Raw genomic sequence first — 46,705 nt, 5'->3', positions numbered from 1 at the left:
GCAGCTGATCCTCCATCCGCAGCAGCTTGTCCCGCGCCCCTTCCAGCAGCCGCTGGACCGGGATCCCGGTCCAGCGCGCCAAGACGTCTGCGATCTCCACGTCGGTGACCCGGTTGCGCAGCAGACTGGTCTCCTGCATCTCCGCCTGGGTGGCGAGATCCAGCTGTTTCTCCAGCTCAGGAATGCGGCCGTACTGCAGCTCGGACATGCGAGCCAAGTCCCCTGCCCGGCGCGCCACCTCGAGATCCTGACGGGCCTGCTCCAGCGCCGCCTTGATGTGCTGGGTACCGGCAAGGGCGGCCTTCTCGGCCTTCCACACCTCTTCCAGCTCGTTGTATTCCCGCTCTTTTTCGGAGAGTTCCTGGTTCAGCAGATCCAGACGCTTGCGACTGGCGTCGTCGTCTTCCTTCATCAACGCCTGCTGCTCCAGTTTCAACTGGATGATGCGCCGCTCGAGCCGATCCAGGGACTCCGGTTTGGAGTCTATCTGCAGCCGGATGCTGGCAGCCGCCTCGTCGATGAGGTCGATGGCCTTGTCCGGCAGCTGGCGATCCGCGATGTAGCGGTGGGACAGCTGGGCCGCCGCGACTATGGCCGGGTCCGTGATCTGCACGTGGTGGTGCAGCTCGTAGCGTTCTTTAAGGCCGCGCAGGATGGCGATGGTGTCCTCCACCGAGGGCTCCTCCACCAACACCTTCTGGAAGCGGCGCTCCAGGGCGGCATCCTTCTCCACGTACTGTCTGTACTCATCGAGGGTGGTGGCGCCGACGCAGTGCAGCTCACCGCGCGCCAGGGCGGGTTTGAGCATGTTGCCCGCGTCCATGGCCCCCTCGCCCTTGCCGGCGCCGACCATAGTATGCAGCTCGTCCACGAACAGGATGACGCTGCCCTCCTCCTTGGCGAGATCGTTCAGGACCGCCTTGAGGCGCTCCTCGAACTCGCCGCGATACTTGGCACCGGCCACCAGGGCCCCCATGTCCAGGGAGAGCACCCGCTTGTTCTTGAGCCCCTCCGGCACCTCACCGTTGATGATGCGCTGAGCCAGCCCCTCGACGATGGCGGTCTTGCCCACACCGGGGGCACCGATCAGCACAGGGTTGTTTTTGGTACGGCGCTGCAGCACCTGGATGGTGCGGCGGATCTCGTCATCCCGCCCGATGACGGGGTCGAGCTTGCCGAGCTCGGCCCGCTCGGTGAGATCGATTGTGTATTTCTCCAGCGCCTGGCGATTCTCCTCGGCGTTGGCGTCATCCACCTTCTTGCCACCACGCACCTTGTCGATGGCGGCTTCGAGTTTCTCCTTGGTCAGCCCCTGGGCGCGCAGCAGCTCGCCAAGGGTGCCCTTCTCGTCGAGGGCAGCCAGCACGAACAGTTCGGATGAGATGAACTGGTCCTTGCGCTGCTGGGCCAGCTTGTCACAGACGTTGAGCAGGCGGCCGAGGCCATTGGAGAGCTGAACGTCCCCCTCGACACCGCTGACGCGGGGCAGACGGTCTAGCTCTTCACCCAGGCGCGAGCGCAGGGCATTGATGTCGAGCCCGGTCAGGGTCAGCAGCGGGCGAATGGAGCCACCATCCTGGTTGACCAATGCGGTCATCAGGTGGACGGGTTCGATGAATTGATGATCACGACCCAGTGCCAATGACTGGGCGTCGGAAATAGCGACTTGGAATTTGCTGGTCAGGCGATCGAGGCGCATTGCACTCCCCCTCTTCAGACAGACGCCGCCGAGGCGGCAAACAACATAACTTTCTGACAAGGAAGATGAGGTCTTGGAATGGGATTTCAAGGGGTGGCTGTTTATTTTTCCCTCAATAGCGGTGCCAAAAGAGCGCCGCCCCGTATCACAGGGCGGCGCCGGGGAAGGCTCTCATGGGTGTCGGCGAGCGCTTCTCGGTTTATTCCGCCAACCAGATGATGGAGGCCATGCGGCCGGTCTGGCCGTCACGGCGATAGGAGTAGAAACGCTCGGGATCGCTATAGGTGCAGAGCTCACCGCCATAGAGGGCGGTCACGCCGGCGCGGGCCAGTCGCAACCTGGCCAGCTGGTAGATATCCGCCAGCCACTTGCCCTCGTTGCTAGAAGGAGTAAAAGCGGCTGCGGCCTCAATCTGCTCGGCCATAAAGGCATCGCGCACCTCGCCCCCCACCTCAAACGCGGTGGGGCCTATGGCCGGGCCGAGCCAGGCGAGAATATCGTTTGGCGCACAGCCCATGGCCGCTATGCTCTCCTCCAGCACGCCGGCATGGAGGCTGCGCCAGCCGGCGTGGGCGGCGGCCACCCGGGTGCCAGCCCTGTCACAGAACAGCACGGGCAGGCAGTCGGCTGTCATGACGATGCAGGCCAGCCCGGCTTGCAGGGCGCAGGCTGCATCCGCATCCGGCGCCACGCCGTACTCATGGCCGACGGGATGGACGGCGACGCCGTGCACCTGATTGAGCCAGTTGAGCCGACCCGGGATCCCGGCGGCCTGTTGCAGCAGGACCCGATTCGCCTCGACCCTAGCAGGCTCGTCACCCACATGGGCACCCAGGTTCAGACCCTGAAAGACGCCCTCGCTGATGCCACCATCCCGGGTGGTCGACAGCGCCCGCACACGGGCTGGCGCCGGCCAGTCCGGTTCGATCCAGTTCATCTGCGACTCCTTCATTGATTCACCTCATATGAAAGCGGGGCTCCTCATCGGCCGAGAGGGAGCCCCGCTTGGGATCTTATGTGGGCCCGGTTACGGCAAAAACCGACGCAGGCCTGCTGTTATCAGTTCCAGACCAGATCGTCCGGGTTGGCCAGGGTATCTGCCCGCAGCACTTCCATCAGATCCAGCATGTCCTGCGGGGTGGAGGAGTGCCACTCCATGACTTCGCCCGTGATGGGGTGAGCCAGCTTCAGCATGGTGGCGTGCAGGGCCTGACGGTTGAAGTTGCGCAGGGCCAGGGTCAGCTCGGGGGTCGCATTGCGCAGCAGGCGCAGACGGCCACCGTAGGCGGGATCCCCCACCAGCGGGTGCTTGATGTGAGCCATGTGCACACGGATCTGGTGGGTACGACCGGTCTCGAGACGCAGCCGCAGGCGGGTGTGGCCGCGGAACTTCTCGTGCACCCGGAAGTGGGTTACGGACGGACGGCCATTGGGCACCACAGCCATGTGGGTACGCTGGGTCGGGTGACGGCCGATGGGGGCGTCGACGGTGCCACCTGCGGTCATGTGGCCGATGGCGATGGCCTCGTACTCACGGGTGATCTGGCGCGCCTGCAGGGCCTCCACCAGATGGGTCTGGGCCGGTACCGTCTTGGCCACCACCATCAAGCCTGTGGTGTCCTTGTCCAGACGGTGCACTATGCCGGCACGGGGCACCTCGGCGATGCCGGGGTAGCGGTGAAGCAGGGCGTTGAGAATGGTGCCATCCGGCGTGCCGGCGCCCGGATGGACCACCAGGCCGGCGGGCTTGTCGATCACCAGGATGTGTTCGTCTTCATAGACGATGTTGAGCTCGATGTTCTGGGCGTCCCAGCGGGTATCCGCCTCCAACTCGACATTTACATGTACCTGTTGCCCGGCCAGCACTTTCTCGCGCGGGGTATTGGCAACCTGACCGTCCAGGGTCACTCTGTCCTGTAAAATCCACTCCTTGATACGGGTTCTGGAGTAGTCGGGAAACAATTCGGCCAGGGCCTGGTCGAGCCGTTGCCCGAATTGGTGATCCTGAAATTCGCCTGTCAGTTCAATATGCTGGCTCATGTATGGTCTCTTGAGCGGGGGTATCAATTCGAAATAATCCGGGTATTCTAGCTTTTCTTTTAGCCAAGCATAACGGATACTTTGCCAATTTCGTGGAAATGGACCGGATGTTGTTGATGGGAAAGAAGTCTCACCTGCTGATGTCACTCGCCTTGATCGCTACCCTGATCACTGGTTGTTCCAGCACCAAACCCAAGGTTCCCGACGAACCGCCGGAAGTTCTGTACCAGCAGGCCCGTCTCAAACTGGACACAGGTAACTACCTGAACGCCATTGAATTGCTGGAAGCCCTCGACTCTCGCTACCCGTTCGGCGCCTACTCAAACCAGGTCCAGCTCGATCTCATCTACGCCTACTACAAGCAGGACGATACTGCTCAGGCCATCGCCAATATCGACCGCTTCATCCGCCTGAACCCGGCCCACAAGAACATAGATTACGTGTTCTACATGCGCGGCCTGACCAACATGGCGGCGGATTATAACTTCTTCCAGGACTTCCTCGGCATCAATCGGGATGACAAGGATCCGGCCTACGCCCGCCAGGCCTTCCAGGACTTCAAGACACTGCTGCAGAACTACCCGAACAGCCAGTACGCCGCCGATGCCCGTGCCCGCATGGTCGGTCTGAAGACCCGTCTCGCCCGCTACGACCTGAGCGTGGCCGAGTATTACGTCAAGCGTGACGCCCTGATCGCCGCCGCCAACCGCGCCAAGATGATCGTCGAGACCTACCCCGATACCGTCGAGACCGAGAAGGCGCTGGAGATCATGGTGAACTCCTACGAGACCCTGAAGATGCCGACCCTGGCTCGCCACGCCCGCGAAGTGCTGGCCAAGAACTACCCGGACAATCGTCTCGGCCGCGGCTGAGAGCGCACCTTCTGCAATGAAAACCGGAGCCTCAGGCTCCGGTTTTTTTATGGGTGGCTGCCGGCGATCCGCACCCAATCTCCCCCCGGCGAAGAGGAGTACAGGCGCCTCCCCATATAAAGAAGAGAGCATATTGCACACCCTTTTGAGCCCATCGCCGGTGCGGTAAGAATGGAGCGGCACGTCCATGCGCCGCCTCGCGCCTTACCTGGCGACGTTGCCCGCCACGTTGAGTACATCCCAGGTGCGGGAGAAGGGAGGGGCATAGGCGAAGTCCAGCATGCCGAGCTGCTCTGTGGTGACCCCCATGGTGATGGCGACCGCCAGGGCATCGATGCGGTGCACCGCCCCCTTGCGACCCAGGATCTGGCCGCCCAGCAGTCGCTTGCTGCCTGCCTCATACACCAGCTTGACATGGATGTCGGACTGGCCCGGGCAGTAGTTGGTGTGACACTTGTCCTTAATGACCACGGTGTGATAGTCGATGCCCATTTGCTGGGCCTCTTTCTCGGAGAGCCCGGTACGGCCCGCCTCCAGCCCCAGCACCTTGAGGGCCGCCGAGCCTAGGGTGCCCGGGAATGCCTGCTCGGCCCCCGCCAGGTTCTCCCCCACCATGCGCCCCAGCTTGTTGGCTATGGTGGCCAGCGGCACATAGACCTGCCGTTCCTTGACGCTGTGCCAGACGCTGGCGCAATCCCCCGCCGACCAGACGTTCGGCAGCGAGCTGCGGCCCTGACGGTCCACCTCGATGGCGCCGTTGGCCAGCCGCACTATGCCGGTCTCCGCCAGGAACTCGGTGTTGGGTCTGACCCCGGTGCAGACCACGACGATATCGGCCTCGTATTCGCCCCGATCGGTGCGCACGCCGGTCACCCATCCCTCCCCCAGCAGGGCCTCGACCCGCTCGCCGAGATGCAGGCTGACCCCCTGCTCCTTCAGCTCGGTCTCGATATGCTGGGTGATCTCGCCATCGAACGCATCCGGGATGACCCGCTCTGCCAGCTCGATGAGGCGCACCTCCTTGCCCTGATGGACCAGGGCCTCCACCACCTCCAGCCCGATGAAGCCGGAGCCGATCACTACGGCCTTGCGCTTGCCCGCATCCTGCACCGCCGCCTTGAGCGCCAGACCGTCGGCCATGCGGCGAAGGCCAAATACACCCTCCTGCTGCAGGCCGGGGATGGGGGGCATCACCTCACGGGCGCCGGTGGCGATCATCAGTCGATCGTAGCGATCGCTGAAGGTGTCGCCATTGTGCTCGACGACCAGGGTCTGGGCGGCCGCGTCCAGGCTCAGCACCCTGTGGCCGATCTTTACCTCTATCCCCTTGGCGGAGAACTGCTCGACGCTGAGCTCGGCCATGAAGCCGGGCTCCTGGAAGTCGTCACCGACGAAGTAGGGCAGGCCGCAGGCCCCGAAGGAGATCACCTCGGACGCCTCATAGACCACTATCTCGGCGTCCCTGGCCAGACGACGGGCCTTGGCGGCCGCACTCATGCCGGCGGCTTCGCCGCCAATGATCACAATACGCATTGCTTGACTCCTGTAACGACGGGGGAGGCCTCGCCTCCCCCTCACATAGTTCATTGATCCGCTGCCGGGAACCCGGGGATCAGACCCTGGACTCTTCCCCATCCAGGCTTACCTCGGCGTCGCTGTTGAACACCGTCATGTCGGTCTGTCCCATCAAGCGGCTGGTGACGGTACCGGCCGTGATGGAGCCGGAGACGTTGAGGGCGGTGCGCCCCATGTCGATAAGGGGCTCGATGGAGATGAGCAGGCCCGCCAGGGCCACCGGGAAGTCCAGGGCGGAGAGCACGATCAGCGCCGCGAAGGTGGCGCCGCCCCCCACACCGGCCACCCCGAAGGAGCTGACGGTGATGATGGCGATGAGTGTCATGATGAAGCCGGGATCCATGGGATTGACCCCCACGGTCGGGGCTATCATCACCGCCAGCATGGCCGGATAGATGCCGGCACAGCCGTTCTGGCCTATGGTGGCGCCGAAGGAGGCGGCGAAGTTCGCGATGCCTTCCGGCACGCCGAGGGCCCTGGTCTGGGTCTGCACGTTCATCGGGATGGAGCCCGCGCTGGTGCGGGAGGTGAAGGCGAAGGCCAGCACCGGCATGATCTTCTTCAGGAAGCGGGCCGGGTTGATCCCCACCAGGCTCACCAGCAGCAGGTGCACGGCGAACATGATGGCGATGGCGCCGTAGGAGGCCAGCACGAAGTTCAGCAGGTTCAGTATGTCCGCATAGTTGGAGCCGGACACCACCTTGGCCATCAGCGCCAGCACGCCATAGGGGGTGAGGCGCAGCACCAGGGTCACCATCCGCATGACGATGACGTGGGCGACCTGCATGAAGCGCTCGAAGCTCGCGAAGATCTCGGGCTGCTTGCGGGCGATGCCGGTGGCCGACAGGCCGATGAAGATGGAGAAGATCACCACGGCTATGGTCGAGGTCTTGCGGGCCCCCGTCATGTCGAGGAAGGGGTTGGCGGGGATGAACTCCAGCACCATCTTGGCGAAGGACATGCTCTCGACGCTGCCGAGGCTGGTCTGCAGGGCCGCACCACGGGCGGTCTCGGCGGCGCCGGCGGTGAGCCCCTCGGCGGTCAGGCCGAACAGGTTAGACATCAGGATGCCCGCCCCGGCGGCGATCATGGTGGTGAAGATCAGCACCCCTATGGTCAGGCCGCTGATCTTGCCGAGGGCGCTGCCGCCGGAGAGCTTCAGGATGGCGCCTATGATGGAGACCATGATGAGGGGGATGATGATCATCTGCAGCAGTTTCACATAGCCGCTGCCAACGATGTCCAGGTAGTCGCTGGTCTTCACCAGGACGTCGGAGCCGACCCCGTACAACAGCTGCAGGGCGCCGCCGAACAGTATGCCGAGGCCGAGACCGGCGAAGACCCGGCGGGTGAAGCTGACGTGGGTTTGCTGCAGGCGATAGAGAAACAGCAGCAACATGACCAGGATGGCCAGATTACCGATAACGCTAAGTGTCATGATATTCCCCAAAATGACGGGCGGGGCCCGAGGTGAAAGGACGAGCACCTCATGTGCATCCGCCCTGAAACTGGCCGCATCGTGGCGGCACGCCCCCCGGTATGGCCGGGGTGGCGTCAGTCAAAAACAGAGGGTGGCCTGTGCCACCCTCCTCATCAGCTCGCCTTGCCTTGCTGCTTGGCCCGCATGATGTTGATGATCTCGATGTCGGTATCCAGCATCCCCTGCTTGGAGAGGCGGCCCAGGTTGGCGATGGTCTGATCCACGTCGTCGGAGACTATGCCCTCGCTCTGGGGCACCCTCAGGTTGTTGATGGCCATCAGAGAGGACTTGACCGCCGCCGAGGTGGAGGTGGAGACCTTCATGGAGCAGGCGCTGCCCGCCCCGTCACAGATAATACCGGAAACGTCGCCAATCATGTTGTTGATGCAGTGGCTGATCTGCTCGAACTGGCCCCCGAGCAGCCAGGTGATGGCGGCCCCCGAGCCCATGGCGGCTGTGCTGGCGGCGCACAGGGCCGACAGCTTGTTCTGATAGGCCTTGATGTAGATGGCCACCAGGTGGCTCATCACCAGGGCCCGTGCCAGCTGCTCGTCGCTCGCCTTGAGGAAGCGGGCGGCGGCGACCACCGGCATGGTGGCGGCTATGCCCTGGTTGCCGGAGCCCGAGTTGGACATGGCGGGCAGCATGGCGCCGTCCATGCGCGCGTCCGATGCGGCCGAGGAGAGGCGCATGGCCAGCGTCATCAGATCGTCCGACAGCAGCTTGCGCTCCACCTGTTCGGTCAGGATCTTGCCGATGCGCAGGCCATAGCCCTGCAGCCCTTCATCTGCCAGCGCCTGGTTCATGCTGGCCGCCTCGCGGATAAAGTCGATGTCGGCGATGGGGGCCAGCAGCGCGAAGTCGACTATCTCCTTCAGGGTCATGGTGGGCTTGTCGGACTTGGCGGGTTGGATCTGCACCCCGGGAGCGCTGGCCTGCTCCATCAGCACCTCGCCATCCTTCTCCATCAGCACGATGCGGGTGTGATCGGTACAGATCACCACCCGGGCGCTGTGGCCCTCGGCCTCCACCAGCACCTCGGCGTAGAGCACGTCCGGCACGTCCTTCACATCCACCTGGATGATGGGCAGCAGCCCCTTGGCGGCTTCCACCTGGGCCGGGGTCAGGGTCTTCAACACCTCGAGGCCGGCGTCCGGGTTGCCTCCCGTGATGCCGACGGCGGCGGCCACCGGCAGGCCTATCATGCCGGTGCCGGGCACCCCGACCCCCATGCCGTTCTTGAACAGGTTGCCGCTGACCCAGACGCTGATGCGGGCCGGATCCCGCCCCAGCAGCCTGCGGCAGTTGGCCGCCGCCAGGGCGACCGACATGGGTTCGGTGCAGCCAAGGGCCGGCACCACTTCACGCTTGAGCAAGGTTATGAAATCGGTCCATTGTGCTTTCATCTGTGGTTCTCGTATTCACTGTGCCGCGTGACATTGCTGGCCCGGCCGGATGGATCTGGTGGGAGGGTGGCCAGCCGCTGGCCTGCCCCCTCCTGTAACTTTATTTGATTTTAATGACGTCAGAATCAAATAAAATTGAACCCGTTCGCCTTTTGTCGCCATTATGCCTTCCAGCAGCAGGAACGTCACCGGATTGCGAACTGGATCACGATTGAGGCTCCAAACAAGCCCACCCATTGCCCGCCGGCGAACGACAACTTCCCCACCGAACCCCAGGTCAACTAGCCCGGGGCTCAAGCCAGCCGCCGGATCCCGGGCAATAAAAAAGGAGGCCTGAGCCTCCTTTTTACATTCCTTGCAACGCTTACAGCGCCTTGAGGATCGCCTCGACGCTGGCCTTGGCATCGCCAAACAGCATCTGGGTATTTTCCTTGAAGAACAGCGGGTTCTGGACACCAGCGTAGCCGGTATTCATGGAGCGCTTGAAGCCGATGACGTTCTGCGCCTTCCACACTTCCAGCACCGGCATGCCGGCGATGGGGCTGCCCGGATCTTCCATGGCGGCGGGGTTGACGGTGTCGTTCGCACCGATCACCAGCACCACGTCGGTATCGCCGAAGTCCTCGTTGATCTCGTCCATTTCCAGAACGATGTCGTAGGGGACCTTGGCCTCCGCCAGCAGCACGTTCATGTGGCCCGGCAGACGACCGGCAACCGGGTGGATACCGAAGCGCACCTTGACGCCGCGATCACGCAGCTTCTGGGTGATCTCGGCCACCGGATACTGAGCCTGTGCCACCGCCATGCCGTAGCCCGGGGTGATGATGACGGAGCTGGCGCTTTTCAGCATGTCGGCCACGTCTTCGGCGTTGGTCTCGCGGTACTCGCCCAGTTCCTGGTCGGCCGTGGAGGCCACGCCGTCGGAGCCGAAGCCACCGGCGATCACCGAGATGAAGGAGCGGTTCATCGCCTTGCACATGATGTAAGACAGGATGGCACCGGAGGAACCCACCAGGGCACCGGTCACGATCAGCAGGTCATTGGAGAGCATGAAGCCCGCCGCCGCCGCCGCCCAACCGGAGTAGGAGTTCAGCATGGAGACCACCACCGGCATATCCGCGCCGCCGATGGAGGCGACCAGGTGCCAGCCGAACGCGAAGGCGATCAGGGTCATCAGCAGCAGGGCGAAGGTGGAGCCACCGGCGTTGACGAAGTGGATCATCAGCGCCAGGGAGACCACCACGGCCAGCAGATTCAGCTTGTGGCGATGGGGCAGTTGCAGCGGCTTGGAGGAGATCAGGCCACGCAGCTTGCCGAACGCGACTATGGAGCCGGTGAAGGTCACGGCACCGATAAAGACGCCTAAAAATACCTCGACCAAGTGGATGTTCAGCATGGCGCCGGACAGGTGCTCGACCTGGGCGATGCTGGCCGCCTGCTCGAACGCCGCCCTGGCAGCCGCCAGAGTCGCATCCAGGTTGGAACCGACGGAGACCACCACCTCGGCGGGTGCAGACGGGTGCAGATCGATGAAGCTGTTGAAGCCCACCAGCACCGCCGCCATGCCCACGAAACTGTGCAGCACGGCCACCAGCTCGGGCATCTCTGTCATCTCGACCTTGAGCGCCAGACGCACGCCGATGGCGCCGCCGATGACCATGGCCAGGATGATCCAGTGCACGCCACTGGTTTCCGGGTTGAACACGGTGGCGAGCAGGGCGATGGCCATACCCGCGATACCGAACAGGTTGCCATGCTTGGCCGTCTCTTGCTTCGACAGTCCCGCGAGACTGAGGATGAAGAGCACGGCGGCAACGATATAGGATGCTGTTACCAGTCCTTGAGACACGTTAAACCCCCTTAATCCTTACGGAACATCTTCAGCATGCGCTGAGTAACGGTGAAGCCACCGAAGATGTTGATACTGGCAATCAGCACGGCGATAAAGGCCAACACGGTGACCAGGGTCGACCCTTGCCCTATCTGCAGCAGGGCACCGACCACGATAATGCCGGAGATGGCATTGGTGACCGACATCAGCGGCGTGTGCAGGGAGTGGGAGACGTTCCACACCACGTAGTAACCGACCACGCAGGCCAGGATGAAGACGGTGAAGTGGGAGAGGAAGGCGGCAGGGGCCACCGCAGCCACCCAACCGAAGGCCGCGATGCCGAGGGCACCCCAGACGAACTTCTTGTTGGAGGGTTTCTTCTCTTCAGCCTTCTTCGGCGCGGCCTTGGCGGCCGGCTTCTGGGGGGCGGCGGAGACGGAAATCGCGGGGGGCGGGAAGGTCACTTCACCGGCCTGGATCACCGTCATGTTGCGCTGGACCACGTCCTCGAAGTCGATGGCGACCTGGCCGTCCTTCTCCTTGCACATCAGCTTCATCAGGTTGACCAGGTTGGTACCGTAGAGCTGGGAGGATTGGGCGGGCAGACGACCCGGCAGATCGGTGTAGCCGATCACCTTGACGCCATTCGGGGTGACGAACAGCTCGGTCGGCACAGTGTATTCGCAGTTGCCGCCGGTGGCAGCCGCCAGATCCACGATCACCGAACCCGGCTTCATGCTGTCCACCATCTCTTTGGTGATGAGCTTGGGAGCGGGGCGGCCCGGGATCAGGGCGGTGGTGATGATGATGTCCACTTCCTTGGCCTGCTGGGCGAACAGCTCCATCTCGGCCTTGATGAATTCGTCGGACATGACCTTGGCGTAGCCGTCGCTGGAGGCGCCATCTTCGCCGCCGAAGTCCAGCTTGAGGAACTCACCCCCCATGGACTCGATCTGCTCGGCCACTTCCAGACGGGTGTCGAAGGCACGCACGATAGCGCCGAGGGAACCGGCGGTCCCGATGGCGGCCAGGCCAGCAACGCCGGCACCGATCACCAATACCTTGGCAGGGGGAACCTTGCCGGCGGCGGTGATCTGACCGGTGAAGAAGCGACCGAACTGGTGGGCGGCTTCGACCACGGCGCGATAGCCACCGATGTTGGCCATGGAGGAGAGGGCATCCAGGGACTGGGCACGGGAGATCCGCGGCACCATGTCCATCGCCATCACATTGATGTTGCGCGCGGACAGCTTCTCGACCAGCTCGGGGTTCTGTGCGGGCCAGATGAAGCTCACCAGGGTGGCACCATCCTTAATTTGTGCGATCTCGGCGTCGGTCGGCGCATTGACCTTGAAGATGAGGTCGGCTTGCCAGACGCTCGGCACCACGCTGGCACCGGCAGCCTCGAAGGCGGCATCATCGAAGCTGGCCAGCTGGCCGGCACCGGCCTCGACAGCAACCTCGAAGCCGAGCTTTTTCAGCTGCTCGACGGTGGCCGGGGTCGCTGCGACCCGGGTCTCACCGGCGAGACTCTCTCTCGGTATTCCAATCTGCATGACTATTCCCTGATGGTTAATAAACAATCATTGCCCAGTCTCTCATGTCTGAGCCGACAAGGCATGACCAAAGTGCAGGTCACGGGCCCTTTGTTATGAAAATCAGCAGGCTTTACCTCAACCTCCTGTCATGGTCAGGCCCCCGCTTTTCAGGCGCGAAGGTGATTAGTATCAAATTTTGGAGTTTTATTACAACCGCAGCCCGGACGGCGCCGGTACAGATTTCAGCCCACCGAGGGCCATGATTAAAAAAAACAAACTAAATTAGCAACTTATACCAGCAAAAAGCACCAAAAAAAGTGATCCAACCAGTCAAAAAAAATGTTTAACCGGCCCTCTATCTTAGCGTTTTTTGTTCTTACGAAATCTGCCGTTGGCGCATGGGATGAGACGAAGCGGAAAAAAGTAACCGTTTTGTAACGTTAAGGGGCCGCTTCCCCGCCCGCAGGCAGAGGAAGGGCCCCGCTATTCATCTGTGGCCGGCGCCATCGGTGGGCATGTGCCCCTTACCAGGCCGCCTCATAAATATGCTTGCTCTGGGCGAGATCGATGTCGCCGTGCTCCCCGAGGGCGGTCATGCCGTGCTCTTCCAGCTTGGCCAGCAGGGTGTCGATCTGGGCGTCGGCCATGCCGTAGTCCCGCAGCCGGGTCTTGATCCCCATGCGCTCGAAGAAGTCGCGGGTGGCGGCGATGGCGCCGTCGATGCGCTCCTCCTCGCTGCCGCTGCGCAGATCCCAGACCCGCTCGGCGTATTGCAGCAGCTTGGCGCGTTTCTGCTCACGCTTGGCATCGAGCAGGGCCGGCAGTACCACGGCCAGGGTCTGGGCGTGGTCGAGGCCGTGCAGGGCGGTGATCTCGTGGCCCAGCATGTGGGTCGCCCAGTCCTGCGGCACGCCGGCACCGATCAGGCCGTTCAGGGCCAGGGTGGCGCTCCACATGATGTTGGCGCGCACATCGTAGTTTTCCGGCTCCACCAGCGCCTTGGGGCCCTCCTCGGCCAGGGTCAGCAGCAGGCCTTCGGAGAAGCGATCCTGCACCTTGGCGTCGACCGGGTAGGTGAGGTACTGCTCCAGGGTGTGGACGAAGGCATCCACCACGCCATTGGCGACCTGACGGGCCGGCAGGGTGTAGGTGAGCACGGGATCCAGCACGGCGAAGCGCGGCATCACGAAGGGGGAGAAGAAGTGCTGCTTGTCGCCACTGCTCTTGCGGGTGATGACGGCCCCCATGTTCATCTCGGAGCCGGTGGCCGGCAGGGTCAGCACGGCGCCGAGGGGAATGGCGGAGGCCACGTCACCGCCGACTGTCTCTAGGATGTGCCAGGGATCCTTGGCCAGATCGTAGTGGGCGGCGGCGGCGATGAACTTGGTGCCGTCCAGCACGGAACCACCACCGACCGCCAAGAGGAAGTCCACCTTCTCGGCGCGGGCCAGTTCGACGGCGCCCATCAGGGTCTCGTAGGTGGGGTTCGGCTCGATGCCGCCGAATTCGAACAGGGTCATGCCCGTCAGATCCTGTTTGATCTGGGCCAGCAGGCCGCTGCGCACCACGCTGCCACCGCCGTAGGTGATCAGGATGCGAGCGTCGTTAGGGAGCTGCTCGCGCAGATGGGCGACCTGGCCCTTGCCGAACAGGACCTTGGTCGGGGTGTGCAGAGTGAAGTTGTGCATGGGGATTACCTCGGGATGACTGCGCGGCCTGGCCGCAAAATGATGGTTGCATTTTTCTACAGCACCCCCTTACCATCAAGGCAACATTCTGCACATTGCTTGCCTATTTCTACAAAGATTGAAAATCACTGGAGTCACCATGTCTGACCGCTACGCCGAACTCGCCGCCAGGCTGACCCGCCACGTGGCGGCCCCCGGCATCACCCCCTCCCCGGTGGCCCAGGTCAATCTCATCTATACCACCGAGCCCCACGGCCGCCTGCCGGTGCTCTATCAGCCGCGGATGATAGTGATCCTGCAGGGGCACAAGGTGGGCTATCTGGCGGATCAGGTGTTTCGCTACGATCCCAACCACTACCTGCTGATGACCCTGCCCCTGCCGTGCGAGTGCGAGTGCTTCGCCTCCCCCGAGCAGCCCCTCATCGGCTTCTCCCTGGAGATCAATGTCGCCACCCTGCAGGAGCTGCTGCTGGAGCTGGGGGACGGCCTGCCTCCCCCGCCGCCCCAGAAGAGCGGTGTGCTGGCGGTGCCCCTCTCGGAGCAGATGTTCTGCGCCGCCGAGCGGCTCATCGACCTGATGGACAAGCCCCAGCACGCCCGGGTGCTGGGGCCCCAGACGGTGCGCGAGATGCTGTTCTACGCCCTGCACGAGGGGGGCGGCCCGGCGTTGCAGGCGCTCGCCAACCGCCACAACCACATGGGGCAGATTGCCCGGGTACTGCGTCTCATCGAGCAGCGCTACGCCGATACCCTGACCATGGAGGAGCTGGCCCGGGAGGTGAACATGAGCGTGTCGGCCTTCCATCACCACTTCAAGGCAGTCACCGCCACCTCGCCCCTGCAGTACATCAAGTCGTTCCGGTTGCACAAGGCGCGGCTCATGATGCTGCACGACGGCATCAAGGCCGGGGCGGCGGCGGCCCGGGTCGGCTACGAGAGCAACTCCCAGTTCAGCCGGGAGTACAAACGCTACTTCGGCAGCACCCCCACGGATCAGGCCTCCCGCTTCCGGGACGGTCAGCTGCGCATCATGGAAGGATGAGAGCCTGACCTGCAGGGCTGCGAACGCCCTGCGTCAGTTTCTGCAACCCGGTCGACGATGAATTGACCTGCCGCAAGCAAGGGGGAGAGAGGGTCACGGTCCCCTCGCCAACGCGCCCGGGAGCCCTTACCCTCTCCCAGGCCCGCGCATAGTCAGAGCGACGAGCCGCTCTCCCTTCCCTGCACCATCCCACAAGGAGCCGCCTGTGAACATCCTCCAAGCCAGAATCGACGACATCCCTCGCGTCGCCCCCCTGTTCGTGCAGTACCGCGAGTTCTACCGGGTACCCGCCGAGCCCGCCGCGGCCGAAGCTTTCCTGCAGGCGCGCTGCGCCCGCCAGGAGTCGGTGTTGTTCCTCGCCGAGCACGAGGACGGCGAGGTGCTGGGCTTCGCCCATCTCTACCCCCTGTTCTGCTCCCTCGAGCTCAAGCCCATCTGGCTGTTGTACGGCCTGTTCGTGGCACCGAGTGCCCGCAAGCAGGGGGTCGCCCAGGCCCTGCTCGACCGGGCGGACGAACACGGTCACGCCACCGGCGCCGCCTTCCTGATGCTGAGCACGGCCACCGACAACCTGGGGGCCCAGTCCCTCTACGAGGGCCACGGCTATCACAGGGATCTCGAGTTCTCCAGCTACATCAAGCCGCTCTGAGGCCCCCTCTCGACCGGGCCGGATGACGGCTCATCATTCATTCGGTGCATGGGCTTTGTATGTCCATGCTCACCATGAATAAAGGCGGCCCGAGCCGCCTTTATTCATCGTCATGGTACCGCCATCAGAGCCTGAAGCGGCCGATCTCCTGCTCCAGTCGCTCAGTCAGGGCCTTGAGGGCCGCCGCCTGCCTGGCCTCCTCCCGCGCCTGCTCCGCCAGATCCTGGGAGACGTGGCGAATGTTCTCGGTGTTGCGGCTGATCTCGCCGGTGACCGAGGTCTGCTCCTCCGCCGCCGCCGCTATCTGGGTCGCCATGTCGCTGATGGCGCCGATGGCCTCGTTGATCTGGCCTAGGCTGAGGTTCGCTGCTTCGGCGTCCTCCACGCTGGTGCCCGCCAGCTGACGGCTGCTCTCCATGCCGCTGACGGCACGGCGGGTGGTCTGTTGCAGCGCCTCTATCATCTGCTGGATCTCGGCGGTGGAGTCGTGAGTGCGACGCGACAGCACCCGCACCTCGTCCGCCACCACGGCGAAGCCACGCCCCTGCTCCCCGGCCCGTGCCGCCTCGATGGCGGCATTCAGGGCCAGCAGATTGGTCTGCTCGGCGATGCCGCTGATGGTGGCCAGGATGCCGCTGATCTTCTGGGCATGGGTATCCAGCTCGTGGATGGTCTGGCTGGCATCGGCCACCTCATCGGCAAGCCCCGTGATGCTGCGCTGGCTCTGGCCGACCTGGGACTGGCCCGCGACCGCGAGACGCACCGCATCCCCCGAGGTGGTGGCGGCAAACTCGGCGTTGCCGGCGATCTCCTGGGTCGCAGAGGCCATCTCGGTCACCGCGGTCGCCACCATGACGATCTCGTCCTGCTGCTGGCGCACCCGCTCGCTGCGGGACTCGGCGCCCTGGGCCTGGGCCCTGGATTGAGCCGCCAGTTCAGTGGTCACATCCCGCAACCGGCTGACGATGCCGTGCAGCCTGGCCACGAACTGGTTGAAGCTCTGGGCCAGCTGGCCCACCTCGTCCTGGCTGCGGGTGGCGATCTGCACCGTCAGATCCCCCTCCCCGTGGGCGATGTTGGCCAGCGCCTTGGACACCCGGCCGAGATCCGCGAACAGGTAGTTGAAGGTGGCGATGAGCAGGGCGCTGAACAGCAGCAGGAGCACCAGGGTCAACCCCACCAGCTGCCACAGAAGGGTGGCGAAGGGAGCCTCCAGCACATCCTTGTACATCACCATGGCCAGCAGCCAGTCGGTGCCGGGTACCCCCTGCACCGACAGCAGCACGGCGCGGCCGTCTATGGTGGCAGGGTGCAGCTCGCCGCTCTGGCTCCAGCCATCCAGGATGGTTCCCGAGAGATCCGGCGACAGCTCGGCCACCTGCTTGAGGGCCAGCTCCTTCTGGGGGTGGCCGACGATGAGGCCGGAGCGGTCCAGCAGCATGGCATAGCCCTCCCCCTGCACCTTCATGGCCAGCACCTCGTCGATCAACTTGTCGAGCGCCAGATTGGCCCCCACAGCCCCCACCAGCTCGCCCTGATGGCTCACCGGTTCCGAGAGGGTCACCACCAGCTTCTGCATGGTCACACTCACATAGGGAGCGGTGACGATCAGCTGGCCCGCTTTCACCGCATCCTGATACCAGGGGCGTTCGCGCGGGTCATAGTTGCCGGTGTTGAGGGCGGGGTCCTGCCGGGTCATCACTCCCTGGGTGGAACCAAAGTAGGTGAGACCGAAGCCGCCCGAGGTGTAGGCCTGCTTCAGGTGTGGTACCAGCTCGGCCTGCGGGTTTTCGGCGATCAGGTTCACCAGGGCGTGTACCGCGTTCTTGCGATCCGCCATCCAGTCGCCGATGGCCACCCCGTGGGCATGACCGTAGTTGACGGCCTCGCTCTGGATGGCCGCCTGAGAGCGGGACTTGAGGGTATGGAAGGCGACCACGCCGAGCAGCGCCGCCATCAACAGCACTACCCCCAGGCTGGTCGCGAGCAGCTTGCCGCGTAACGAGAGTGTCATGACTACAGATCCTTGTGGTGACTGGAGGCCAACAGAGTCCCCATATTCTTCAAGGCTATCGGCGCTCCGACACCGGGACTTTAGTGGCTCCGTTCAGTTTGTGCCTTTTAAGCCGCAGGACGTGCTGCGGATCACGGAAACGGCGACATCCTTGGCTACCGGCCTCCGCGTCGGTGAGCAGGGTACCAAGGGTCGTCGAGTCGATGGGAACACGGCGGCATCAGAGCCGGGGCTCACCTCCCAGCTCGACCAACAGCAGCTCCAGCAGCGCGGGCGGGCGCTCCCCGTGCCAGGCCAGCGCCGTGGTCACCACCTGCACTTCCCCCGCCAGGGGGCGGATCACCACGTTAGACGGGGCGCTCTTGTGCAGGGTCTCGGGTACCAGGGCCACCCCCTGGCCGCAGCCGACGAAAGCCACCTGGGACGCCACGGTGCGCGCCTCGTGCAGCACCCGGGGGGCGAAGCCCGCCTCGTGGCAGCAGGCCATCAGGGTATCGAAGTAGGCCGGGTTGAGGGCGCGGGGGAAGAGCACGAAGGGATCCTCCGCCAGGGCCGCCAGGGGCACGGACGCCTCCCCCGCAAGGGGATGGGCCAGGGGCAGGGCCACCGCCAGCCTGTCCTGCTTCAGGGGGTGCACTCGTATGCTGCCTTCATCCCGCCCGGCCAGCCGTACCAGGGCCAGATCCAGCTCGCCGCTCTCCAGCGCGGGTATGGCGTCGGCGCTGTCTATCTCCCGCACCGAGACGGTGACGCCGGGGTGACTCAACTTGAGTCGCTCTATCACCCCGGGCAGCTCGTCCAGCATGGCTGAGGTGATGGCCCCTATGGTCAGCAGCCCCACCTGACCGGAGGCCGCCTCCCGCACCGCCAGCTCCAGGTGTTCGAGCTGATCCGCCAGCCGCCGCACCGCGGGCAGGATCGCCTGCCCCGCCGGGGTGAGCTGCACCCCCTTTGGAGTGCGATCGAACAGCTTCACCCGCAGGGCGTGTTCCAGCACCTTGATCTGCTCGGTCAGGGGGGGTTGGGTCATGCCGAGGCGACGGGCGGCGCGGCCGAAGTGGCGCTCCTCGGCCACAGCCAGAAACAGCCAGAGATGGCGAACGAGTCGGAAATTGATCATGTCGATAGCCTGTTCGAATCGGGTCGTTACTTTCTTTGGATTTTACGTATAGGCATAGGCTCACAACAATGGCGCCGACCCTCTCAACGGCATAGGACGCGACGTGCAAGCCTACCTGATGTTTATCGCCATGGCGGGGCTCACCATACTGAGCCCCGGCCCCAGCACCCTCAAGTCCCTCACCAATGCCCTCAACCACGGGCTGGGACCGGCCCTCGTCGGCATGGCCGGCCTCACCTGCGGGGTGCTGGGGGTGGCCACCCTCTCCGCCACCAGCCTGGGGGTGCTCCTTGCCACCTCCCCCACCGCCTTCGAGTGGGTGCGCTACGGCGGCGTGCTCTACCTGGCCTGGCTCGGGGTGAAGCTGTGGCGCAGCCCCCCTCCCAGGATGAGTGAGAACCCGCCATCGGCCCGCCACCGGCTGTTCTGGGAGGGCGTCATGCTGCAATTCACGAATCCCAATGCGCTGATCTTCTTTCTCTCCATACTGCCCCAGTTTATCGACCATCGGCGCGCCTATTTGCCGCAGTTCCTGCTGCTGGTTTCCAGCTTCTGCCTGCTGATGGTACTGGTGCACGGCGGCTACATCCTCTCGGCCCGCAAGGCGCGGCGCTGGCTGCAAGGGGGTGGCGGGCGCTGGATCAACCGCCTCGGCGCCCTCGCCTTCGGGTTGCTCGCCATGGTGCTGCTGCGGGGCTAGAAAGTCCCCGTACTCTCGATGCCCGCCAGGGGCGCGCATCACCCGGCGGCCATGTAGCGCTCGCTCTCCTCGAAGAACTCGGCCAGCGCCCACCACATCAGCACAGGGTTCGAATACATGGGGAAGTGGCCGCAGCGGGGGATCTCGGTCAGCCTTACCCCGGCCTGAGACAGCGCCCCCAGATAGGAGAGGTGGGCGTTCTGCTCCCCGTACAGGAAGTGCCGGGGGCACGGCAGGGCGAGGAACTTGCCGAGCAGGTCCCCCTCATCCGAATGGGCCACCATGGAGCGGAAGATGGGGCGCACCGCCTCGGTGCGTACCTTGTGACGCAGGCTGGCGGCATAGAGGGCGCTCGCCATGTCCCGGCCGTGGCGGGTGCGTTCGATGAAGGCGGCGAAGAAGGCCTCGTCACTCTCGGCCGGATGGGCCTGCACCTGACGACTCAGGAAGCAATCCTCCGGCGCCAGATTGCCCTCCATGCTGGTGAAGCTGAGCACCCGCTCGGGATGACGATATGCCAGCAGCAGGGCGGTCAGCCCGCCCATGGAGTGGCCCACCAGATGGAAGCGCTCGAACCCCTTGCTCTCGATCATCTGGAGTGCCGTCAGCACCAGTAGCTCCAGATCGATGCGATCCGGCCTGTCCAGGGTGGTTGCCCCGCAGCCGGGGGCATCCCAGGCGAGGAAGGGGCGATCGTCGAAGTCGGGGTGGTGGACGAGGTCGGCGTAATCCTCCTTGGTGGAACCGAAGCCGTGCAGGAAGACGACGGGGGCACGCGTACCCGGGCGGCCGATGGCGGCGATGTCGAGCCGCACCTCCCCCAGTTGCAGGGCTTGGGTCCATTCGGTGAAACGGGGGGACATGGGATCTCCTTGGTATGGGTGGGCCAACGATGGCGGCCCCGATTATGGCCAGCCCCGGCGAGCCGGTGAATTTTGATCAGCGTATCGACATCATTCGCTTAGGCTATGACGATGACGCAGTCCATTCGATTGACCAGCCCCTCGCACCAATGAAAAAGGCCGCCAGATGGCGGCCTTTTGAGGCAACATTATCCCTATTTCACCCTGGCGATGGCGGTGTTGAGCCTCATGTTGGTGGCATCCAGGCTCGGGGTCTGGCCATAGAAGTCGAACGCCAGCTCCACCCCCTTGCGAAACACCAGGCAGTGAGTCGAGCCGCCGAAGTGGAACATGCCGAGCTGATCCCCCTTCTTCACCCTGTCCCCCGCCTTCACCGTGATGTCGCAGCTCGACACCTCGGCCATGCCCACCGGCACCACGCACATCAGGCCGATCTTGGGGTTGTCCGCCTCGATGAAGATCAGCGCCCGGGTCGCCACCGAGGTGAGGAAGGGCTGGGAGTTGTTGGGGGCGCTGGGATCCGCCCCATCGGCATCGAGGAAGCCCTCGTACTGGTTCTCCAGATAGTAGGTGCCGTTGACGACGCGCACCTTGCGGATGGTGCCACTCACCGGACTGTGCCAGCGGTGGTAGCTCAAGGCGCTGAGGAAGGCCTGGTAGACGGTGCCGCCGTCGAACAGGGGCGCCGTGTCGTCGAAGTCCAGCATGTTGTCCAGGGAATAGGGCTGGCCCTTGAGCCAGAAGCGATCGCTGCGGCTCACCCCCGTCTTCACCTGCAGGGGCGCCGACTCGCAGGCATTGACGATGACGCTGTCATCCTCCGGGGAGGAGACCGGCCGCACGCCGGGGCGGAAGGTGCGGGTGAAGAAGTCATCCCAGCATCCGAAGCCATGGTAGTCCGCCGCCGGATCGCACTGGAAGATGGCATCGAAACGGGTCGGGGTCGGATTGCTGCCCGCCCCCAGGGCAGAGCCGGCGACCTTCACCATCTCGGCCTGAGCCACCTCGCCGAGCCAGGGGACGATCAGGGTCTCCCTGTCCAGCCGGCTGACCGGCTCGGTCAGCACGTAGCGGGAGGCCTGGCTTTGCAGAAACTGCGACCAGTAGCCGAGGATCTTCTTGAACTGCTGGTTGACCAGGGCGTTGGCGAAGAACAGGTAACCGGATCGGGTCGCCATGGGCCAGTCCAGCAGGGCGTTGATGGGGAAGCCGATGAGGCCGGAGGGCTCGTGGGTCGGGATATCCTGATAGGCTTCCGGGGCTGTGGTCATGATGCCGTTGAGCAGGACCAGGAACTCGTCGAAATTCTTCAACGCTATCTGCCCGATAGGCGTCAGGTGCTCGTGGCGCCAGGCCTCCTTGAACATGGCGTCGGCCTGGGCGTGCAACAGGGGATCGGACTTCACCAGATCCTGCAGCTGGGCGATGGGCGCCACCAGCGGCCTCGGCTGCTGCGCCACATAACGCTGCAACCGCTTGACCCAACGATCGATGTGGGCCTGATCCTGCGGTACCCAGCCACCGGGGCGGGACTTGTTCAATCGGGTTTCAACGGCCTTGTTCATCACTCATCTCCTCGCTCTCGCTTCGCGCTCCCCGTTGTCGGTCGGAACGCCCGGTTGCTTGTGCGCCCGCGTGAGGCGCAGCCCATGTGGTGTAGCACAGGGCGCAAGAACGTACGATTGCCAGAAACGACAGGGCAGAAAGCGACAAGAGCGGCTAGCGAAGAAGGACTGGGCCAAGCCGTTGAGGCTCAAGGGATAAGACGGGAAGGCAGATCCGCGAGAACGGTCGGCGGCGGCAGCCGGGCTGAGGAAGGCAGGAAAATGCGGATAACAGAAATGCGAAAGGCCAGCTCGATGAGCTGGCCTCTCTGAAAAATGGCAGGGGCGGCAGGACTCGAACCCGCAACCATCGGTTTTGGAGACCGCTGTTCTACCAATTGGAACTACGCCCCTGCAACAAACGAGGCGAATTATACAAAGCCGGGATCAAAGGTAAAGGCTTTTTTCGCACTTTCGATGCGATTGCGCAAATCACGAGCAGATGCCGCCGATTTTAGCAGCCTCAGGGGGTAACTCGCTGTATTTACAGCCTTGTCAGGGTAGGAAAGCCACCGAAATGGGGGTAGGGTGGGATCGGGAGCGAGGCAAGAGGAGGATGCTCATGCTCAATTACCGCTTACTTCAACAACTTGCACCACTCAACTTCAGGGATGAGAGCAAAACCGAGGCCCTGCCCGACTACCTGGCACGGGTCGGTCCCCAGGTCCCCTTCATTCCTTCCAACGTGCTGACCCAGTGGATTTATCGCCATTGGCGCGGTTTCGAGTCCAACTGGAGCTTTATCGATCTCGCCAGCCACAGCTTCGAGTGCGAACACTGGCCCACAGAGCGCGTGCTGACCGACATCGACTCCCGTCACATGGAGGTGATCGATCGCTGGGGAGAGCTGCTGCGCCACAATCGCTACGTGCGCCGCTCCTGGCTCGGGGAGAAGATGCTGGCCCTGGGCACCTGGTCCGAGCCCATCATAGTGCTGGAACCCGAGCCCGATGCCTGCTACCCCGACGGCCAGCCCCTGCCCCGCCCTTATTGCCTGTTGGAGGGACACCACAGGCTCGGCTACCTGCGCAGCATGGCGCAGGATGGCCTGCCCCTGGAGTCGCACCACCAGCTCTGGGTTTGTCGACCCGTTCGCGCCAGTTAAACGTTTTTTTGACGAAAAAGTGCCCATAAAATAAATTTTTGACAATTCAAAAACCGACTCTATAATCGTTGCGGTTTTGAAAAAGGTCGGGACAGGACGATGCCGTTTTTGATGAAAAAAGCAGCCTTGCAGACGGGGGGAGCGCACCAGAGCGGCCCCGTTGTTTCCGGTTCCCGACCCACAGATCCCCAATTGTTTTTAAAAAGAGCCCCTGTTTCAGGGGCTTTTTTTTGTGCCCGAAAAACCCTCATCAACGCCAAAGGGAATGCAGACGATGACCAATCCTCTCTATAAAAAACACGTCATCTCCATCTCGGATCTGACCCGCTCCGACATGGAACTGGTGGTCGCCACCGCACAGCGGTTGAAGGCCGAACCCGACACCCGCCTGCTGAAAGACAAGCTGGTCGCCAGCTGCTTCTTCGAGGCCTCCACCCGCACCCGCCTGTCGTTCGAGACCGCGGTGCAGCGCCTTGGCGGCAACATCATCGGCTTCGCCGACGGCGGCAACACCAGCGCCAAGAAAGGGGAGACCCTGGCGGACTCCATCAAGATCATCGGCTCCTACAGCGATGCGGTGGTGATGCGCCACCCGAAGGAGGGGGCCGCCCGCCTCGCCTCCGAGTTCTCCCGGGTGCCTGTCATCAACGGCGGTGACGGCTCCAACCAGCATCCGACCCAGACCCTGCTCGACCTCTTCTCCATCCACGAGACCCAGGGCAAGCTGGATGGCCTCAACGTCGCCTTCGTCGGCGACCTGAAATACGGCCGTACCGTCCACTCCCTGGCCCAGGCCCTGAGCCTGTTCAACTGCCGCTTCTTCTTCATCTCCCCCGAGGCGCTGGCGATGCCGGACTACTTGTGCGAGGAGCTGGAGGAGAAGGGCATCCAGTTCAGCGTGCACGAGACCATGGAAGAGGTGATGCCTGAGCTAGACATCCTCTACATGACCCGAGTCCAGAAGGAGCGCTTCGACGAGACCGAGTACAAGCACATGGCCGCCAAGTTCGTGCTGGAAGTGGCCACTCTGGAAGGGGCCAAGCCGACCATGAAGATCCTGCATCCCCTGCCCCGGGTCGACGAGATCGAGGTCGCCGTCGACCAGACCCCCCACGCCTACTACTTCCAGCAGGCGGAGAACGGGGTCTATGCGCGCCAGGCACTGCTGGCACTTGTACTGAACGAAACCGTCTAAGGGAAAGGGGAACATCATGTCCGAGAAGAACCAACTGCAAGTCGAAGCCATCCGTCAGGGCTCCGTCATCGACCACATCCCCGCCGGCCAGGGCATCAAGATCCTCAAGCTGTTCCAGCTGATCGAGACCCAGGAGCGGATCACCGTCGGTTTCAACCTGAAATCCGGCGCCCTCGGCAAGAAGGATCTCATCAAGATCGAGCACACCCGGTTGACCGAACAGCAGGCGAACCAGCTGGCCCTGTTTGCCCCCAAGGCGACCGTCAACATCATCGAAGACTTCGTGGTGGTGAAGAAGCACCAGCTGGCACTGCCCGAGTTCATCACCGGGGTGTTCCACTGCCCGAACTCCAACTGCATCTCCCACAACGAGCCGGTGGACAGCTACTTCCGGGTGCGCGAGGTGAAGGGGGCGGTGCGCATGAAGTGCAAATACTGCGAGAAGTCCTTCACCCAGGACATCGTCAGCGAACGTTACTAATAGCCAGCTGGGCCCCACGGGGCCCATTTTTGACCCCTGTCACATCACTTATTCCCCCTTTGGTTATAATTTGCCATCCCATAACGGCTAAACCCCGCTCATTCGCTGCCTGATTCTTTTTCAACAGCATCTTTTGCTAATAAACAGATGAATGGCAGATGTGGCGCATAGCCTCCGGCCATCATCAAAGGACATTCCCGTGGTCAAGATCCTCAGCCGTCCCGCCGAAACCGAGTCCGACCAGGCCCAGCTGGATGCCTGTCGCCAGATCATCGGTCAGCACTGTTACAGCACCCAGGAAGAGATCCGCCGCGAGCTGGCAGAACGGGGCTTCGCCGACATCAGCCAGTCCACCATCTCCCGCCTGCTGCGCCGCCTCGGGGTGGCCAAGGCCCAGAATGCCAACGGCAAGAAGGTCTACACCCTGGTGGACGAGCAGCTGGAGCCCGCCGGCAGCACCCGCTCCATCCACGACATGGTACGCGGCGTGGTCCACAACCAGCAGATGGTGCTGGTGCACACCACCCCGGGAGCCGCCACAGTGGTGGCCCGCCTGCTGGATCGCAACGCCGACCCGGAGATCCTGGGAGCCGTGGCCGGCAACGATGTGGTGCTGGTCGCCCCCCGTCATATCAGCCGCACCCGCCAGGCCCATGCCGCCGTGGTGCGCACCCTGGCCCAGGCACGCTGAGCCTTTCCCCCAGAATACGAATGAAAAAGGCGACCCGGGGTCGCCTTTTTCACGCTTGTGCCTTTATCTACTTCCGCCAGCCCTTCCTGCCACCGAACCAGCCCGCACAACCATCCGGGCCCTGCACACCCACTGCCATAACCACAAGGGCCGCTCTCCTGACTCAATAAAAAACGGGAGCCAGCGGCTCCCGTTTCATTGCAGTACTTGTTTATCAGGCCAGCAGAGCCCCCAGGCTCAGGCAGATCACGATCAGCACGGTCAGGATGCCAAGCAGCGGGGCCACCCACTTCAGCCAGCGCACATAGGGCACCTTGGCGATGGCCAGGCCACCCATGACCACGGCGGAGGTCGGGGTCACCAGGTTCACCAGGCCGGAGGCAGACTGGTAGGCGGTGACCACCAGCTCGCGACCCACGTTGGCGAAGTCGGCGAGGGGTGCCATGATCGGCATGGTCAGCACCGCCAGACCGGAGGAGGACGGCACCAGGAAGGAGAGCACCACTTCCAGCACGAACATCACGTTGATGAACACCACTGTGGAGAGGCCGGTCACTATGCCTTCCGCACTGTGCAAGATGGTGTGGGTGATCATGCCGTTGTCCATCACCACCACGATACCGCGGGCGATACCTATGATGAGGGCCACGCCGAGCAGGTCACGGGCACCGTCGATGAAGTTGGAGGTCAGCTCCTCCTCGCTCATGCGGGAGATGACGCCCACTATGATGGCGGCGGCCAGGAAGACACCGGAGATCTGTGCCATCCACCAGCCGAGCACGGCCACCCCGTAGATCATCACGGCGAAGGCGGCGACGAAGATACCCAGCACGATTTTGCGGGTCAGGGTGAACTCCAGCATCTCGTCACTCTTGTTGCCGAGGAAGTGGGCACGGTTCTCATCCCACTTGTCGGCCACCAGGGACTTGCTGGGATCGTTGCGCACCATCTTGGCGTAACGCATCACATAGGCCACGCACAGCAGCCAGCCGGCCACCAGCATGGCGACCCGCAGCCAGATCCCGTCGGTGAAGGAGATGCCGGCAGCGTTGGCGGCGATCACGGTCGCAAACGGGTTGATGGTGGAGCCCAGGGTACCGATACCGGCACCGAGCAGCACGGTGGCAGCCGCCACGACCGGGTCGAAGCGGGCGGCCATCATCACGGGCACCAGCAGGGTGTAGAACGGCAGGGACTCTTCCGCCATGCCGTAGATGGTGCCCCCTGCGGCGAACAGCGCCATCAGGATGGGGATCATCCACTCCTCGCGGCCACGCAGACGATCGGTGACGCGCTCGATACCGGCATCGATGGCCCCTGTCTTGGTCACTATGCCGAGGAAGCCGCCGATGATCAGGATGAAGAGGGAGACGTCGATGGCGCCCGCCTCATAGGTGTCGTGGTTGTAGAGGCCGTCGATGGGTGCCAGCAGCACGTCGACTATCCCCTGAGGATTGGCATCCACCAGCTTGTAGGTACCGGCTACCGGTACTTCCTTGCCGAGGGACTCGTTCATGGTCATGTCATATTTGCCCGCCGGCACTATCCAGCTCAGGGCGGCCACCAGGGCGATCAGCACAAACAGTATCGTGTAGGCTGACGGGAACTTGAATTTGGTCATGGTCCAGCTTCCTTCTGTGGGTGTGGTATCCATGTATCTGCGGGTTGTAGGGTTAGAGGTATTATGCCGCTGTCACATGGTCGAAAAGCCGGGGGTCACCCCCCGGCACCACTACTGCGACCTTAGTCGCCCAGCGTAGCAACCATCACTGCCTTGATGGTGTGCATCCGGTTTTCGGCCTCGTCGAATACGATGCTGTGCTCGGATTCGAACACGTCCTCTGTCACTTCCAGACCCTTCATGCCGTACTTGTCGGCCACTTCCTTGCCCATGGTGGTCTCATCGTTGTGGAACGCCGGCAGGCAGTGCATGAATTTCACATCCGGGTTCTTGGTGGCGTTGATGACGTCCATGTTGACCTGATAGGGGGTCATCAGCTTGACGCGTTGATCCCAGGCTTCTTTCGCTTCACCCATGGAGACCCAGACGTCGGTGTAGAGGAAGTCGGCACCCAGCACACCCTCTTTCACGTCTTCGGTCAGGTGGATGCGAGCGCCTGTCTCTTCGGCGATCTGGCGGCACTGGGCGACCAGCTCTTCTTCCGGCCAGAAGGCCTTGGGCGCAACCAGACGGATGTCCATGCCCATCTTGGCGGCACCGACCATCAGGGAGTTACCCATGTTGTTGCGGGCGTCACCCAGGTAGGCGAACTTGATCTGATCCAGGCGCTTGCCCTTGCCGTGTTCCAGCATGGTCATGAAGTCGGCCAGGATCTGGGTCGGGTGGAATTCGTTGGTCAGGCCGTTCCAGACCGGGACACCGGCGTAGGCACCCAGCTCTTCGACGATTTCCTGGCCGTAGCCACGGTATTCGATGCCGTCATACATGCGGCCGAGGACGCGAGCGGTGTCCTTCATGGACTCCTTGTGACCGATCTGGGAACCGCTTGGGCCGAGGTAGGAGACCTGGGCGCCCTGGTCGAAGGCCGCCACTTCGAACGCACAGCGGGTGCGGGTGGAGGTCTTCTCGAAGATCAGGGCGATGTTCTTGCCGGTCAGGTGCTTGCGCTCATAGCCACCGTATTTGGCCTTCTTCAGGTCGATGGCCAGATCGATCATGTATTGGATTTCGCGCGGGGTGAAGTCCAGCAGTTTCAGGAAGTTACGGTTACGCAGATTAAAAGCCATGATGAGTTCTCTCTATATTTGTTCAGACCAATTTGGGCAGTGTTGTTAACTACGCAGTGATTCAACGACTCAGGCATTCACGGTATTGGTAGCAACGATATTGGTGCCGGCTTCGCCTCTGAGGATGGCCAGACCATCTTCCAGGGAGCCGATGCCGACCATGCCGCCGGTCGCCTTGACGAATTCACAGGACGCTTCGACCTTGGGCCCCATGGAGCCTGCATCGAACTTGACCCCTGCCAGCTCGTCCGGGCTGGTGACCCGCAGCGGACGCTGGGTCGGCTTGCCCCAATCCAGGTAGACGGCATCGGCGTCGGTCAGGATCAGCAGGGCGTCGGCCTTGATCTGCTTGGCCAGGTAGGCGGCAGACATGTCCTTGTCGATGACGGCTTCGATACCGGTCAAGCACTGGCCATCCCAAGTCACCGGAATGCCACCACCACCGGTACAGATGATGAGGTGACCCTGGGCGATCAGGGTTTCGATGGCGTCGCCTTCGACGATGCGCTGGGGCAGCGGGGACGGAACCACGCGGCGGAAGAACTTGCCGTCGGCCTTGACGCTCCACTGCTTCTCGGCAGCCAGGGCGCGGGCTTCAGCTTCTTCATAAACCGGGCCGATAAACTTGGTCGGGTTGGCGAAGGCAGGATCCTTGGGATCGACCTGGACCTGGGTCAGCAACGCGGTGACGTTGCGGCTCGGCATCAGGTTCTTCAGTTCCTGGATCAGCATGTAGCCGATCATGCCCTGGGACTCGGCGCCCAGCACATCCAGCGGATAGGGTGCGACCTTGGTGTAGGCGCTGTTTTGCAGGGCCAGCAGGCCGACTTGTGGGCCGTTGCCATGCACCAGTACCACGTTGTAATCCTCGGCGATGCGGGCGATGGTCTTGGCGGCGGTGGCGATGTTCTTGCGCTGGATGTCAGCTTCAAGCGGCTCGCCGCGACGGAGCAGGGCATTGCCCCCCAGGGCGACGACGACAGTTGGTTTTTTCATAGCATTGATCTCGAGTGTGAGTCTGTGTGGCGCCAGCCTCCGCCGGCGCCACGCCGTCTTGTTAGATGCCGTCACGTTCCATCGGGCAGCTCATGCAGCGGGCGCCGCCGCGACCACGTCCCAGCTCTTCACCCGGGATGGGCAGCACTGTGATGCCGGCCTTGTCGTATTTCTCGTTGGTGTAGGTGTTGCGCTCGTAGCCTACGACGACCCCTGGACGCACGGTCAGCACGTTGTTGGCGTCGTTCCACTGCTCGCGCTCAGCCTCGAAGGTGTCGCCGCCGGTGGTGATGAGCTTCAGCTGATCCACACCCAGCGCCTTCTCGATGGCGGTCACGAAGTAGCCTTCTTCCTTGATGTTCATGCCGGTGGCACCGCCCGGGGTCAGGCTCCAGCAGTTCACATCCTTGCGGATGACTTCCGGATAGACGGAGAAGGTGTCTATGTCCATGTGGGTCATGACGGTATCCAGGTGCATGCAGCTGCGGTGTTTCGGCAGTTGCATGGCGATGACCTGCTTGGCCTGGCCGTGCTTGAACAGACCGCGCGCCAGGTGTTCGACACCTTGTGGCGTGGTGCGCTCGGACATGCCGATGAGCACGGCGCCGCGTCCGATGACCAGGACGTCACCCCCTTCGATGGTGGAGTTGTCGTAGTCGCGCTCTTCGTCACCGAAGTATTTGATGAAGTCCTGACCGGCAAACTGCGGGTGCCAGCGGTAGATGGCCTTCACGTGGTTGGTTTCGCGGCGACGGGCGGCCTTGGCCATGGGGTTGATGGAGACGCCACCGTAGACCCAGCAGGAGGTGTCACGGGTAAAGAGGTGGTTGGGCAGCGGCTCGATGATGAAATCGGTCGGTGCGTGCATGCCCACTACCATGTTGACGCCGCTGTAGGGCATCTCGGAGTAGGTCAGGCCGCCGGAGAGGATGCGAGCCAGCTCGCGGTGCGGCATGTCGGCCAGGAAGCAGCGCACGTCGTTGGCCAGTGCGGTGCCGAGGCGATAATCGGAGACCTGGTTTTGCAGCAGCCAGGCTTTGGCTTCCGGTACGTCCAGGGTTTCGGCCAGCAGGTTGGTCAGCAGGAAGACTTCGACATTCTGATCGCGCAGCACTTGAGCGAATTTGTCGTGCTCCTGGCCGGCGCGTTCCACGGACAGGACGTCATCGAACAGCAGATCCTGACAGTTGGAAGGGGTCAGACGCTTCAGACTGAGGTTGGGGCGGTGCAGCATGACACGGCGCAATTGGCCAACTTCAGAACCTACATAAAATTTGCTCATGATTATATTCCGTCTAGCAGTGGTCCCTGCGAGTGATTGAATAGATTCCTTCTATTCTGGCTCGTGGCTAAGGCGGGATATTCTTTATGTAGGGTACTCGGCTTGTGTTCTATCCTGCCCTTGCCTTTCGACGCAGAGATTAGGCCTGCCAAGTACCACAAACTTAGACATTGATCACATTCAATCGGAACTGAATAAAACCATGAGTTAATTTTTGATGGAGTTTACATAAATGACATTTCCCCATTCACTCCATCTCAATAAATAAGCAAAAAAGACCTCTTAAATTTCAACGAGAGAGCGTTTTCATTCATTGAAAATATCTACAAAGGGATATGCCAAATAATAAATATCAATATAAATCAATATGATAAAAACAAATTACATGTGAATTGAATTTTCTGTGCCTATGAGTGAATGGATCTTCGAAAAAGTCCCATTTGGCCTCCACATAAATAGTCACTCTCATCACCTGGCTTGCATAATCAGTTTCTTGTTCCAGATCATGGCAATGACCCCGACCCGCTTCGGCGGCTCCTCAAATGACGGGCGTCGTCCTATGTCTCTTATATGGATATGCATTTTGTCCGCATCCGGATGATGCTTTTTTCAACCGTGCCGTTGGCGCCCGTTTTTAAACTTTTTTCATTAGTTGAATTTATCGTGCCTCCTTGCGGCGCCACCCACCTCGGCTTAACTCAAACAGTGATCAGTATCACACCGAGTCCTGTCACCAAGGAGATATCCATGAAGGTCAAATCGCTGTTTCTGTTCATCGCCCTGGTCTTGCCCGCCACTCCGGCTCTGGTCAGCGCTCAGGGCGCCCCCGCCATGCCTCTGGTGGTCTGCCACGTCGACCAGGCTCCCCAGATGCTGGTACCCGAATATGTGTGCCTATGGCATGGCGGCAGCCAGCACTACTAACCCCTGAGTCCAAGGGGAGGTCTCCTCCTCTTGGCCAGACCCGTGACTCCTCCCCTCTTATTCCTTGTTCTTCCCTCACTTCGTTTATCCCGATCACCCGGTTTATGAATGGTGGCGGCAACTATGAGCGCTTCCTGCTCAGGCCGTTGATGCCCTCCTCCTCTGGCCTCATCCCCAAGCCGCCATCTGCCGGCAGGCTGACTTGCTCCAGGGCGGGTTGCCGGATCCCCCTTTAGCCTTGGGCAATATGGCGCCGAGGCCAGGGCCGGAGGACAGGCGTTCAAGCTACCTTCGCAAACGGCTCTGCCATTTGTTACGTTCCTGAACCTCAGTTAAATGATGCGTGAGACATTCGCCATACAATGCGTGAGCAAAGCTCCCATCAAGATCCCGCCATAGTCGGAAGATAAGATCGAAAAACCTGCCATAAAAAATCACAACATGATGATTAATAAAGACAAACCAATGCCATCGTTTCCTGGGAAACGAGTTAGGTAAAAACGTTTTTCAGCGTGCCGTTGTCGTCCCTCCCGAAATCCTTATAGTTACTCCTGCACGGACGCAATGAAGTCGGTCAGAAAGACTGGCTGCCAGGGTTGGGCAAATGGACTCACCACAGGATGTGGTAAAGGACACCTCCCAGGACGGAGAAAGTGCGACGGGAATGGATGACTCGTCAGGCCATGATGGCTAAAGGACACCCCAAAGGATTGGGAAGGGGAAACCTAAAGGAAGAGGTATAGTCAGGGATTGCAGGGAGCAACTTCGTTCAAGGACATGAGCGATAAGACTATCGGGGGCGACGCAAGTCGCCCCCATCTTTTTTGCCCGTTTTCTGGTTTTTCCGATGCGCCGGCCAGGGCGATCCCGGCCAGCCGATGCTTCTCTTCGCTGATGACCGCCTCACAGCAAAGGGTCATTGCAAGCGTTCATTGCAAACGGAAGTGCCCCACTATCTCCCTCAGCCTGTCGTAGGTGCGCTGCATGGACGCCGAGCTATGCACCGTCCGCTCGCCGTTGCCCTTGAGCTGGGTGATCACCTCGGCGATGGCACTCATGTTGCGGTTGATCTCCTCGGCCACCGCGCTCTGTTGTTCCGCCGCCGTGGCGATGTGGCTGATGAGATCGTTGATCTCCACCACCTCCCCCGCCATGGCATCCAGAGACGCATTCACCCTGCTGGTGTTCTCTGCCGCATCCTGACAACTCTGGCGGGTGTTGCCCATGGCCTCCACCACAGTCTGGGTGCCCCGCTGCAGCCGGCTCAGCATGGTCTGGATCTCGGCGGTGCTCTGCTGGGTGCGCCCGGCCAGGGAGCGCACCTCGTCGGCCACCACGGCGAAGCCGCGCCCCTGCTCGCCTGCACGGGCCGCCTCGATGGCCGCGTTGAGGGCCAGCAGATTGGTCTGCTCGGCGATGCCGCCGATGACTCCCAGGATGGAGCCAATCTGCTGCACATCCTGCTGCATGGCGGCGATGGAGCTGGCGGTGGTCTCCACCTCGGCCACCAGCGCGGTCACACTATCCATGGCCCTGTCCACCACCTGCCGTGACTCGCTGGCCAGCTGCTGGCTCTGGCCCGTCAGCTGGGCCGTGCTGGCCGCACTCTCCGACACCGAGATGGCGGTACGGCTCATCTCGTTGATGGCGGTGACCACCTGCTCCGTCTCCCGCACATGCTCCGCCAGCAGCCCCTGGGCCGAGCCTGTCTGCCTGGCGAGATCCGAGATCCCCTCGTTGAGCTGACCGCTGGCCTTGCTCACCTCCCCCATCATCTCCTGCAGCCGCTCGATGAAGCGGTTGATACCGGCGGAGATCTGGCCGAGATCGTCCTTGCTGGTGACCGCCAGGCGGCGGGTCAGATCCCCACTGCCTTGAGACAGCTCCTGCACCAGATCCCGCAGGGAGAGGATGGGCCTATAGGCCAGATTGAGGGCCACCATGGAGAGGATCAGCACCAGAACCGCCACCCCCAGCAGGGCCAGGGTGATCTTGCCGTTGAGGGCCTGGGTCATGGTCCGGATATGGTCCAGATCCACGTAGCCGGTCAGGGTCCACTGGCTGCCCCGGATGTCCAGCGAATTGGGACGCGCCTCGCTCTCCCCCTGGGGCTTGCCGTCGTGGAGCACGTGCCCCTGGCTGTCGGTCAGGGAGAAGTAGCGCCCCTCCCCGCTCACCTGCTCCAGCAACGTCTTGAACTCGCTCATGTCGAGGTAATAGAGGTAGGCGGAATCCGCCCCCCGCGGCACCAGGATGGAGATGACCGGCTTGCCGTCCAGCTGCTCCAGAGGGCTGACGGTGATCCGATTGTTGGCGGCGGGGATCAACTTGCGCAGGGTCTCGACCCTGGCCGGGTCGTCGATGACCCCGTTCACGTCGAACGCCATGTTGCCCACCAGCTTGACGATGTTGTGGAAGCCGGTCTCCTGCAGGGCCTTCTTGACGCTGGTCACCCCCAGATTGAGGTTGGCCGCCAGCAGCACCCGCTGGTTGATGTCCCCCGCCAGCTTCTCCTTGACCAAGGTGATCTGCTCGTTGATGTTCTCGGTGGCCTGGGTGCGGATGTAGCCGCTGATGAAGTGATTGACGCTGAGCCAGGCGGTGCCGATGGTGACCAGGATGGCGAGCAGCAGGAGGACGTTGATCTTGACTTTGAATGGCATGGGATGGGTCCCTCCAAATAGAGAGGGCCGGAATTGCTCCAGCCCTCTCTGCCAATGCTTACTTCTTCTTGGCGTACTTCATGGAGTCCAGTGCGACCGCCAGTATGATGATGCCGCCCTTGATGATGAACTGCCAGTAGGGGCTGACGCCGATATAGGTCAGACCGTAGTTGATCAGGGTGAAGATGAGCACCCCCGTGATGACCCCGGCCACCGTCCCCACGCCGCCGGCGAAGGAGACCCCGCCCACCACGCAGGCCGCGATGGCATCGAGCTCATACATGAAGCCCAGGTTGTTGGTGGCGCTGCCGATTCGGCCCGCTTCCAGCATGCCGCCGAAGGCGTAGAAGACACCGGCAAGAGCATAGATCATCACCAGGTTGACGGCCACGTTGACGCCGGACACCTTGGCGGCTTCCGGGTTGCCACCGATGGCGAAGATGTTCTTGCCGAAGCGGGTCTTGTTCCACAGCACCCAGACGAACACGCTGGCGATGGCCGCATAGAAGGTCAGGTACGATAGTTTAAAGCCCCCAATCCGGATAAACCCCTGCGCGAAGCTGGAGAAGCGGGGATCGAAGCCGGCCACCGGGGAGGCGCCCACGGAGTCGAAGTACAGCGAGTTGATGCCGTAGACGATGATCATGGTGCCCAGTGTGGTGATGAAGGGGGTCACGTTCAGGTAGGCCACGATCAGGCCGTTGATGAGACCGATCACGGCACCCACGGCGCAGACCAGCAGGATCACCACCGGGATGGGTACCTCCCCCAGGCTGGGGAACACCTTGTTGACGTTGGTCAGGGCCTGCAGCATGGTGGCCGCAATCAGGGCCGCCAGGCCCACCTGGCGGCCGGCCGACAGGTCAGTCCCCTGGGTGATGATGATGCCCGCCACCCCGAGGGCGATGATGATCCGCACCGAGGACTGGGTCAGGATGTTGCTGAAGTTGGTGAGGCTCAGGAAGGAGGGCTCCTTGATCACGATGACCATGAGCAGCACCAGCAGCACCACATAGATGCCGTTCTCTTTGAGCGCCTGCATCAGATTGAATTTTTTAGCCGACTCCATAAATGTCTTCCTGTCTTATAGGTACAGAGATGCCAGGCGCAGGATCTCGCTCTGGTCAGTTTCTTTGGTGTTGACGATCCCCGCGACCCGGCCATTGCTCATGACCATGATGCGGTCCGTGATCCCCAGCAGCTCGGGCATTTCGGAGGAGATGATGACGATCCCCTTGTCCTTCTTGGCCAGCTCCAGAATGAGCTGATAGATCTCGAACTTGGCCCCCACGTCGATGCCGCGGGTCGGTTCGTCCAGCATCAGGATCTCGGGCTGGGTCAGCAGCCAGCGGCCTATGATGACCTTCTGCTGATTGCCGCCGGAGAGGCTGCCGATCTGGGTCTGCTGGGTCGGTGTCTTGACCCGCATGGAGTCGATGACCCACTGGGTGTCGCTCTTCATCTTGTTGTCGCTGAGCAGCCCCATGGAGCCCTTGTAGCTGTCCATGTTGGCGATCAGGGAGTTGAAGGCGATGTCGAGGCGGGAGTAGATGCCGGTGGAGCGGCGCTCCTCGGTCACCAGGGCGAAGCCGTTCTGGATCGCCTCGTGGGCGGTATGGTTCGCCACCTCTTTGCCGTGCAGCCTGATGCTTCCTTCGCTGCGATCGCGGATACCGAACAGGGTCTCGACGATGTCGGTGCGCTTGGCCCCCACCAGACCGGCGATGCCGAGGATCTCCCCCTTGTGCAGGTTGAAGGTGATGTCCTGGATGGAGGGCTGGTTCTTGGCCGTCAGGTGCTCGACCTCGAGGATCACCTCTTTCGGCTCATTGGTTTTTTCCGGGAAGCGCTGGGTCAGCTCACGCCCGACCATCATGCCGATGATCTGATCCATGGTCATGCCCTGGAGCGGCCGGGTATCCACCCACTGCCCATCCCGCAATATGGTGATCTCGTCGCACAGCTGGAAGATCTCTTCCATCTTGTGGGAGATGTAGACGATGCCGCAGCCTTTCTCCTTGAGCTTGTTGATGATCTTGAAGAGGTGATTGACCTCCTTCTCGGTCAGGGAGGAGGTGGGCTCATCCATGATGACGATCTTGGCGTCATAGGAGAACGCCTTGGCGATCTCGATCATCTGCATCTGGGAAACGGACAGGGTGCCGACCTTGACCCTGGGGTCTATGTCGATGTCCAGCTCATCGAAGATGTGTTTGGTCTCTTCATACATCTTGCCGTGGTCAACGAACCACCCCTTGGTGGGGTAGCGGCCGAGCCACATGTTGTCCATCACGGTGCGTTGCAACACCAGGTTCAGCTCCTGGTGCACCATGGAGACGCCATTCTCCAGCGCCTCCTTGGAGGAGGTGAAGTTGATCTCCTCCCCCTTGAAGAAGATCTTGCCCTCATCCTTCTCATAGATGCCGAACAAGCACTTGAGCAGCGTGGATTTTCCCGCGCCATTCTCGCCCATCAACGCATGCACAGAATGAGGACGGACCCGTAAATTGACTTTATCGAGTGCCTTGACGCCAGGGAAACTCTTACTGACGTCAATCATCTCCAACAGCCATTCTGATTGTTGCCGTGTTGTCATATCAGCCATCACATCTGGTTGGAACAGAGGGCAAGGGGGTCACCCTTGCCCGGGAGGAGGGAATTACTCGAACTGGGACAGGTTGTCTTTATCCACGCCCACGTAAGGAACACGGACGATCTTGTTGTCGATCTTCCAGTTGGTGCCTTCACCGGCCGGCTTGCCTTCGGCCAGGTTCTTGGACAGATCGAAGGTGGCCTTGGCCTGGTTGGCCGCATCGTTCAGCACAGTCCCCGCCATGGCACCGCTCTTGACCATGGCCAGGGCTTCCGGCAGGGCGTCGACGCCGAACACCGGGATGGCGCTCTTGCCCTGGGCTTTCAGGGATTCAACAGCCCCCATCGCCATGCCGTCGTTGTTGGCGATGACCACTTCGATCTTGTTGGCGTTCGGGCCGGAGATCCAGGCGTCCATCTTGTCTTTCGCCATGGCGGTATCCCACATACCGGTATCCATGTGCAGCTGCTGGGTCTTGATGCCGCCATCGTTCAGGGTCTTGACGACATAGGTGGTACGGGCTTCCGCATCCGGGTGGCCCGGCTCGCCCTTGAGCAGCACGAACTGGATGACGCCATCCTTGTTCAGATCCCACTCCGGGTGTGCCTTCCAGTGCTTGGCGATCAGCTGGCCCTGGATGATGCCTGACTCCTTGGAATCGGTGCCCACGTAGTAGGCCTTGTCATAGCTGGCCATGTCCGCCGCGCTCGGTTCCTTGTTGTAGAACACCACGGGGATCTCGTCGGCACGGGCCTTCTCGATCACGACAGAGGCCGCCGCCGGGTCGACCAGGTTGATGGCCAGCGCCTTCACGCCCTTGGCCAGCAGCACGTCGATCTGGTCATTCTGCTTGGACTGGTCGTTCTGGGAGTCGTTCATCAGCAGCTCGACACCCGGGTTCGCCGCCGCTTCCTTCTCGATGGCCTTGCGCACTACCGCCATGAAGTTGTCGTCATACTTGTAGACGGTGACCCCGATGCGGGTGTCGGCCTGGGCTTGGGCTCCCGCCATCAGTCCCATCAGCAGGGTGGCGACTGTCGTGAGTTTTTTCATTGTTATGCTCCGATCTCTGTATCTGTTTTTGTAGGGAATGCTGTACACCATCTGAGCTGGCGCCAGCCTAATGTAATCAATTTGTTGTCCGATGTTCTGTGATCCTGACAACAAAATGAAAACGTTTACACTCTGTTACATAGACATGAAACCCATAAGAATCAATGAAATACAAAACGTAGAGACTCTATTGGATTCCTATGCCATTACCAGGGGATCAGACTCAGCGTAGAACACAGTTCCAATAGTAGCTCCCCGGTTGCAACCAATATTCCGGCCGCACGCTCTGGCTCCAGGAGTCATCCCCGCCCACCCCCATGTGGAAGCCGTCGAGGCACAGATGCAGACCCCCCTCGGCCACCAGGTCGGTCTGGTGGCGGGCCGCCGCAAGCTGCTGCTGGCTGTAGCGGCTGAGACTGAAGTGGAAGCGGCCCCGGATGTCGAGCTCCCCCAACCGCAGCTGGCGGGTGTCGCAGCGCAGCCCGTTGTCGGTCGGGAACACATAGGGGGTGTGCAGGGCGTCTAGCGGCAGCTGCCAGCGGCCCTGGTCGGCGGCGAGCAAGCGGTCCGGGTAGTTCTCGTGGGGGCCGCGCCCCAGCCAGCTCACCTCATCCGTCTTGGCCATCACCTCATCCACCAGCCAGAGCCGGACGCCGATGCGAGGCAGGGAAGGCATGTCGGCGGCGACCTCCACCTCGATCTCCAGTGCCATGGCACCGTCCGCGCCGAAGCGATGACGCCATAGGGTCAGGATCTTCAAGTCGTCGCCGGCGAAGTAGCCGTGGGTCACCACTATCACCCCCTGCTCCGGGCTCGCCGTCATGGCGAGGCAGCGGTGCTGCAGCGTGTTCAGGCCCGCCTCCTGCCAACGGGCAATCCAGGCGTTGGGATCCGCGTGATCCGCCTCGCTGGTGCCGATGTCGTTGTCGAGCGGTGCCCGGTAGAAGTGATCGGCGATGGCGCCCTTCAGTTGCTCGCGGCCCTGTTTGCGCCAGTGGCGGATGCGACCGCTGATCTTGTCCAGTTGCCACTCACTGCCTGCGGCGGTGGCCAGCCAGTGATCCGGCTGCTCCAGCAAGGCCGTGCTGTGGAATGCCTCTGGCAATGCCAGGGGGGATGGCAGAATGAATTGCTGACGGGCCGCCTCGTGCCCCGCCTCGGCCCAGGCCGTGGCATCCGGCTGCACTATGGCCAGATCCAGGGAGACCAGGGCTCCCGGGGTGAAGGCCGGCGGCTGCTCGAGCAGGGTCAGCGTCACGCCGGTCAGGGGAGCCAGGCTGAGTGGGCATTCACCTTCCTGCAGCACCCGACCATCCTCCCGCAGCTGCCAGCGCAGCCGCTCGTTGTCCGTGGTGCGGAACAGATAGTCGCTCAATACCTCCACCACCAGCGGCTGCTGGCTCACCAGCCTCATCTCGAACGGCTGTTGGGCCCGCTTCGCTTCAACCAGGGCGGGATGGGGCGTCCGGTCCGGGAACAGCAGGCCGTTGCAGCAGAACTGGCGGTCGTTGGGGCTGTCACCGAAGTCGCCGCCATAGGCCCAGAAATGGCGGCCGTCGTCGGTCCGTTTGTCGAGCCCCTGATCCACCCAATCCCAGACGAAGCCGCCTTGCAGGCGAGGATGGGTGCGAAACGCCTGCCAATACTCGGCATAGCCCCCCAGGCTGTTGCCCATGGCGTGGGCGTATTCACACAGGATCAGCGGCCGGGTCTCGCCGGGCAGGCCGATCCACTTGGCCAGCGCCCACTTGGGCACCGCTGGGAAGGGTTGATCCTGATGGGTGCGGGCATACATGGGGCAGATGATGTCTGTGGCCGGGGTGTCGGCACCGCCCCCCTCGTACTGAACGGGGCGGCTGGGGTCGCTCCCCTTGACCCACTGGTACATGGCGTCGTGGGCCGGGCCGTAACCGGACTCGTTGCCGAGGGACCAGATAATGACGCTGGGATGGTTGAAGTCCCGCGCCACCATGCGGGTCACCCGCTCGAGGAAGGCGCCGCTCCAGGCGGGATCCCGCGCCAGCCTGCCCATGGGGGTCATGCCATGGGTCTCCAGGTTCGCCTCGTCCACCACGTAGAGGCCGAGGCGATCGCACAGGCGATAGAACTCAGGGTGATTGGGGTAGTGGGAGCAGCGCACCGCGTTGAAGTTGTTCTGCTTCATCAGCCGCAGATCCTGCTCCATGGCGGCCCGGGTCACCACGTGGCCGAGGGCGGGATCGTGTTCGTGGCGGTTGGCGCCGCGAATGAGCAGGGGCTGGCCGTTGACCCGCAGCAGACCGCCACGGATCTCCACCGCCCGAAAGCCCACGTCATAGGCCTCGCACTCGATGCACTCACCCTGCTCGTCCAGCAGGGTCAGCGTCAGCCGGTAGAGATAAGGGGTCTCGGCACTCCACTTGTGGGGGGCGGCGACCTCCAGCCAGAGCTCGCTCCTGTCCTCAAAGGCCCCCTTCTCGTCGATGGGCGCCGTGCCGAGGGGTTGGCGCTTGCTCACCACCAGGGCGTCGCCGAAATAGAGGGCTGCCTCCACCCTAAGCCCGGCGCCGTCATTCACCTGCACCTCCAGCTTGAGGCGGGCATCCCGGTAGCAGGCATCCAGCACCGGGGTCAGCCGCACGTCCATCAGCTGGCGCACCGGTTTGTGCAACAGGCTGACGGAGCGGAAGATGCCGGAGAGGCGCCACATGTCCTGATCTTCGAGGTAGGAGCCATCGGACCAGCGCAGCACCAGGGCCGCCAGCCGGTTCTGGCCAGCCTGCAGGAAGGGGGCCAGATCGAATTCGGCGGGCAACCGGCTGTCCTGGGAGTAGCCGACCCAGCGGCCGTTGCAGAACAGATGGAAGGCGCTGTCCACCCCGTCGAAGATGATGCGGGTCTGGCCGCTGGCCAGCCAGTGGGCGGGCAGTTCAAATTCCCGGGAATAGCAGCCGGTGGGATTCTGCGCCGGCACCCTGGGGGGATCGCAGGGGAAGGGGTACTTGATATTGGTGTAGATGGGGCGATCGAAGCCCTGCAACTGCCAGTTGCCGGGTACCCGAACCGTGGTGGCATCCGCCAGATCCTGCTCGAGCCACTCGCCCGGCACCTGCTCCGGCGCCTCGAAGAAGGAGAACTGCCAGTCACCATCCAGCAGCAGGCGCGAGGGAGACGGGGTCCCGGCCCGGGCATCCGCCTCGCTGCGCCAGCTGGACAGGGGAGTATGAGCGGGCAAGCGGTTGACGGCGGTGATCGCCTGGGTCTGCCAATCCTGACGGGCCAAGATCTCCCTGAGCATCCTTATCTCTCCCTGCATTGAGTCGCGTCGATGAAAACGTCTGCAGTGTAGGAGAGTTTGATGCGGGAAACGGCGATCCCGCTCACACAGGTGTAAACGATTACACTGCAAATGTTAAGTAAAACGGGGTAAAAATGATTAAAGATGAGTAAAAATCCGATCCTCGCCATGGGGGCGCCGGGAACGAGGAAAAACAGGGAAACGGGGGAAGGGGGAAGAAGCGCCTGACGCAGTGAAGAGGCTGAGTGTTCAACCTGGAGGCTGGGGAGCGAATGGCGGTTGCCAGACTAGGCATTGTGGGACTGTGCCATGCCAACCGCCATCGACACAGGCATCAGGAGATACATTGGTGCCGCCAAGGCGACGGTCCGGCTAAGGCTTGATATGCAGCCATGGCGCATATGGTGATCGCGGCTGGCACTTGACCGGAGGCCTTGGAGTGGGGATTGATCGGTGGTTTGGCGTGCTGGCGCGACATAGAGCCATCCATCACGCTGTCGCCATCGAGGCTGACTCAGAGCCCGGCGCCACCGAATGACGATTGATCAGCGGTTTGGCGTACAGGCGCGACATAGAGCCATCCATCACGCCCCTGTCATCGAGGTGGGCTCAGAGCCTGACCGGCGCCACCGAATGACGATGGATCAGCGGCTGTAGACGCGGCATAGGGCTATCCATTACGCCGCCACCATCGAGGCTGACTCAGAACCTGACCGGCGCCACCGAATGACGATGGATCAGCGGCTTGGCGTGTAGACGCGACATAGGGCTATCCATTACGCCGCGGCCATCAAGGTGGCCTCAGAGCCTGACTGGTGCCACCGAGTGACGATTGATCAGGGTCGGGGTGTAGACACGGCTTGCCACCGCCTCGCTCTCGCCGGCCGCCAGTTGCAGCGCCAGCTTGGCGGCCTGGGCCGCCATCAACTCGATGGGGTAGCGCATGGTGGAGAGCTTGGGTCTCAGATACCTGGCATAGATGATGTCATCGAAGCCCACCACCGAGACCTCTTCCGGCACCTTGAGGCCGTTGTCCGCCAGCACAGAGATGGCCCCCGCCGCCATGGCGTCGTTATAGGCCACCACGGCGGTGATGGGCAGCCCCTTGGCCAGCAGGTTGAGCATGGCACGCTCCCCCCCCTCTTCATTAGGTACACCGCTCTCCACCAGCTCGGGGTCCACCGGAATGCCGGCCTCCAGCAGGGCATCCTGATAGCCCTGATGGCGCAAGATCGCATCCTCGATCGCGTGATCCGAGCTGACGAAGGCGATATGGCGGTGGCCCAGATCCAGCAGATGACGGGTGGCCGTCGCGGCCCCCTGCCGGTTGTTGAGGGAGATGCAGCGTCCCTTCAGCGCCGGAATGTCGCGGTTGATCAGCACCATGCCGGGGGAACGATGGGCATAGTCGATCAGCTCCTCATCGCTCAGCGCCTTGCTGTGCACCACCAGCGCATCGCAGCGTTTGCCGATCAGCAGCTCGATGGCGGCCCGCTCCGACTCTGCCTTGTGAAAACCATTACCCATCAAGAGGTGCAACCCCTGTTCCACCGCCACCCCGGCAACCCCCTTGACCAGGGCGCCGAAGAAGGGATCGGCCACGTCACCCACCACCACACCCATGGTGTCGCAGGTCTGGCTGACCAGCGCCCGCGCGTTGGCATTGGGGGTATAGCCCAGCTCGGCCATGGCTTTCTGGACGACCTCGCGAGAGGCGGCGCTGGCCTTGGGTGAGTTGTTCATCACCCGTGAAACCGTTGCCACCGAAACATTGGCCAAACGGGCGACATCCTTGATGGTGCTCATGCTGTTTTCACTTATTTCACTGTGCAAGACGAGGTCATTATACCGAGCAATCCCACTGATAACAGGGGAAAAACCGAGATGACCCCGGTTTTGCTCCTCCCAAGAAGTGTAATCGTTTACACAAAATGTTACCCCGCTCACAGTTTGGGAGTGAACCCCTCGGCTAGACTCCTGCTCAGACAGTTCAAGCAGGGAGAACAAACGTGGAGAAGAGGATGAAGGTACTGGTCACCGGCGGTTGCGGCTATATCGGCAGCCACACCTGTCTCGCCTTGCAGGCCGCCGGCATGGAGCCCGTGGTGGTAGACAACCTGTGCAACAGCAAGCGAGCCGTCTTGGCCAGGATAGCCGCCATCAGTGGCCGGGAGCCCCTGTTTTACGAGGGAGACATCCGTGACGAGGCGCTGCTGACGCGCATCTTCGGCGAGCAGGAGATAGCCGCCGTCATCCACTTCGCCGCCCTCAAGGCAGTCGGTGAGTCCACCCGCATTCCCCTCGCCTACTACCAGAACAACCTCAGCGGCACCCTGGTGCTGTTGGAAGCCATGAAGAAGGCCGGCGTCCACAACCTGGTGTTCAGCTCCTCCGCCACCGTCTACGGCGATCCGGCAACGACTCCCATCCGGGAGGAGTTCCCCCGCAGCGCCACCAATCCCTACGGGCGATCCAAGCTGATCATCGAGGAGATCCTCGAGGATCTGCAGGCGGCCGAGCCCCACTGGAGCATGACGCTGCTGCGCTACTTCAACCCGGTCGGCGCCCATGAATCCGGCACCCTGGGGGAGGATCCGCAAGGCACACCGAACAATCTCATGCCCTTCCTGACCCAGGTCGCCATCGGCCGCCGTGACCACCTCTCCATATTTGGAAACGATTACAACACACCGGACGGCACCGGGGTGCGCGACTACATCCATGTGATGGATCTCGCCGAGGGGCACGTCAAGGCACTGCACCACTGCGCAAACCGGGGCGGCGTTCACACCTACAATCTGGGGACGGGCCAGGGCCAGAGCGTGCTGCAGATGGTCGCGGCCTTCGAGCTGGCCAGCGGCCGCCCCCTGCCCTATCGCATCGAGCCGAGGCGCCCGGGGGACATCGCCGAGTGCTGGGCCGATCCGGCCAAGGCCGAACGCGAGCTGGGCTGGCATGCCAGCCGGGATCTCGCGGCCATGTGCGCCGACAGCTGGCGCTGGCAGTCCGCCAACCCGAACGGTTACGAGGCGTGATATCCGTTTTGCGCCCTTCTCTCCTCCCGGGAGAAGGGCCGGGGATGAGGGGCGTCAAATCCCCTTCTCCGCAACCCTTTCATTCAGCTTTGAGGAGTGATGATGTTCAACCCGGTTGATCACCCCCACCGTCGTTTCAACCCGCTGACCGGCCAATATGTGCTGGTCTCCCCCCACAGGGCCAAGCGCCCCTGGCAGGGACAGGTCGAGAAGATAAGCCAGGCGCCGAGCCAGGCCCATGACCCCGACTGCTTCCTCTGCGCGGGCAACAAACGCGTCACCGGCGACCAGAACCCCGACTATCGGGACACCTTCGTCTTCACCAACGACTTCGCCGCCCTGATGCAGGACACCCCGGCCGCCGCTGGCGAGCAGGATCCACTGCTCAAGCTGGAGGCCGCCCGGGGCACCAGCCGGGTCATCTGCTTCTCGCCGGATCACGGCAAGACCCTGCCCGAGCTGCCATTGCCCGCCATCGAGGCGGTGATCCACACCTGGATGAGCCAGGTTGCCGAGCTGTCACAGCAGTGGGAATGGGTGCAAGTGTTCGAAAACAAGGGCGCCGTCATGGGCTGCTCCAACCCGCACCCCCACGGCCAGCTGTGGGGCAGCGACTTCCTACCCAACGAAATCGCCCGCGAAGAAGAGAATCAGCGTGCCTGGCGGGCCGAGCATGGCAGCCCGCTGCTGCTGGACTATGTAAAGCGGGAGCTGGCGGATCGCAACCGCATCGTGGTGGAGACCGAGCACTGGCTGGCGGTGGTGCCGTTCTGGGCCGCCTGGCCGTTCGAGACCCTGCTGCTGCCCAAGGCCCATGTGCCCTCCATGCTGGATCTCAGCCCGGCCCAGCAACAGGATCTTGCTGTGGCGCTCAAGGAGCTCACCAGCCGCTACGACAACCTGTTCGAGTGCAGCTTCCCTTACTCTATGGGCTGGCACTTCGCACCGCCGAACTCGGATTGCCCCGAGGCCTGGCAGTTGCACGCCCACTTCTACCCGCCCCTGCTGCGCTCCGCGACCGTGCGCAAATTCATGGTGGGCTTCGAGATGCTGGCGGAGACCCAGCGCGATCTCACCCCGGAACAGGCGGCAGAGCGGCTGCGGGCGCTCTCCCCCATTCACTACAACCAGACCAATCAAGCCAATGAGGTGACCCCATGACCCCCAGCCAACGCGTCAGCGCCGTCTATGCCGAGCAGTTTGAGCAGCAGCCCGACCTGCTGGTGCGCGCCCCCGGCCGCGTCAACCTCATCGGCGAGCACACCGACTACAACGACGGTTTCGTGCTGCCCTGTGCCATCGACTACGAGACCTGCGTCGCCATCGGCCTGCGCGGCGACAACCTGGTCCATGTGATCGCCGCCGACTACGGCAACCAGCGGGATATCTTCGATCTCGCCCAACCCATCGGGCACCACCCGGATCAGCGTTGGAGCGACTACATCCGCGGCGTGGTGAAGTACTTGCAGGAGCGCGGCCATGCCCTGCGCGGCCTCAACCTGGTGGTCTCCGGCAACGTGCCCCAGGGCACAGGCCTCTCCTCCTCCGCCTCGCTGGAGGTGGCCATAGGCCAGGCCTTCAAGGAGGCGCTGGGGCTGGACATCAGCCAGGCCGAGATAGCCCTCAACGGCCAGCAGGCGGAGAACCAGTTCGTCGGCTGCAACTGCGGCATCATGGATCAGATGATCTCCGCCAGCGGAGAGGTAGATCACGCCCTGCTGCTGGATTGCCGCTCCCTAGAGACCCGCCTCATCCCCATGCCGACGGATCTGGCGGTGCTGATCGTCAACTCCAACGTACGTCGTGGCCTGGTGGACAGCGAATACAACACCCGTCGCCAGCAGTGCGAGCACGCCGCTCGTCACTACGGGGTCAAGGCTCTGCGGGATCTGGATCTGGCGGCGCTGGAGGCGGGCAAGGTTGGACTCGATGAGATCAGCTATCGCCGCGCCCGCCACGTGGTCGGCGAGAATGCCCGCACCCTGGCCGCCGCCGATGCCCTGGCGAGCGGCGATCTGGTGCGCCTCGGCGAGCTGATGGCCGAGTCCCACGCCGCCATGCGCGACGACTTCGAGATAACGGTGCCGGCCATCGACGGCCTGGTGGAGATCATCAAGGGGCAGATCGGAACCCAGGGAGGCGTGCGCATGACAGGCGGCGGCTTCGGCGGCTGCGTGGTCGCCCTGCTGCGCCCGGAGCAGGTGGAGGCGGTGATCGCCAGGGTCGAGGCCGAATACCCGGCCCGCTTCGGCCTCAAGGCCGACTGCTATGTCTGCCGCGCCACCGCAGGGGCGGGACGGCTATGACCCGCACAGGACAGGAGGGGGCCATGACCCCCTTCGTACTGGAGAACGAGGCGGGATTGCGCCTGCGCGGCCTCGACTTCGGCGCGACCCTGACCTCCCTCAGCCTGCCCGTGGGTGGGGAGCGGCGGGAAGTGTTGCTCGGCTGTGCCGATGAGGATTATCCGCTCCAACAGGTGTGGCTCGGAGCCGTGGCGGGACGCTTCGCCAACCGCATCGGCAACGCCGAGCTGGTGCG

General features: G+C 62.6%; 36 protein-coding genes and 1 tRNA gene (1 of these 37 running past the window's edge). 13 read left to right on the top strand and 24 right to left on the bottom strand.

What is annotated here, in order from left to right; translation table 11 throughout:
* From ACRCYW_RS18665 to rluD, 3 genes are all read right to left on the bottom strand, one after another.
* Window positions 1-1,699 (bottom strand): Clp protease N-terminal domain-containing protein (locus tag ACRCYW_RS18665; protein WP_438551507.1); only part of this gene is annotated, 1,699 nt, incomplete at its 3' end.
* Window positions 1,700-1,898: 199 nt separating this feature from the next.
* The gene (gene pgeF / locus ACRCYW_RS18660) at window positions 1,899-2,636 is read right to left on the bottom strand and encodes a peptidoglycan editing factor PgeF (protein ID WP_438551506.1); all 738 of its coding nucleotides are present in this window, start codon (window positions 2,634-2,636) and stop codon (window positions 1,899-1,901) included.
* 122 nt (window positions 2,637-2,758) lie between these two features.
* The gene (rluD, locus tag ACRCYW_RS18655; protein WP_438551505.1) at window positions 2,759-3,739 is read right to left on the bottom strand and encodes a 23S rRNA pseudouridine(1911/1915/1917) synthase RluD; all 981 of its coding nucleotides are present in this window, start codon (window positions 3,737-3,739) and stop codon (window positions 2,759-2,761) included.
* A 116-nt stretch (window positions 3,740-3,855) separates the two neighbouring features.
* Here rluD and ACRCYW_RS18650 point away from each other — a divergent pair, with 116 nt between their 5' ends.
* The gene (locus ACRCYW_RS18650; RefSeq protein WP_438551504.1) at window positions 3,856-4,611 is read left to right on the top strand and encodes an outer membrane protein assembly factor BamD; all 756 of its coding nucleotides are present in this window, start codon (window positions 3,856-3,858) and stop codon (window positions 4,609-4,611) included.
* A 204-nt stretch (window positions 4,612-4,815) separates the two neighbouring features.
* On the opposite strand, the gene ACRCYW_RS18645 is transcribed toward ACRCYW_RS18650, so the two are convergent.
* The 6 genes from ACRCYW_RS18645 to yqhD all read right to left on the bottom strand — a co-directional run bounded on the left by ACRCYW_RS18645 (window position 4,816) and on the right by yqhD (window position 14,129).
* Window positions 4,816-6,144: a CoA-disulfide reductase gene (locus ACRCYW_RS18645; RefSeq protein ID WP_438551503.1), complete on the bottom strand. Its 1,329-nt coding sequence runs from the start codon at window positions 6,142-6,144 to the stop codon at window positions 4,816-4,818.
* A gap of 79 nt (window positions 6,145-6,223) precedes the next feature.
* Window positions 6,224-7,624 carry an L-cystine transporter gene (locus ACRCYW_RS18640; RefSeq protein WP_438551502.1) on the bottom strand — a complete coding sequence of 467 codons (1,401 nt, stop codon included), beginning with the start codon at window positions 7,622-7,624 and terminating at the stop codon, window positions 6,224-6,226.
* 155 nt (window positions 7,625-7,779) lie between these two features.
* Window positions 7,780-9,072: an L-cysteine desulfidase family protein gene (locus tag ACRCYW_RS18635; RefSeq protein ID WP_438551501.1), complete on the bottom strand. Its 1,293-nt coding sequence runs from the start codon at window positions 9,070-9,072 to the stop codon at window positions 7,780-7,782.
* A gap of 364 nt (window positions 9,073-9,436) precedes the next feature.
* Complete coding sequence (pntB, locus tag ACRCYW_RS18630) at window positions 9,437-10,921, bottom strand: Re/Si-specific NAD(P)(+) transhydrogenase subunit beta (RefSeq protein WP_438551500.1); 1,485 nt, start codon at window positions 10,919-10,921, stop codon at window positions 9,437-9,439.
* Between the two features lie 11 nt (window positions 10,922-10,932).
* Window positions 10,933-12,459 (bottom strand): Re/Si-specific NAD(P)(+) transhydrogenase subunit alpha, encoded by a 1,527-nt coding sequence (locus ACRCYW_RS18625; protein WP_438551499.1) that lies wholly within the window; start codon window positions 12,457-12,459, stop codon window positions 10,933-10,935.
* Window positions 12,460-12,965: 506 nt separating this feature from the next.
* On the bottom strand, window positions 12,966-14,129 hold the full coding sequence (gene yqhD / locus ACRCYW_RS18620; protein ID WP_438551498.1) for an alcohol dehydrogenase: 1,164 nt from the start codon (window positions 14,127-14,129) through the stop codon (window positions 12,966-12,968).
* Between the two features lie 139 nt (window positions 14,130-14,268).
* On the opposite strand from yqhD, the gene ACRCYW_RS18615 reads away from it, so the two are divergent.
* Together ACRCYW_RS18615 and ACRCYW_RS18610 are read left to right on the top strand one after the other, a co-directional pair.
* A complete protein-coding gene (locus ACRCYW_RS18615; protein ID WP_438551497.1) occupies window positions 14,269-15,171 on the top strand; it encodes an AraC family transcriptional regulator in 903 nt (300 codons plus the stop codon).
* Window positions 15,172-15,376: 205 nt separating this feature from the next.
* Complete coding sequence (locus ACRCYW_RS18610) at window positions 15,377-15,820, top strand: GNAT family N-acetyltransferase (protein ID WP_438551496.1); 444 nt, start codon at window positions 15,377-15,379, stop codon at window positions 15,818-15,820.
* Window positions 15,821-15,944: 124 nt separating this feature from the next.
* On the opposite strand, the gene ACRCYW_RS18605 is transcribed toward ACRCYW_RS18610, so the two are convergent.
* A complete protein-coding gene (locus ACRCYW_RS18605; RefSeq protein ID WP_438551495.1) occupies window positions 15,945-17,834 on the bottom strand; it encodes a methyl-accepting chemotaxis protein in 1,890 nt (629 codons plus the stop codon).
* Window positions 17,835-18,054: 220 nt separating this feature from the next.
* On the bottom strand, window positions 18,055-18,954 hold the full coding sequence (locus ACRCYW_RS18600) for a LysR substrate-binding domain-containing protein (protein WP_438551494.1): 900 nt from the start codon (window positions 18,952-18,954) through the stop codon (window positions 18,055-18,057).
* A 103-nt stretch (window positions 18,955-19,057) separates the two neighbouring features.
* Here ACRCYW_RS18600 and ACRCYW_RS18595 point away from each other — a divergent pair, with 103 nt between their 5' ends.
* Entirely contained in the window at window positions 19,058-19,654 is a 597-nt protein-coding gene (locus ACRCYW_RS18595; RefSeq protein ID WP_438551493.1) for a LysE family translocator, read from the top strand.
* Window positions 19,655-19,692: 38 nt separating this feature from the next.
* Here the strand turns inward: ACRCYW_RS18595 and ACRCYW_RS18590 are convergent, their stop codons facing one another.
* From ACRCYW_RS18590 to ACRCYW_RS18580, 3 genes are all read right to left on the bottom strand, one after another.
* Entirely contained in the window at window positions 19,693-20,517 is an 825-nt protein-coding gene (locus ACRCYW_RS18590) for an alpha/beta hydrolase (protein WP_438551492.1), read from the bottom strand.
* Window positions 20,518-20,711: 194 nt separating this feature from the next.
* Window positions 20,712-22,082 (bottom strand): phosphatidylserine decarboxylase family protein, encoded by a 1,371-nt coding sequence (locus ACRCYW_RS18585; RefSeq protein ID WP_438551491.1) that lies wholly within the window; start codon window positions 22,080-22,082, stop codon window positions 20,712-20,714.
* A gap of 316 nt (window positions 22,083-22,398) precedes the next feature.
* A tRNA-Trp gene (locus ACRCYW_RS18580) sits at window positions 22,399-22,475 on the bottom strand.
* Window positions 22,476-22,683: 208 nt separating this feature from the next.
* Between ACRCYW_RS18580 and ACRCYW_RS18575 the strand changes: the two genes are divergently transcribed.
* From ACRCYW_RS18575 to ACRCYW_RS18560, 4 genes are all read left to right on the top strand, one after another.
* Window positions 22,684-23,226, top strand: a complete 543-nt coding sequence (locus ACRCYW_RS18575; RefSeq protein ID WP_438551490.1) for a hypothetical protein — start codon at window positions 22,684-22,686, stop codon at window positions 23,224-23,226.
* 274 nt (window positions 23,227-23,500) lie between these two features.
* Window positions 23,501-24,421, top strand: a complete 921-nt coding sequence (pyrB, locus tag ACRCYW_RS18570; RefSeq protein WP_438551489.1) for an aspartate carbamoyltransferase — start codon at window positions 23,501-23,503, stop codon at window positions 24,419-24,421.
* Between the two features lie 16 nt (window positions 24,422-24,437).
* Window positions 24,438-24,902, top strand: a complete 465-nt coding sequence (pyrI, locus tag ACRCYW_RS18565; RefSeq protein WP_349920181.1) for an aspartate carbamoyltransferase regulatory subunit — start codon at window positions 24,438-24,440, stop codon at window positions 24,900-24,902.
* Between the two features lie 199 nt (window positions 24,903-25,101).
* Window positions 25,102-25,593 carry an arginine repressor gene (locus ACRCYW_RS18560; protein ID WP_438551488.1) on the top strand — a complete coding sequence of 164 codons (492 nt, stop codon included), beginning with the start codon at window positions 25,102-25,104 and terminating at the stop codon, window positions 25,591-25,593.
* Between the two features lie 214 nt (window positions 25,594-25,807).
* Here the strand turns inward: ACRCYW_RS18560 and ACRCYW_RS18555 are convergent, their stop codons facing one another.
* The 4 genes from ACRCYW_RS18555 to arcA all read right to left on the bottom strand — a co-directional run bounded on the left by ACRCYW_RS18555 (window position 25,808) and on the right by arcA (window position 30,619).
* Complete coding sequence (locus ACRCYW_RS18555) at window positions 25,808-27,214, bottom strand: YfcC family protein (RefSeq protein WP_438551487.1); 1,407 nt, start codon at window positions 27,212-27,214, stop codon at window positions 25,808-25,810.
* 122 nt (window positions 27,215-27,336) lie between these two features.
* Window positions 27,337-28,341, bottom strand: coding sequence for an ornithine carbamoyltransferase (argF, locus tag ACRCYW_RS18550; protein ID WP_100859991.1), 1,005 nt, complete (start codon window positions 28,339-28,341; stop codon window positions 27,337-27,339).
* Window positions 28,342-28,410: 69 nt separating this feature from the next.
* The gene (locus ACRCYW_RS18545; protein ID WP_438551486.1) at window positions 28,411-29,337 is read right to left on the bottom strand and encodes a carbamate kinase; all 927 of its coding nucleotides are present in this window, start codon (window positions 29,335-29,337) and stop codon (window positions 28,411-28,413) included.
* Window positions 29,338-29,398: 61 nt separating this feature from the next.
* Window positions 29,399-30,619: an arginine deiminase gene (gene arcA, locus ACRCYW_RS18540; RefSeq protein WP_332502980.1), complete on the bottom strand. Its 1,221-nt coding sequence runs from the start codon at window positions 30,617-30,619 to the stop codon at window positions 29,399-29,401.
* Between the two features lie 747 nt (window positions 30,620-31,366).
* On the opposite strand from arcA, the gene ACRCYW_RS18535 reads away from it, so the two are divergent.
* Complete coding sequence (locus tag ACRCYW_RS18535) at window positions 31,367-31,543, top strand: hypothetical protein (protein WP_438551485.1); 177 nt, start codon at window positions 31,367-31,369, stop codon at window positions 31,541-31,543.
* Between the two features lie 929 nt (window positions 31,544-32,472).
* On the opposite strand, the gene ACRCYW_RS18530 is transcribed toward ACRCYW_RS18535, so the two are convergent.
* The 6 genes from ACRCYW_RS18530 to ACRCYW_RS18505 all read right to left on the bottom strand — a co-directional run bounded on the left by ACRCYW_RS18530 (window position 32,473) and on the right by ACRCYW_RS18505 (window position 42,935).
* Window positions 32,473-34,206, bottom strand: a complete 1,734-nt coding sequence (locus tag ACRCYW_RS18530; RefSeq protein WP_438551484.1) for a methyl-accepting chemotaxis protein — start codon at window positions 34,204-34,206, stop codon at window positions 32,473-32,475.
* 58 nt (window positions 34,207-34,264) lie between these two features.
* A complete protein-coding gene (mglC, locus tag ACRCYW_RS18525) occupies window positions 34,265-35,275 on the bottom strand; it encodes a galactose/methyl galactoside ABC transporter permease MglC (RefSeq protein ID WP_438551483.1) in 1,011 nt (336 codons plus the stop codon).
* Window positions 35,276-35,290: 15 nt separating this feature from the next.
* Complete coding sequence (gene mglA / locus ACRCYW_RS18520) at window positions 35,291-36,811, bottom strand: galactose/methyl galactoside ABC transporter ATP-binding protein MglA (RefSeq protein ID WP_438551482.1); 1,521 nt, start codon at window positions 36,809-36,811, stop codon at window positions 35,291-35,293.
* 54 nt (window positions 36,812-36,865) lie between these two features.
* Window positions 36,866-37,852 carry a galactose/glucose ABC transporter substrate-binding protein MglB gene (mglB, locus tag ACRCYW_RS18515; protein ID WP_438551481.1) on the bottom strand — a complete coding sequence of 329 codons (987 nt, stop codon included), beginning with the start codon at window positions 37,850-37,852 and terminating at the stop codon, window positions 36,866-36,868.
* Between the two features lie 223 nt (window positions 37,853-38,075).
* On the bottom strand, window positions 38,076-41,129 hold the full coding sequence (locus ACRCYW_RS18510) for a beta-galactosidase (protein ID WP_438551480.1): 3,054 nt from the start codon (window positions 41,127-41,129) through the stop codon (window positions 38,076-38,078).
* An 801-nt stretch (window positions 41,130-41,930) separates the two neighbouring features.
* Window positions 41,931-42,935 carry a substrate-binding domain-containing protein gene (locus tag ACRCYW_RS18505; RefSeq protein WP_438551479.1) on the bottom strand — a complete coding sequence of 335 codons (1,005 nt, stop codon included), beginning with the start codon at window positions 42,933-42,935 and terminating at the stop codon, window positions 41,931-41,933.
* 215 nt (window positions 42,936-43,150) lie between these two features.
* Here ACRCYW_RS18505 and galE point away from each other — a divergent pair, with 215 nt between their 5' ends.
* The 4 genes from galE to galM all read left to right on the top strand — a co-directional run.
* Window positions 43,151-44,164, top strand: coding sequence for a UDP-glucose 4-epimerase GalE (galE, locus tag ACRCYW_RS18500; RefSeq protein ID WP_438551478.1), 1,014 nt, complete (start codon window positions 43,151-43,153; stop codon window positions 44,162-44,164).
* A gap of 102 nt (window positions 44,165-44,266) precedes the next feature.
* Entirely contained in the window at window positions 44,267-45,325 is a 1,059-nt protein-coding gene (locus ACRCYW_RS18495) for a UDP-glucose--hexose-1-phosphate uridylyltransferase (protein ID WP_438551477.1), read from the top strand.
* On the top strand, window positions 45,322-46,470 hold the full coding sequence (gene galK / locus ACRCYW_RS18490) for a galactokinase (protein ID WP_438551476.1): 1,149 nt from the start codon (window positions 45,322-45,324) through the stop codon (window positions 46,468-46,470). The genes ACRCYW_RS18495 and galK overlap by 4 nt, the downstream gene beginning before the upstream one ends.
* A 23-nt stretch (window positions 46,471-46,493) precedes the next feature.
* Window positions 46,494-46,705 carry the beginning of a galactose-1-epimerase gene (gene galM / locus ACRCYW_RS18485; RefSeq protein ID WP_438551475.1) on the top strand. Its footprint extends 787 nt past the window's final position, so 212 of the gene's 999 nt are visible here — the first part of the coding sequence; it begins with the start codon at window positions 46,494-46,496; its stop codon lies off the right edge, out of view.

The organism is Aeromonas sp. (assembly GCF_051657805.1).
Taxonomy (GTDB): domain Bacteria; phylum Pseudomonadota; class Gammaproteobacteria; order Enterobacterales; family Aeromonadaceae; genus Aeromonas.
This window is presented reverse-complemented; position numbering and strand designations above follow the sequence as displayed.

Coding starts and splice junctions, on each gene's coding strand:
- pyrI (WP_349920181.1), top strand. CDS start 24,438: ATGTCCGAGAAGAACCAACTGCAAGTCGAAGCCATCCGTCAGGGCTCC.
- mglA (WP_438551482.1), bottom strand. CDS start 36,811: ATGGCTGATATGACAACACGGCAACAATCAGAATGGCTGTTGGAGATG.
- galK (WP_438551476.1), top strand. CDS start 45,322: ATGACCCCCAGCCAACGCGTCAGCGCCGTCTATGCCGAGCAGTTTGAG.
- mglB (WP_438551481.1), bottom strand. CDS start 37,852: ATGAAAAAACTCACGACAGTCGCCACCCTGCTGATGGGACTGATGGCG.
- ACRCYW_RS18625 (WP_438551499.1), bottom strand. CDS start 12,459: ATGCAGATTGGAATACCGAGAGAGAGTCTCGCCGGTGAGACCCGGGTC.
- ACRCYW_RS18535 (WP_438551485.1), top strand. CDS start 31,367: ATGAAGGTCAAATCGCTGTTTCTGTTCATCGCCCTGGTCTTGCCCGCC.
- mglC (WP_438551483.1), bottom strand. CDS start 35,275: ATGGAGTCGGCTAAAAAATTCAATCTGATGCAGGCGCTCAAAGAGAAC.
- pgeF (WP_438551506.1), bottom strand. CDS start 2,636: ATGAACTGGATCGAACCGGACTGGCCGGCGCCAGCCCGTGTGCGGGCG.
- rluD (WP_438551505.1), bottom strand. CDS start 3,739: ATGAGCCAGCATATTGAACTGACAGGCGAATTTCAGGATCACCAATTC.
- ACRCYW_RS18585 (WP_438551491.1), bottom strand. CDS start 22,082: ATGAACAAGGCCGTTGAAACCCGATTGAACAAGTCCCGCCCCGGTGGC.
- ACRCYW_RS18600 (WP_438551494.1), bottom strand. CDS start 18,954: ATGATCAATTTCCGACTCGTTCGCCATCTCTGGCTGTTTCTGGCTGTG.
- ACRCYW_RS18590 (WP_438551492.1), bottom strand. CDS start 20,517: ATGTCCCCCCGTTTCACCGAATGGACCCAAGCCCTGCAACTGGGGGAG.
- ACRCYW_RS18495 (WP_438551477.1), top strand. CDS start 44,267: ATGTTCAACCCGGTTGATCACCCCCACCGTCGTTTCAACCCGCTGACC.
- galE (WP_438551478.1), top strand. CDS start 43,151: ATGAAGGTACTGGTCACCGGCGGTTGCGGCTATATCGGCAGCCACACC.
- yqhD (WP_438551498.1), bottom strand. CDS start 14,129: ATGCACAACTTCACTCTGCACACCCCGACCAAGGTCCTGTTCGGCAAG.
- ACRCYW_RS18650 (WP_438551504.1), top strand. CDS start 3,856: ATGGGAAAGAAGTCTCACCTGCTGATGTCACTCGCCTTGATCGCTACC.
- ACRCYW_RS18645 (WP_438551503.1), bottom strand. CDS start 6,144: ATGCGTATTGTGATCATTGGCGGCGAAGCCGCCGGCATGAGTGCGGCC.
- ACRCYW_RS18605 (WP_438551495.1), bottom strand. CDS start 17,834: ATGACACTCTCGTTACGCGGCAAGCTGCTCGCGACCAGCCTGGGGGTA.
- ACRCYW_RS18640 (WP_438551502.1), bottom strand. CDS start 7,624: ATGACACTTAGCGTTATCGGTAATCTGGCCATCCTGGTCATGTTGCTG.
- pyrB (WP_438551489.1), top strand. CDS start 23,501: ATGACCAATCCTCTCTATAAAAAACACGTCATCTCCATCTCGGATCTG.
- ACRCYW_RS18505 (WP_438551479.1), bottom strand. CDS start 42,935: ATGAGCACCATCAAGGATGTCGCCCGTTTGGCCAATGTTTCGGTGGCA.
- ACRCYW_RS18510 (WP_438551480.1), bottom strand. CDS start 41,129: ATGCTCAGGGAGATCTTGGCCCGTCAGGATTGGCAGACCCAGGCGATC.
- ACRCYW_RS18545 (WP_438551486.1), bottom strand. CDS start 29,337: ATGAAAAAACCAACTGTCGTCGTCGCCCTGGGGGGCAATGCCCTGCTC.
- ACRCYW_RS18555 (WP_438551487.1), bottom strand. CDS start 27,214: ATGACCAAATTCAAGTTCCCGTCAGCCTACACGATACTGTTTGTGCTG.
- ACRCYW_RS18575 (WP_438551490.1), top strand. CDS start 22,684: ATGCTCAATTACCGCTTACTTCAACAACTTGCACCACTCAACTTCAGG.
- arcA (WP_332502980.1), bottom strand. CDS start 30,619: ATGAGCAAATTTTATGTAGGTTCTGAAGTTGGCCAATTGCGCCGTGTC.
- argF (WP_100859991.1), bottom strand. CDS start 28,341: ATGGCTTTTAATCTGCGTAACCGTAACTTCCTGAAACTGCTGGACTTC.
- ACRCYW_RS18530 (WP_438551484.1), bottom strand. CDS start 34,206: ATGCCATTCAAAGTCAAGATCAACGTCCTCCTGCTGCTCGCCATCCTG.
- ACRCYW_RS18615 (WP_438551497.1), top strand. CDS start 14,269: ATGTCTGACCGCTACGCCGAACTCGCCGCCAGGCTGACCCGCCACGTG.
- ACRCYW_RS18635 (WP_438551501.1), bottom strand. CDS start 9,072: ATGAAAGCACAATGGACCGATTTCATAACCTTGCTCAAGCGTGAAGTG.